This window comes from Pseudomonas silensiensis (assembly GCF_050434865.1).
Taxonomy (GTDB): Bacteria; Pseudomonadota; Gammaproteobacteria; order Pseudomonadales; family Pseudomonadaceae; genus Aquipseudomonas; species Aquipseudomonas fluorescens_W.
The window spans coordinates 57672-113861 of sequence record NZ_JBNDJH010000023.1; the positions used below are offsets into that span (position 1 = coordinate 57672).

The 56190-nt window shown below is 60.3% G+C and carries 54 protein-coding genes and 2 pseudogenes (1 of these 56 cut by a window edge); 19 read left to right on the forward strand and 37 right to left on the reverse strand.

Translation table 11 applies throughout. The features are described 5' to 3' along the window. Positions 1–237: pseudogene (locus QF010_RS26305) on the reverse strand (FAS1-like dehydratase domain-containing protein); its annotated part reaches 70 nt to the left of the window's first position; the annotation flags it as partial. A gap of 57 nt (positions 238–294) precedes the next feature. After that, positions 295–801 carry a peptide-methionine (S)-S-oxide reductase MsrA gene (gene msrA / locus QF010_RS26310; RefSeq protein ID WP_429534223.1) on the reverse strand — a complete coding sequence of 169 codons (507 nt, stop codon included), beginning with the start codon at positions 799–801 and terminating at the stop codon, positions 295–297. Between the two features lie 285 nt (positions 802–1086). Between msrA and QF010_RS26315 the strand changes: the two genes are divergently transcribed. Further along, positions 1087–1647, forward strand: coding sequence for a nucleotidyltransferase family protein (locus QF010_RS26315; RefSeq protein WP_429534224.1), 561 nt, complete (start codon positions 1087–1089; stop codon positions 1645–1647). On the opposite strand, the gene QF010_RS26320 is transcribed toward QF010_RS26315, so the two are convergent. The 3 genes from QF010_RS26320 to QF010_RS26330 form a co-directional block, all read right to left on the reverse strand. Further along, the gene (locus tag QF010_RS26320) at positions 1556–2239 is read right to left on the reverse strand and encodes a helix-turn-helix transcriptional regulator (protein WP_429534225.1); all 684 of its coding nucleotides are present in this window, start codon (positions 2237–2239) and stop codon (positions 1556–1558) included. The genes QF010_RS26315 and QF010_RS26320 overlap by 92 nt on opposite strands. A 19-nt stretch (positions 2240–2258) precedes the next feature. Beyond that, complete coding sequence (locus QF010_RS26325) at positions 2259–2888, reverse strand: hypothetical protein (protein ID WP_033056644.1); 630 nt, start codon at positions 2886–2888, stop codon at positions 2259–2261. Between the two features lie 165 nt (positions 2889–3053). Next, positions 3054–3485: a nuclear transport factor 2 family protein gene (locus QF010_RS26330; RefSeq protein WP_033056643.1), complete on the reverse strand. Its 432-nt coding sequence runs from the start codon at positions 3483–3485 to the stop codon at positions 3054–3056. A 181-nt stretch (positions 3486–3666) separates the two neighbouring features. Between QF010_RS26330 and QF010_RS26335 the strand changes: the two genes are divergently transcribed. From QF010_RS26335 to QF010_RS26355, 5 genes and pseudogenes are all read left to right on the forward strand, one after another. Further along, the gene (locus tag QF010_RS26335) at positions 3667–4299 is read left to right on the forward strand and encodes a CDP-alcohol phosphatidyltransferase family protein (protein ID WP_429534226.1); all 633 of its coding nucleotides are present in this window, start codon (positions 3667–3669) and stop codon (positions 4297–4299) included. Further along, positions 4286–4885 (forward strand): lysophospholipid acyltransferase family protein, encoded by a 600-nt coding sequence (locus QF010_RS26340; RefSeq protein WP_429534227.1) that lies wholly within the window; start codon positions 4286–4288, stop codon positions 4883–4885. Before QF010_RS26335 ends, QF010_RS26340 begins: the two co-directional genes overlap by 14 nt. Further along, on the forward strand, positions 4882–5829 hold the full coding sequence (locus QF010_RS26345; RefSeq protein WP_033056640.1) for a phosphatidate cytidylyltransferase: 948 nt from the start codon (positions 4882–4884) through the stop codon (positions 5827–5829). Before QF010_RS26340 ends, QF010_RS26345 begins: the two co-directional genes overlap by 4 nt. A gap of 164 nt (positions 5830–5993) precedes the next feature. Further along, positions 5994–6749 (forward strand): annotated as a pseudogene (locus tag QF010_RS26350) (MCP four helix bundle domain-containing protein); the annotation flags it as partial. A 132-nt stretch (positions 6750–6881) separates the two neighbouring features. Beyond that, positions 6882–7607 carry a methyl-accepting chemotaxis protein gene (locus QF010_RS26355; protein ID WP_375154737.1) on the forward strand — a complete coding sequence of 242 codons (726 nt, stop codon included), beginning with the start codon at positions 6882–6884 and terminating at the stop codon, positions 7605–7607. A 4-nt stretch (positions 7608–7611) separates the two neighbouring features. Here QF010_RS26355 and ilvD read toward each other — a convergent pair whose 3' ends face one another. Next, positions 7612–9294: a dihydroxy-acid dehydratase gene (ilvD, locus tag QF010_RS26360; RefSeq protein WP_429534228.1), complete on the reverse strand. Its 1683-nt coding sequence runs from the start codon at positions 9292–9294 to the stop codon at positions 7612–7614. Between the two features lie 387 nt (positions 9295–9681). On the opposite strand from ilvD, the gene mqo reads away from it, so the two are divergent. Continuing rightward, a complete protein-coding gene (gene mqo / locus QF010_RS26365) occupies positions 9682–11328 on the forward strand; it encodes a malate dehydrogenase (quinone) (protein WP_033056637.1) in 1647 nt (548 codons plus the stop codon). A gap of 164 nt (positions 11329–11492) precedes the next feature. On the opposite strand, the gene QF010_RS26370 is transcribed toward mqo, so the two are convergent. From QF010_RS26370 to katG, 3 genes are all read right to left on the reverse strand, one after another. Beyond that, positions 11493–11753, reverse strand: a complete 261-nt coding sequence (locus tag QF010_RS26370) for a DOMON domain-containing protein (protein WP_429534229.1) — start codon at positions 11751–11753, stop codon at positions 11493–11495. A 730-nt stretch (positions 11754–12483) separates the two neighbouring features. Continuing rightward, a complete protein-coding gene (locus QF010_RS26375; RefSeq protein WP_429534230.1) occupies positions 12484–14784 on the reverse strand; it encodes a hypothetical protein in 2301 nt (766 codons plus the stop codon). A 453-nt stretch (positions 14785–15237) separates the two neighbouring features. Further along, entirely contained in the window at positions 15238–17493 is a 2256-nt protein-coding gene (katG, locus tag QF010_RS26380; protein WP_429534231.1) for a catalase/peroxidase HPI, read from the reverse strand. A 513-nt stretch (positions 17494–18006) separates the two neighbouring features. Here katG and QF010_RS26385 point away from each other — a divergent pair. The 3 genes from QF010_RS26385 to QF010_RS26395 all read left to right on the forward strand — a co-directional run bounded on the left by QF010_RS26385 (position 18007) and on the right by QF010_RS26395 (position 20675). Continuing rightward, the gene (locus QF010_RS26385) at positions 18007–18660 is read left to right on the forward strand and encodes a DUF2238 domain-containing protein (protein WP_429534232.1); all 654 of its coding nucleotides are present in this window, start codon (positions 18007–18009) and stop codon (positions 18658–18660) included. Between the two features lie 128 nt (positions 18661–18788). After that, positions 18789–20009 carry a helix-turn-helix domain-containing protein gene (locus tag QF010_RS26390; protein ID WP_429534233.1) on the forward strand — a complete coding sequence of 407 codons (1221 nt, stop codon included), beginning with the start codon at positions 18789–18791 and terminating at the stop codon, positions 20007–20009. Between the two features lie 36 nt (positions 20010–20045). Then, positions 20046–20675, forward strand: coding sequence for a Vgb family protein (locus QF010_RS26395; protein ID WP_429510310.1), 630 nt, complete (start codon positions 20046–20048; stop codon positions 20673–20675). 16 nt (positions 20676–20691) lie between these two features. Here QF010_RS26395 and QF010_RS26400 read toward each other — a convergent pair whose 3' ends face one another. Further along, on the reverse strand, positions 20692–21552 hold the full coding sequence (locus QF010_RS26400) for a CAP domain-containing protein (RefSeq protein WP_429534234.1): 861 nt from the start codon (positions 21550–21552) through the stop codon (positions 20692–20694). Positions 21553–21725: 173 nt separating this feature from the next. Between QF010_RS26400 and QF010_RS26405 the strand changes: the two genes are divergently transcribed. Further along, complete coding sequence (locus tag QF010_RS26405) at positions 21726–22133, forward strand: hypothetical protein (protein WP_429534235.1); 408 nt, start codon at positions 21726–21728, stop codon at positions 22131–22133. Here QF010_RS26405 and QF010_RS26410 read toward each other — a convergent pair. Beyond that, a complete protein-coding gene (locus tag QF010_RS26410) occupies positions 22081–22971 on the reverse strand; it encodes a DMT family transporter (RefSeq protein ID WP_033056629.1) in 891 nt (296 codons plus the stop codon). The genes QF010_RS26405 and QF010_RS26410 overlap by 53 nt on opposite strands. An 83-nt stretch (positions 22972–23054) precedes the next feature. On the opposite strand from QF010_RS26410, the gene QF010_RS26415 reads away from it, so the two are divergent. The 3 genes from QF010_RS26415 (at position 23055) to QF010_RS26425 (ending at position 26489) form a co-directional block, all read left to right on the forward strand. Next, complete coding sequence (locus QF010_RS26415) at positions 23055–24386, forward strand: aminotransferase-like domain-containing protein (protein ID WP_429534236.1); 1332 nt, start codon at positions 23055–23057, stop codon at positions 24384–24386. 156 nt (positions 24387–24542) lie between these two features. Beyond that, a complete protein-coding gene (locus QF010_RS26420) occupies positions 24543–24959 on the forward strand; it encodes an organic hydroperoxide resistance protein (RefSeq protein ID WP_429510306.1) in 417 nt (138 codons plus the stop codon). Positions 24960–25217: 258 nt separating this feature from the next. Then, positions 25218–26489: an epoxide hydrolase family protein gene (locus QF010_RS26425; RefSeq protein ID WP_429534237.1), complete on the forward strand. Its 1272-nt coding sequence runs from the start codon at positions 25218–25220 to the stop codon at positions 26487–26489. Positions 26490–26515: 26 nt separating this feature from the next. Here QF010_RS26425 and QF010_RS26430 read toward each other — a convergent pair whose 3' ends face one another. After that, positions 26516–27304 (reverse strand): alpha/beta hydrolase, encoded by a 789-nt coding sequence (locus QF010_RS26430; protein WP_429534238.1) that lies wholly within the window; start codon positions 27302–27304, stop codon positions 26516–26518. Between the two features lie 148 nt (positions 27305–27452). Here QF010_RS26430 and QF010_RS26435 point away from each other — a divergent pair, with 148 nt between their 5' ends. Next, on the forward strand, positions 27453–28397 hold the full coding sequence (locus QF010_RS26435) for an aldo/keto reductase (protein ID WP_429534239.1): 945 nt from the start codon (positions 27453–27455) through the stop codon (positions 28395–28397). Positions 28398–28415: 18 nt separating this feature from the next. Here the strand turns inward: QF010_RS26435 and QF010_RS26440 are convergent, their stop codons facing one another. Further along, positions 28416–29096, reverse strand: coding sequence for a glutathione S-transferase family protein (locus tag QF010_RS26440; RefSeq protein WP_429534240.1), 681 nt, complete (start codon positions 29094–29096; stop codon positions 28416–28418). Positions 29097–29243: 147 nt separating this feature from the next. Between QF010_RS26440 and QF010_RS26445 the strand changes: the two genes are divergently transcribed. Further along, entirely contained in the window at positions 29244–29615 is a 372-nt protein-coding gene (locus tag QF010_RS26445; RefSeq protein ID WP_033056613.1) for a nuclear transport factor 2 family protein, read from the forward strand. Positions 29616–29660: 45 nt separating this feature from the next. Here QF010_RS26445 and QF010_RS26450 read toward each other — a convergent pair whose 3' ends face one another. Beyond that, on the reverse strand, positions 29661–31052 hold the full coding sequence (locus QF010_RS26450; RefSeq protein WP_429534241.1) for an aldehyde dehydrogenase family protein: 1392 nt from the start codon (positions 31050–31052) through the stop codon (positions 29661–29663). Positions 31053–31152: 100 nt separating this feature from the next. On the opposite strand from QF010_RS26450, the gene ptrR reads away from it, so the two are divergent. Beyond that, positions 31153–32037, forward strand: coding sequence for a putrescine utilization regulator PtrR (gene ptrR / locus QF010_RS26455; RefSeq protein ID WP_033056607.1), 885 nt, complete (start codon positions 31153–31155; stop codon positions 32035–32037). 35 nt (positions 32038–32072) lie between these two features. Here the strand turns inward: ptrR and QF010_RS26460 are convergent, their stop codons facing one another. From QF010_RS26460 to QF010_RS26475, 4 genes are all read right to left on the reverse strand, one after another. Beyond that, a complete protein-coding gene (locus QF010_RS26460) occupies positions 32073–32534 on the reverse strand; it encodes a MarR family winged helix-turn-helix transcriptional regulator (protein WP_033056604.1) in 462 nt (153 codons plus the stop codon). Positions 32535–32668: 134 nt separating this feature from the next. Continuing rightward, a complete protein-coding gene (locus QF010_RS26465) occupies positions 32669–33109 on the reverse strand; it encodes an Ohr family peroxiredoxin (protein ID WP_429510299.1) in 441 nt (146 codons plus the stop codon). 109 nt (positions 33110–33218) lie between these two features. Continuing rightward, complete coding sequence (locus QF010_RS26470) at positions 33219–33671, reverse strand: Ohr family peroxiredoxin (protein ID WP_429534242.1); 453 nt, start codon at positions 33669–33671, stop codon at positions 33219–33221. A gap of 76 nt (positions 33672–33747) precedes the next feature. Next, positions 33748–34188: an Ohr family peroxiredoxin gene (locus QF010_RS26475; protein WP_429534243.1), complete on the reverse strand. Its 441-nt coding sequence runs from the start codon at positions 34186–34188 to the stop codon at positions 33748–33750. A gap of 236 nt (positions 34189–34424) precedes the next feature. On the opposite strand from QF010_RS26475, the gene QF010_RS26480 reads away from it, so the two are divergent. Further along, positions 34425–35432: an Ldh family oxidoreductase gene (locus QF010_RS26480; RefSeq protein ID WP_429534258.1), complete on the forward strand. Its 1008-nt coding sequence runs from the start codon at positions 34425–34427 to the stop codon at positions 35430–35432. Positions 35433–35465: 33 nt separating this feature from the next. Here QF010_RS26480 and QF010_RS26485 read toward each other — a convergent pair whose 3' ends face one another. The 15 genes from QF010_RS26485 to QF010_RS26555 all read right to left on the reverse strand — a co-directional run bounded on the left by QF010_RS26485 (position 35466) and on the right by QF010_RS26555 (position 51012). Beyond that, complete coding sequence (locus QF010_RS26485; RefSeq protein WP_429534244.1) at positions 35466–37046, reverse strand: aldehyde dehydrogenase (NADP(+)); 1581 nt, start codon at positions 37044–37046, stop codon at positions 35466–35468. Between the two features lie 249 nt (positions 37047–37295). After that, on the reverse strand, positions 37296–38693 hold the full coding sequence (gene abaF / locus QF010_RS26490) for a fosfomycin efflux MFS transporter AbaF (RefSeq protein WP_429534245.1): 1398 nt from the start codon (positions 38691–38693) through the stop codon (positions 37296–37298). Between the two features lie 71 nt (positions 38694–38764). Beyond that, positions 38765–39682 (reverse strand): dihydrodipicolinate synthase family protein, encoded by a 918-nt coding sequence (locus tag QF010_RS26495; RefSeq protein WP_033056590.1) that lies wholly within the window; start codon positions 39680–39682, stop codon positions 38765–38767. Positions 39683–39820: 138 nt separating this feature from the next. Next, complete coding sequence (locus QF010_RS26500; RefSeq protein WP_415767312.1) at positions 39821–40849, reverse strand: trans-3-hydroxy-L-proline dehydratase; 1029 nt, start codon at positions 40847–40849, stop codon at positions 39821–39823. A gap of 134 nt (positions 40850–40983) precedes the next feature. After that, positions 40984–41706 carry an amino acid ABC transporter ATP-binding protein gene (locus tag QF010_RS26505; RefSeq protein ID WP_008157200.1) on the reverse strand — a complete coding sequence of 241 codons (723 nt, stop codon included), beginning with the start codon at positions 41704–41706 and terminating at the stop codon, positions 40984–40986. Beyond that, complete coding sequence (locus QF010_RS26510) at positions 41699–42349, reverse strand: amino acid ABC transporter permease (RefSeq protein WP_008157201.1); 651 nt, start codon at positions 42347–42349, stop codon at positions 41699–41701. Before QF010_RS26510 ends, QF010_RS26505 begins: the two co-directional genes overlap by 8 nt. 10 nt (positions 42350–42359) lie before the next feature. After that, complete coding sequence (locus QF010_RS26515; protein ID WP_429510295.1) at positions 42360–43025, reverse strand: amino acid ABC transporter permease; 666 nt, start codon at positions 43023–43025, stop codon at positions 42360–42362. Further along, positions 43018–44796, reverse strand: coding sequence for a cis-3-hydroxy-L-proline dehydratase (lhpI, locus tag QF010_RS26520; protein ID WP_429534246.1), 1779 nt, complete (start codon positions 44794–44796; stop codon positions 43018–43020). Before lhpI ends, QF010_RS26515 begins: the two co-directional genes overlap by 8 nt. A 10-nt stretch (positions 44797–44806) precedes the next feature. Then, a complete protein-coding gene (locus QF010_RS26525) occupies positions 44807–45625 on the reverse strand; it encodes an ABC transporter substrate-binding protein (protein ID WP_046055488.1) in 819 nt (272 codons plus the stop codon). Between the two features lie 250 nt (positions 45626–45875). Further along, positions 45876–46625, reverse strand: a complete 750-nt coding sequence (locus QF010_RS26530) for an AraC family transcriptional regulator (protein WP_008157205.1) — start codon at positions 46623–46625, stop codon at positions 45876–45878. A 74-nt stretch (positions 46626–46699) separates the two neighbouring features. Further along, the gene (locus QF010_RS26535) at positions 46700–47956 is read right to left on the reverse strand and encodes an FAD-dependent oxidoreductase (RefSeq protein WP_429534247.1); all 1257 of its coding nucleotides are present in this window, start codon (positions 47954–47956) and stop codon (positions 46700–46702) included. Beyond that, positions 47953–48189, reverse strand: a complete 237-nt coding sequence (locus tag QF010_RS26540) for a (2Fe-2S)-binding protein (protein ID WP_033056575.1) — start codon at positions 48187–48189, stop codon at positions 47953–47955. Before QF010_RS26540 ends, QF010_RS26535 begins: the two co-directional genes overlap by 4 nt. Continuing rightward, positions 48182–49297 carry an NAD(P)/FAD-dependent oxidoreductase gene (locus QF010_RS26545; RefSeq protein ID WP_429534248.1) on the reverse strand — a complete coding sequence of 372 codons (1116 nt, stop codon included), beginning with the start codon at positions 49295–49297 and terminating at the stop codon, positions 48182–48184. Before QF010_RS26545 ends, QF010_RS26540 begins: the two co-directional genes overlap by 8 nt. Then, positions 49294–50226, reverse strand: coding sequence for a 4-hydroxyproline epimerase (locus QF010_RS26550; protein WP_429534249.1), 933 nt, complete (start codon positions 50224–50226; stop codon positions 49294–49296). The genes QF010_RS26545 and QF010_RS26550 overlap by 4 nt, the downstream gene beginning before the upstream one ends. A gap of 114 nt (positions 50227–50340) precedes the next feature. After that, positions 50341–51012: a GntR family transcriptional regulator gene (locus QF010_RS26555; protein ID WP_185049412.1), complete on the reverse strand. Its 672-nt coding sequence runs from the start codon at positions 51010–51012 to the stop codon at positions 50341–50343. Positions 51013–51216: 204 nt separating this feature from the next. Here QF010_RS26555 and QF010_RS26560 point away from each other — a divergent pair, with 204 nt between their 5' ends. Beyond that, the gene (locus tag QF010_RS26560; RefSeq protein ID WP_429534250.1) at positions 51217–52017 is read left to right on the forward strand and encodes a hypothetical protein; all 801 of its coding nucleotides are present in this window, start codon (positions 51217–51219) and stop codon (positions 52015–52017) included. A 42-nt stretch (positions 52018–52059) separates the two neighbouring features. Here the strand turns inward: QF010_RS26560 and QF010_RS26565 are convergent, their stop codons facing one another. The 4 genes from QF010_RS26565 to QF010_RS26580 form a co-directional block, all read right to left on the reverse strand. Next, on the reverse strand, positions 52060–52803 hold the full coding sequence (locus QF010_RS26565) for a hypothetical protein (RefSeq protein WP_429510287.1): 744 nt from the start codon (positions 52801–52803) through the stop codon (positions 52060–52062). Positions 52804–53005: 202 nt separating this feature from the next. Beyond that, positions 53006–54457, reverse strand: a complete 1452-nt coding sequence (locus QF010_RS26570) for a M15 family metallopeptidase (RefSeq protein ID WP_429534251.1) — start codon at positions 54455–54457, stop codon at positions 53006–53008. Between the two features lie 71 nt (positions 54458–54528). Beyond that, positions 54529–54690, reverse strand: a complete 162-nt coding sequence (locus QF010_RS26575; RefSeq protein WP_082459073.1) for a DUF2986 domain-containing protein — start codon at positions 54688–54690, stop codon at positions 54529–54531. A 221-nt stretch (positions 54691–54911) separates the two neighbouring features. Then, on the reverse strand, positions 54912–55976 hold the full coding sequence (locus QF010_RS26580) for a methyl-accepting chemotaxis protein (protein WP_419866184.1): 1065 nt from the start codon (positions 55974–55976) through the stop codon (positions 54912–54914). Positions 55977–56190: the final 214 nt, after the last annotated feature.

Consider the following 56190-nt stretch of genomic DNA (forward strand, 5'->3'; position numbering starts at 1 on the left):
TCCTTCACACCCGGCACGACGCCGCTGGTTTGTGCTTCCATCACGATGATGTCGTCCTGGTTGCTCATCGTGATCGCCGCCGTGGCGCGGCCTTTTTCATCGATGTCCGTGATCACCCAATGGCAGGTGATGGTGTCGCCGGCATACACGGGCTTCTTGAAGTGGAACGTCATGCCTGACGCCGCGGGCCTCGGCGAAACGCGCATCGAAATGCGCGGGGTTGTAGTCGCGGGAAATTGCGCCGGGCGGGATCGCTGGAGCCTGTCGAGTGTTCACCCGGATTTCGCCGCACCATCACCCTCGTTTAGGCAGTTTCCAGTTTGGTCGAATGAAATGGCAGGTGTAGCCGTTGGGATAGTGTTCGAGGTAGTCCTGATGTTCCGGCTCTGCCTCCCAGAACGGGCCCGCTGGCACGATTTCAGTGACAACTTTGTCGGGCCACAAGCCGGATGCATCAGCGTCGGCCACGGTGTCCTCGGCTACCTGCTTCTGTTCATCGTTGAGATAGAAGAGTGCCGAGCGATAGCTCATACCCACATCGTTGCCCTGGCGATTTTTCGTCGTCGGGTCGTGGATCTGGAAGAAAAACTCGAGGATCTGGCGATAGCTGATCTGGTCCGGATCGAACACGATCTCGATCGCTTCCGCGTGCGTGCCATGGTTACGGTAAGTCGCATTGGGTACATCGCCGCCCGAGTAGCCTACCCGCGTGGACAGCACGCCGGGGTAGCGTCTCAGCAAATCCTGCATGCCCCAGAAGCAGCCACCGGCCAGGATGGCAGTTTCAGTTCGCGTCGTCATATACGGTCCCTCCCGTCAGTGAATTTGGGATCAGGTATCAATGTACCTCATGTGCTTTCGCTTTTTGGCCGAATGCGTTCACTCGGTCCTCGGCCACGAGATAGTTCACTGCGCCGCACAGGCAACTTCCTTGGTGAAGTGCATCCATGTTCATCGTTTCTCAGGTGTCGGTTGCGCCACTTTAGCGGTCTGCCGAGTTGGGTGAAACCCAAGTGCCCGGTCTTTCGTCGGGCGGTTTTGATGTATCTTCAGCCCCCAGGATTTGATGCACTCCATGGAGAGAGTATGACGTTAACCGCTGAAACGTTGATTGAGATCGCGATGACCAATCCGGCAAATGCCGAGATTGCCCGGCGCTTGCCTTCACTCGGCCTGAACCAATGCATGTTGACGGCGGGCTGCCTTTTTCAGGCGGTCTGGAATCATCAAACCGGGCTTTCCGCCGCTTGGGGCATCAAGGATTACGACGTTTTCTACTTTGATGAAGACGTGTCGTGGGAGGCCGAGAATGAAGTCATCGTTGCCGCCCGGAAGCTCTTTCACGACCTCGACGTAAACATCGAAATCAAGAACCAGGCACGGGTTCACCTTTGGTACGGGCAGCGATTTGGCAGGGCTTATCCCAAGCTTCAGTCGGCAAAGGATGGCATCGATCGGTATCTGATTGCGGGCACGTGTATCGGTCTGGATGTGGTGACCGGCGAGGTGTATGCGCCTTACGGTTTGAGTGATGTCGAAGAAGGGCTTCTGCGGATCAATCCGGTGAATCATCAGCCCGATCTTTTCGACCAGAAGGCCCGGAGTTATCAGGCTCGCTGGCCTTTTCTACGACGGGTCGCAGTTTGAATCGACAGACATTTCCGCCGCGCACCATGCACTCTGTGTGATCGACTTCACCGCCGCCTAACGCTCCGATCAAGGCCAGGTCCAGTTCGCAGACCACCGGGTGGGCCGCGGCCAGGCGATGGAAGACGCAGTTGTGCGCGACGATTTCCTTGTCATCGGACGAGCGAAAAAACACTTCTGCTTCGTATCCCGCCTGGTTCATGTGCTGCACGATCCTGGCTTCGTCAACCACCTGGGGTTCGCGGTCCTGGGCCAGTTTACGGCCCATGCTGCGCATCAGCGAAGCCAGGGCGTCGTGGCCGATGATGTCGGCCACTTCCTCGATCAGCACGCTGGCCAGCATCTGGTATTGGCGAGGGAACTGCTCCCGCGCATGGTCGGTGAGCCGATATAGCTGCTCCGGACGTCGGCCCGTCGGCCGGGTTTCGCCGCGCAGCACCAAGGCGTCACGCTCCAGCGCCGCCAGGTGCTGGCGAACCGCGGTGCGTGTCACCGAAAGATGGTCAGCCAACTCGTCAATGCTCATGCCGCCCGCATGGTGCAGCAACGCATTGAGCAGGTCCTGCTGTGTACGGCCCAGTCCTTCCAGCATGGTTTGCCCTCGCGCGGTATCAGAACTTGTCCGGGAACTGCTTGACCAGTGCGGCCGTCAACGCGTCAGCCAGCGACACGATATGGGTGCGCATCATCTGCCAGGTACGTGCTTCGCCTGCATAGTCATGCGCGGCGAGTTCATCGACCTGGGCGACGTGGTGGCCGCCGTGAGCCGACAACATGGCAACCAGTGTGTTTTCAGGCAGGTTGGGGTTGGCTTTGGCCAGAAACGCCGCAATCGCCTTGGCATTGCTGGTCAAATCCGTGACGGCTGCCTGCTTGCCTTTCGTGTCTTTGGCAACCGTGGCGTCGCTGTAGTGTTTCACCGCGCCCCAGTGACCGGCAAGCAGCTTGAGCAGTTGATCGGCTGCGGGCTGGCCGTAGAGCGGAGCGATGCTATTAGCGATTTTGGTCGCGTTGTCGACGACCTGGTCAGCGGCGACTTTGGCTTGCTGTTTGTCCGCTGCCTGGTTGGCGATCGCGTAGTTTCTGATCCAGAAAATATGCTCGACCCACAGGTCGCGCAAGGCCAGGCGTGTGGTCAGCGCGGCGCTGTCGGCGGAGGCTGGAGCGGCGGGGGGATTCTGGCTCCAGGCCGGTTGAGCACAGAACGCCAACAGCATTAAAGCCAGGACTTTGATATTCATGACGGCACCCTCTGGTGATGGGATTGTTCGACAATATCAATTTAAGCATACAAATATGTTTTTATAGGATTCAAGCCAAACTCGCGGATCAACGGTAGATAAAGGGGGGGAGAGTAGGGGACACCAGCCGCCTGGCTGACCGGCGTCCCCTCTGTTAAGCAAAAATCAGAACTTGAACGCTTGTCGGCCTACCAGCAACCAGTGGCCTTTCTGTTTTTGCCAGATCTGGAAGTTCTCGATTTCGGTCGGAACCACTTCGGTGCCCTTCAGCGCTTGTGCCGAGAAGTGATGTCGGACCAACGCTACGTCACCCGACACGGTGATGGTCTGGTTCTGCATCTCCAGGGTTTTGAACGCGCTTTTACCGGTTTCGATATCGTCGATGAAGGCTTTCTTGTCCTGGATCTTCCCGCTGGAATGCCCGTAGGTCAGGTTCTCGGCGGTCAGCGCTTTCAGATCGGCAATGTTCTTGTGCAACATGGCTTGCGTCAGATGATCGACGGCTTGCGCAACATCCTTGTCGGCGGAAGCAGGAGCGGCGGCTACGTAGCCACTGAAGAGGCACAAGAATCCAATCAGCAGTTTCACTTTTTTCATCGGTGTTTCCTTGTTGTTGTGGGTTGTCGGAGCGAAAGTGAAAATATCACTTATCGGTCATCGTACAACCTAGCATGCGCCCAAGAAAAAAACGAAGCCTTCATATTGCTGGATGTAGTCAGCGTGACTCGCCATTACACTGCAACACGTAGTAACTCATCATTTATAGGGATATTAGCCAGTGGATGACAACAGAAGGCCCATCAAGACGCGCTCTGCGGGCTGGGCAAAACACATCACCGACATTCTGGTGAAAAGAGACATTTCCCCCAATCAGATATCCGTCGCCAGCATCGCCTTCGCGTTTGCCGGCGTCGTGGCGCTCAATATTGATAGCGGTGTCATCGGATCGATCTGCTGCGCGATCGGCATTCAGTTGCGCCTGCTGTGCAATCTCTTCGATGGGATGGTGGCGATAGAGGGCGGCAAGAAGTCCGACATCGGCAGTCTCTACAACGAATTCCCGGACCGGATAGCCGACAGCCTGCTGATCGTAGGGTTGGGGTATGCCATTGGGCAATCCGACCTCGGATGGTTCGCCGCCCTGGCCGCTGCCCTTACTGCTTATGTCAGGGTGTTCGGCGGCTCGATTGGCCTCAAGCAGACCTTCATCGGTCCTATGGCCAAGCAGCATCGAATGGCCGTGATGACCGCAGCACTGCTGCTGAATGCCGTCGAAGCAAACGTTTATGGCACTCACTACGTACTGTTGATCGCGCTGGCTGTCATCGCCATTGGATCGGTCGCAACCTGCGTCACGCGAACACTGGCGATCGCCAAGCAGTTGAAGGGGACCGACCATGTGGATCAGTAATGCGCTGATTTCTGTTCTTCGACTGCTGATTGGCGTCACGGCCAGATGGGAGAGCCCACCGGATCTCTCGCGACAGCGAATCTATTTCGCCAACCACACCAGTCACATGGACACCTTGGCTATCATTGCGGCCCTGCCGCCCGAGGCCAGGTTAAATGTGAAGCCGATCGCTGCTGCCGATTACTGGGGAAAGAACAAGTTTCTGTCGTATATCTCCCAGAAAGGCCTGAATGCCGTGCTGATTGACCGTAAACCGGCGCCCGGTAAAAACGCGCTGGAGCCCATTTTCGATGTGGTGCAGGCGGGTCATTCGATCATTTTCTTTCCAGAAGGCACTCGCTCATCCGAGGCACTGCCCGGGGAATTCAAATCAGGTCTTTTTCGCCTAGCCGAGACCTTCCCCGATGTCGACCTGGTGCCGATCTACCTGGAAAACCTGCATCGCTCCATGCCTAAAGGCAAACACGTCCCTCTGCCGATCATCTGCACGATCCGTATCGGCAATCCGATGGAAAGGATTGTTGGCGAGGACAAACAGGTGTTTCTGGAACGCGCGCGTAACGCCATCGTGGGGCTGTCGAAATGAGTCTTGAAGCCAAGTTTTTGTGGTTCTTTTTTGGATTGGCGTGCTTGCTGGCGATTGCTTCGCTGGCCGGTCGATTGCTGGCCCGGCGGGCCAAAACGGAAGGCGCTGTCTCGACCATCGAAAACCTCAATCAGCGCGTGAATGCCTGGTGGGGGATGGTCATCATCTTCTTCGTTTCCTACCTGCTGGGCGGTAATGCAACGGTCGTCCTGTTCGGTTTTATCTCACTGTTCGCGCTCAGGGAGTTCATCACCCTGACACCGACCAGACGGGGTGACCATAACGCCCTGTTTTCGGCGTTCTTCATCCTGATCCCGCTGCAATACATTCTGATCGGTACGCATTGGTATTCGATGTTTACGCTGCTGATCCCGGTGTATTCATTCCTGCTGTTGCCGGCGATTGCGGTGCTGAGTCAGGACACTGACGGCTTCCTGGAAAGGACGGCGAAGATCCAGTGGGGCGTGATGATCTGCATTTATTGCATCAGCCATGCACCGGCGCTTTTGCTCCTGGATCTGGAAGGTTTTGCGGGCCAAAACGCGCTGCTGCTGTTCTATCTGGTGTTCGTTGTTCAGTTGAGTGACGTGTTGCAGTACGTGTTCGGCAAGCTCTTCGGCAAACACAAGGTCGCGCCGCTGGTGAGTCCGTCAAAAACGGTGGAAGGGCTGGTCGGTGGCGGCCTGTCTGCAACGCTGATTGGCGGCTGCATGTTCTGGATGACCCCCTTCAGTTTCTGGCAGTCACTGATGATGTCGTTCGTCATCGTGGTGATGGGCTTCCTCGGTGGTCTGGTCATGTCGGCAATCAAACGCAGTTTGAGCGCCAAGGACTGGGGCACCATGATCAAAGGTCACGGCGGCATGCTCGACCGGATGGACTCGATTTGCTTCGCCGCGCCGATCTTCTTTCACCTGACGCGCTATTTCTTCTCCGCAGCCTGATTCGAGCGCCCTCAAAACCGAAAAAACATACCGCATGTCGTAAAGACATGCGCGTATGGACATTCGCTTCAATAACCACTCGTGCCAGCCGATATCCCCTTTAGCAAACCAATCCGCAGTGGGCTTTACGCCACTGGCAAACGTGCTGAGAGAGGATCCACAGAGTGTCCATAAAATTACGTTTGATTCTGCTGATTGGCACCGGGCTGATGACCGCGTTGATCATGAGTCTGGTCAGTTACCTGGGAAACACCCAGATGGCTGAGGCGGTGAATGACAACGAGGTCAGTATGGCCGTGCTGCGCAATCACCTCGAAGCCGACATGATGCACGACGCGTTACGCGCCGACGTGCTGTCGGCGATGCTGGTCGGGCTGGGTAAAAGCACCAGCAGCAAAGCCGAGGTGCGCACCTCCATCGAGGAACATGCGGCGCATTTTCGTGAAATGCTCGGTGAAAACCTCAAGTTGCCGGTTAACGACACCCTTAAAGCGGGCCTGAACAAGATCAAGCCCAGCCTCGATACTTACATCAGCGCCGCCGAACGCATCGTCGCGCTGGCGCTGGAAAATCCGGAAGCCGCGCAGCAACAACTGGGCAGTTTCAGTACGGTATTCAGCCAGCTGGAAGACCAGATGGCCGCCCTCAGCGAACTGATCGAAACCAACACCCAACAGACCAGTGTCGGTACTCAGAAAGTCATCAGTAACGCCAACTTCACCCTCGGCGGCGTCCTGATCGCCAGCCTGTTATTGCTGTTGGCCCAAGGGCGCTGGGTGATGCTGAGCATCATGGGGCCGTTGAAAACCGCCAGCCGCATCGCCGACAGCATCGCCCATGGCAACCTGAGCGACCCGATTGTCGAGCCCACTCACAACGACGAAGCGAGCGCGCTGATTCGCAGCCTCGCGACCATGCAGCGCGACCTGCGCAGCATGATCGAAGTCGTGCGCAGCAACGCCCACGGCGTGACTGGCATGAGTGAGCAATTGAGCAGTGGCTGCCACGAAGTCGCCGGTAGCAGCCAGCAGCAAAGCGTAGCCGCCAGTACCATGGCGGCGGCGGCCAGCGAAATGACCGCGAGCATCGAGGAAATCACCCGGCATGCCGAGCGCGCACTGAACATGGCCAATCAGGCCGAGGCACTGGCCAAGGATGGTGGTCGCGTGATTCATCAGGTGGTCAACGACATGGACGGTATTGCGCGTTCGGCGCAGCAATCGGCCCAGGTGATCCGCACGCTGGACAAGGAGTCCGAAGGGATTTTCAGCATCATCCAGGTGATCAAGGGCATCGCCGACCAAACCAACCTGCTGGCGCTCAACGCCGCGATCGAAGCCGCTCGTGCCGGTGAGCAGGGCCGTGGATTTGCCGTGGTGGCCGACGAAGTGCGCAGCCTGGCGGGACGCACCAGCGCCTCCACCCAGGAAATTGCCACGATGGTCTCACGCATCCAGCAAAGCACCCGCGAGGCCGTGACCAGCATGGAGGCGGGCGTGGCACAGGTCGACAAAGGCATGGCCGTGACCGCTGACGTCGAGCGCGCCATCCGCGAAATCCTCGACGCCACGTTGAACACCACGCAACTGGTCAATGACATCACCCGCACCATCGGTGAGCAGAGCCTGGCCAGCAACGAAATCGCCCATCAGGTCGAAATGATTGCCGGCATGTCCGAAGGCAACAGCAAGGTTATTGGCCGGACTGCCTCGACCACCGATGAGTTGTCCACCCTCGCAGGCAAGCTCTCGCAGTCGGTGGACCGGTTTCGGCTTTGATGATCTAGAGGTACTTATCTGTGACGGCGCCTTCCGAGGCGCTGGACACGGTCTTCGCGTACTTGGCCAACACGCCGCGTTTGTACTTGGATTCCGGGCGCACCCAGCGGGTCTTGCGCTCGGCCAGTTCGGTGTCGGAAACATCGACCGTAATCTGCCGTGTTTCGGCGTCGATGGTGATCTTGTCGCCGTCTTCAATCAGCGCGATCGGCCCGCCATCAAAGGCTTCGGGCGTGATATGACCCACCACAAACCCGTGTGAACCGCCGGAGAAGCGGCCGTCGGTGATCAGCGCAACGTCCTTGCCCAGCCCCTTGCCCATGACCGCTGACGTCGGCGAAAGCATTTCGCGCATGCCCGGGCCACCTTTTGGGCCTTCGTAGCGAATCACGATCACATCGCCGGCTTTGACTTCGCCATTGAGGATGCCAGCCAGCGCACCTTCCTCGCCGTGATAGACCCGCGCCGTGCCTTCAAAGCGCAAGCCTTCCTTGCCGGTGATCTTGGCCACGGCACCGGAGGGCGAAAGGTTGCCGCGCAGCACCACTAAATGGGAGTCCTTTTTGATCGGTTGGTCGAAGGGCAGGATCACGTCCTGGCCCTCGGGGTAGTCGGGCACGTTTTCCAGGTTTTCGGCCAGGGTTTTGCCGGTGACCGTCAGCGCATCGCCATGCAGCATCCCGGCGGCGAGCATGCGCTTCATCAGTGGCTGAATGCCGCCGATGGCCACCAGTTCACTCATCATGTATTGACCGCTGGGGCGCAGGTCGGCCACCACCGGGGACACCTTGCCCAGCTCGACAAAATCATCCAGCGTCAGCTCGACATCCACGGCATGCGCCATGGCCAGAAGATGCAGCACGGCATTGGTCGAGCCGGCGAGGGCGATCACCACCCGAATCGCATTTTCAAAGGCCTTGCGGGTCATGATGTCGCGCGGTTTGATGTCTCGCTTGAGCAGCTCCATGACCTGCTGACCGGCGCGGAAACTGTCCGAAGCCTTGTCGCTGCCGACGGCGTCCTGAGAGCTGGAACCGGGCAGGCTCATGCCCAACGCCTCAATCGCCGAAGCCATGGTGTTGGCCGTGTACATGCCGCCGCAGGAACCGGGGCCTGGAATCGCCACTTCCTCGATTTGCTTGACCTGAATCTCGTTGATATCCCCGCGCGCGTGCTGACCCACAGCCTCGAACACGGAGATGATATCGGTGTGGCCGGCACCCGGCCGGATGGTGCCGCCATAGACGAAGATGGAAGGGCGGTTCAGCCGCGCCATGCCGATCAGGCAGCCCGGCATGTTCTTGTCACAACCGCCCACGGTCACCAGGCCGTCAAAGCCTTCGCAACCGGCCACCACCTCAATGGAATCGGCGATCACTTCCCGCGACACCAGCGAATACTTCATGCCTTCGGTGCCGTTGGCGATGCCGTCGGAAATGGTGATCGTGTTGAAAATGACGCCCTTGGCGCCAGCGGCATTCGCACCTTTTTCGGCTTCAATCGCCAGCTTGTCGATGTGCATGTTGCAGGGCGTGACCATCGCCCAGGTGGAGGCGATGCCGATCTGCGGTTTCTTGAAGTCCTCATCCGTGAACCCCACTGCGCGCAGCATGGATCGTCCCGGCGCGCGTTCCACGCCGTCGACCACTTGGGAGGAATATTTGCGCAAATCGTTTTTGTCGCTCATGACTGCTCCTCACAGGCTCGTCGAGAAAATCACGATGAGTATAGTGGGCTCAGCGCTCGAGCCAGGACTATCAAGTCGGGAACAGACGCGCGGGTTTGCCGTGTCGTGATATTCTTCGCCCTAACTTGCTTTGACCTATTCAGTTTGCGCGTCCTTGAGACGCGCCAACAGAATCACTGTCGCTCAAGTAGCTGAAGCCAATAACGATAAAAAGTCAGTTCAGTAGGGACATATAAACTGAGGTCGATGGAGACACGTCGGCCTTGTGTGCCCACCCTCCAATCCTTATGCGTGCGGAACCCACAGCATGCTGCCTGCATGCCGTGAACCAGGGGCCTCAAGCGTGGGGATGGAAGGGCGGATGGCGTTTTATCATAGGTGCTTCACATGTTTAAAAAAATGAACACGGCCCTGCTGGGGCTGGCTTTGTCGATGGGGATCGCGTCCGCGCAAGCGGAAGAGGCAAAGAAAGTCGATGTGCTGCTGATTGGCGGCGGCATCATGAGCGCAACCCTCGGTGTCTGGCTCAATGAGCTGGAACCGGGTATGTCGATGGAAATGGTCGAGCGCCTCGACGGCGTCGCCCTGGAAAGCTCCAACGGCTGGAACAACGCCGGTACCGGTCACTCCGCCCTGGCCGAGTTGAACTACACCCCGGAAGACGATAAAGGCAACGTTCAGATCCCGAAAGCCGTTGAAATCAACGAAGCCTTCCAGATCTCCCGTCAATTCTGGGCCTGGCAGGTTCAGCAAGGCGTGCTGAAGAACCCGCGTTCGTTCATCAACTCCACGCCACACATGAGCTTTGTGTGGGGCGATGACAACATCAAGTTCCTGAAAAAGCGCTACGAAGCCCTGCAAGCGAGCCCGCTGTTCGCCGGCATGCAGTACTCCGAAGACCCGGCTGTGATCAAGAAGTGGGTTCCGCTGATGATGGAAGGGCGTGACCCGAACCAGAAAGTCGCGGCCACCTGGTCTCCGATCGGTACCGACGTGAACTTCGGCGAGATCACCCGCCAATTCGTTGCGCACCTGCAAACCACGCCAAAGTTCGACTTGAAACTGTCTAGCGAAGTGCAAGACATCACCAAGAACGAAGACGGCAGCTGGCGCGTCAGCTACAAAAACCTGAAAGACGGCACCAAATCCGAAACCGACGCCAAGTTCGTGTTCATCGGCGCGGGCGGCGGTGCACTGCACCTGCTGCAGAAGTCCGGCATTCCTGAAGCCAAGGAATACGCAGGCTTCCCGGTCGGCGGCTCGTTCCTCGTGACCGAGAACCCGACCATCGCCGAGCAACACCTGGCCAAGGCCTACGGCAAAGCCTCCGTTGGCGCACCGCCAATGTCGGTTCCGCACCTGGACACCCGTGTCCTGGACGGCAAGCGCGTCATCCTGTTTGGCCCATTCGCGACCTTCAGCACCAAGTTCCTCAAAGAAGGCTCGTACCTGGACCTGCTGACCACCACCACCACGCACAACGTGTGGCCAATGACCAAAGTCGGCATCAAGGAATACCCGCTGGTCGAGTACCTCGCTGGCCAACTGATGCTGTCTGACGAAGACCGCCTCAACGCCCTGAAAGAATACTTCCCGAACGCCAAAGCCGAAGACTGGCGCCTGTGGCAAGCCGGCCAGCGCGTGCAGATCATCAAGCGTGATGAAGCCGCCGGTGGCGTGCTGAAGTTGGGTACCGAGATTGTTGCTTCGCAAGACGGCACAATCGCTGGTCTGCTGGGCGCATCGCCGGGCGCTTCGACGGCTGCACCGATCATGCTGACCGTGCTGCAGAAAGTGTTCAAGGACAAGGTCGCTTCGCCGGCCTGGCAGGAAAAGCTGCACCAGATCGTGCCGAGCTACGGCACTCAGTTGAATGGTAGCCCTGAGAAAGTGGCTGAAGAGTGGGCTTACACCGCCAAGGTGCTGCAGCTGACTCCGCCGCCGGCGATTGGTCAGGTGGCGGCTCCGGCTGCTGCTCCGGCTGCTCCGGCTAAGGCGCCGAAGGCTAATGCTGCGACTGATATGGCTCTGTAACTAGAGGCCTGATCAAAAGCCCACTGGACCGGTGACGGTCAGTGGGCTTTTTTGTGTCCGCAATGCGATCTTGCAGATTACGAAGTGCTAAGGCTGACGAGTTTTTTTGTGGCGAGGGGGCTTGCCCCCGTTAGGCTGCGAAGCTGCCTCAGAAAGGTAAACGATCATTCAGCGTCGTACATCAATTCCAAGCTATTTATCCATTCATTCGGCGCGTCGTACCTTGTGTAATAAATTTCCCTTTCTGCTCCGCTTAAATTAGTAAAAAACGGCGAGAAGTAGCTGTCGTTATAGTAGCCCTGAGTGCCTTGCATATTTCCTCCCCACCACGAAGGGTTGTAACCCTCAAAAGCAATCCACGGTGGAGGTGTGGCAAACTTCTCTCGGAAAATAATATTGATGAAGTCAATGCTGTTTGTGATCATTCGAACAGTTGTGGGGTTAAATTCTCTCGAGGAGGTAAAAATACTAATTGCTCGCTTTTTTCATCGTTAACATAGTACCTTACAGGTAATGCATTGAATGTTTTTTTCGGATTTGTACCTGAAGTTTGACTCGGCGAGCGCCAAAAAAATATAAGCGTATTGGCTGTCAATTAAAAATTAAGAATAAAAGGCCGAGATGCCTAACCCTTCCAAAGACGCTGCTTTCGGATACTCGGGCAACCGACCAGTTACGCTTGTTGAAGATGCAGTAAAAATGACTTTGAGCTCTGATACAGAATGCCCGGTAATTTGCTCCTCTGGATCTTGCTTCATGAAAACTTTGAAACGATTAAAAAAACTCATCACCAGACCTCAGTCTTGTACGTAATCAGTAAGCCAGGTTGCACCCAAATAACCCGCAGTACCGAAGATAATTCCACCGATAGCTGAGCTAACAATTGCTCCGGGGCCCGTTTTTTAACCAACAGCAGCGCCCGCTGCCATACCTATCCGTCCACCAGCGATCGAAGCACCCCAACCTCCAGCCTGCTTGACTACCTTAATAGAGATCGGTTTGGCGCTATTTTGCTTGATTGACTCATCTGTAGCCAATTTCAAGTAATAGGCGGTAAACCCTATGGCAAAAACCCCTACCACTTTTACAATGGGTGGCGGGACAGATTTATTTACGTCGGGCAGGGAATCTGCGTAATAAATAAATCTATCACCTTCATGTTCCCCATCTGATCTCGTCGATATAAATACCATAATCACCTCTGTAATCAAATATGCTTACTTCAAAATATGCGCAGTATCGCGCGAGGTTGGCTGTAACTCTTCCTGATTCGATCCCATATGTAATAAACCTGGTTTCGATCTCATGGTTTTGATTATCAAAAAAAACCACCTTGTTTTGAAGGGAATGCGAGTGACCATATAGAAAGCTGATGTTCTTCGTCAAACCACCCAAGTCAAAGCGATCAATAACTCCCGAGCCAGAAATAAACGATATTGCACCAGACGCCCCAGTAACATTGCGCACAATGCTTGCTGGGTGGCGACCGTCATTATTATTAATGACAGTGACGGTCAACCCACTGGAGAACTTAACTGGAGAGCCATAAGGCAGTGTTTGTATCGGCGCGTTTTCCCAGTCTTCATACCCAGAGGAAAGGTTTAGTGCGCGGACTGTATATTCCCGAATCGGAAAGCTCACCGCTGTATTAGTATTGGCGATACCGTCAAAGTTCACCCTCAAGCCGATGTTCAGCACACTCCGGTCCTTGAGCGTCTTCAGCCACTCAATCGGTGCCGGCCGGATCAGGCCCTGTAGCGCGGTGTGCGGCTCACCCTTGCGGTCCTCGAAAATGATCGCCGCACCATTGGCATCGACCCCGTCATAGCGCAGCCAGACACGCTGCCCCTCCACTTGCTGCGGCCATTCAATCACCCGGAGCTGATCGCTGGCCTGAAGCTTGGTTACGTCTAGTTCGTTGCCGATCACGCCATCGATTGCTGGGGTTGGCAGGCTCGGATGGTTATCCGGGATCGTGCCGACGGAAGCGGTCAGGGTCTGCGACGGGAATGACTTGCTGCCCCGAATCAGCAGATAACTCAGCTCGACCGGCCTACCCAAGTTCGCCGCGATAAAGGCCTTGCTCAGCGCGAAGTTGGCGCGGTTGTTGGTGTTCAGCGGCTTGGCCGCGAAGGTCGGCGAGCCGGCGCCGGGGGCGCCCTTGACGATGAGCTGCACGGTGTCGCCCGCACGAAAACCCAGCACTTCCACCTGACCGTTGGCACCTTGCAGATTGGCCGGGTCCAGCGGATTGAGCACGCCGTTGTCGGATTTGATCAGACTCGGTGGCAGCAGGTTCGGTAGCCCCTCACCAATCACCCGCGCCGTGGCGGGCTTCGAGGTTCCAATAACTTTGCCACCCCTGGCCTGCTCATAAATCGCCTGCACCTGACTGTCCGGCAGGACCTTGGCCGCGGGCACCTCCAATTTGTGTGTAAACGGCAGTCGACCAACAGTGACTTCAGTAGTGTGTGTCACCACCGGCCCCGTGGGGGGCGTGCAGGTATAGCTGAGTCGGAGGGTGTCACCGGCCACCCAGGATGGGGAGTTTACGTGGACCAGCACGTACAAAAAGTCTTTCAGCTTGCCCAGGTCAATGGTGTCCGGGTCATCTGTGGAGTCGTCCGGATCCTCACTCAGGTCCGGTGCCGCCAACGTCACCCGCTCCAGGTCAACATCCGCCTTGATCATTCGCGACCACCGCCGTTTGTGCGTCGGGTTGTTCAGTTGGTCGACCACGGTGTAGGAGATCGGAAATTGCGGATGGCTGCCGGCCTGCTCGAACATGGCCCGGGTGAGGGTGATCGCGTACGGCTGGCCTTCCTCGCCGGGTTGCAGCGTGGAGGTGAAGCGCTCGCGGTTGAGCTCCAGAGTGATCTTGTCGTAGGCCTTCATGAACGGGTAGAACAGTGTGACAGGGACACCTTTGTCCGCTTCGTTCTTGCCGATGTGCGGCGGGTCGCCCAGTTCGGCTGGCAGGCTGATGTCCAGGTCCGGGTGGTCGCCAGTGCCGGGGACGTCGTTGCCGCCCGGCAGTTCCCGGCTGTACAGGATCAACAACGGCTCTGACTCACGTTCGTTCTCACTGACGCGATGGATCTTGTAGGTCAGGGAATTGATGCGGCCATCACGTAGCAGTGATTCGAAAAGATCGAAAAAAGTCACCTTGTCCCAGTCGCTGGACGGGATGGGCTTGTTCTCAAGCATGACGCCATCCAACCAAAGCGAAATGGCGTCATAGCCCTTCCCATCGTGCATCGGCGGATCAATTCTGACCTTCACCGCTGCCGCCAGGGGACCGTCCCGCGTGGCAGTCTGAGTAAAGATCGACTGTGGAAGGCCAATCAAGGCCGTGCCTGGCGCTGAGGGTGGATCACTGATAACCGGCGTGGTCGCGCCTGGAATTTGTGGGGGATAGATCACCAGAATTCCAGGGGCCGATTGATTAGCGGTCATGGGGCAACTCCCTTGCTGAGAAGGCCCAGTGGAAGTGGCCTTGATCGGGCTATCAAACACCCGAAGAACGCGCTTTGGCTACTGTCAGAAATAACAGGTAGGAGGGGTTGTCGGACGAATGGTCGGGGTTGCGGGTGGCTTCAGATTGGCTCGTAACTCTCCTTGCGTTCGGTGTTCTGATCCGTATTTTCCTGCGCTATCTGCATCTGTAATGCACACAGCCTCCGCCTCACAATAACGGCACGCTCCGCCGTCGCGGAAACCGCTGCACCGCAAACTCTTAATGTAGGAGGCCCCAATGGGCAAGATGGCGATTTTCCTGGGTGGATTTCTGGTGTTGACCATTTTGATTGGTGCCCTGGCCACGATCTCTCCCGCTTAGTCCTTTCTGCGATCAAAAAGCACAACGCCTCCCCAGTGGGAGGCGTTGCAGTTTCAGCGATACCGCTCGTGTTACTTAACGTCGAAGCGATCCAGGTCCATCACTTTGGCCCAGGCGGCTACGAAGTCTTTGACGAACTTCTCCTGCGCATCAGCGGTTGCATAGACTTCAGCCAACGCTCGCAGCTGTGCATTTGAGCCGAAGACAAGGTCGACACGGGTGCCTGTCCACTTCAGTTCGCCGGTTTTGCGATCGCGTGCTTCAAACTCCTCGTTAGCCTCCGACACCGGTTTCCATTCCACGCCCATATCCAGCAGGTTTTTGAAGAAGTCGTTGGTCAACGCTTCCGGCTGCTGGGTGAATACTCCGTGTTTGGTTTGTCCGACGTTGGTGTTCAGCACGCGCATGCCGCCAATGAGCGCGGTCATTTCTGGCGCGGTGAGTGTCAGCAGTTGCGCCTTGTCGATCAACAGTTGCTCGGCCGGTACGCGATATCTGCCTTTGAGGAAGTTGCGGAAGCCATCGGCGATGGGTTCGAGAAAGCCGAACGACTCCACATCCGTCTGCTCTTGCGAGGCGTCCATCCGTCCTGGTGTGAAAGGCACCGTTACGGTCTGACCGGCATTTTTTGCCGCCTGTTCGACGCCGGCGTTACCGGCCAGCACGATCAGGTCTGCGAGCGAGATTTTCTTGCCGCTGTTGTTGAACTCGCTCTGGATACCCTCGAGTTTCGCCAGCACGTTCGCCAATTGGTCAGGCTGGTTGGCCTGCCAGAACTTCTGCGGGGCCAGACGCAAACGCCCACCGTTGGCACCGCCGCGTTTGTCGGAGCCGCGGAAGGTCGATGCTGCCGCCCAAGCCGTTGATACAAGCTGCGAGACGGTCAGGCCCGAGGCCAGGAGTTTGCTCTTGAGTGCGGCGACGTCACTGTCGTTGACCAAGGCATGGTCGACCGCTGGAATCGGGTCTTGCCACAGTAGCTCTTCGCTCGGCATTTCCGGGCCGAGGTAGCGGGAGAGGGGACCCATGTCGCGGTGGATCAGCTTGAACCAGGCGCGGGCGAACGCGTCGGACAACTGGTCTGGATTGGCCAGGAAACGCCGCGAAATCGGTTCATAGATCGGGTCGAATCGCAGCGACAGGTCGGTGGTGAGCATGGTCGGATTACGACGCTTGGACGGGTCGTGAGCATCCGGAATGATGCCGGCGCCGGCGTTGTTTTTCGGTATCCACTGGTTTGCACCTGCCGGGCTTTTACTCAGTTCCCACTCGAAGCCGAACAGGTTTTCCAGGTAGTTGTTGCTCCACCGGGTGGGCGTCGTAGTCCAGGTCACTTCCAGGCCGCTGGTGATGGTGTCCGCGCCTTTACCGGTGCCGAAGCTGTTCTTCCAGCCGAAGCCTTGTTGTTCGAGGCCAGCGGCTTCGGGCTCGGCGCCGACATTGTCGGCAGGCCCGGCGCCGTGGGTCTTGCCGAAGGCGTGACCGCCGGCGATCAGTGCCACGGTTTCTTCGTCATTCATCGCCATGCGCGCGAAGGTTTCGCGGATGTCCTTCCCGGCAGCGACGGGATCCGGGTTGCCTTCCGGGCCTTCCGGGTTCACGTAGATCAGGCCCATTTGCACGGCGGCGAGCGGGTTCTCCAGGAAGCGCCCCTGGTCGGTGCGGCTCTCCTCATTTTCCCCGGGCTCAGCGACGAGTGGGCCTTCGCCGGGCTCTTGCATAACCTTCTGCTCTTTGCCGTAGCGGGTGTCGCCCCCCAGCCATTTGTTTTCCGAGCCCCAGTAGACGTCTTCATCCGGTTCCCAGACGTCTGGACGACCACCGGAAAAGCCGAAGGTCTTGAAGCCCATGGACTCCAGCGCGACGTTGCCGGTGAGGACGATCAGATCCGCCCAGGAAATTTTGCGACCGTACTTTTGCTTGATCGGCCAGAGCAGCCGGCGTGCCTTGTCGAGGCTGACGTTGTCCGGCCAACTGTTGAGCGGCGCGAAGCGCTGCTGGCCGGAACCGGCGCCACCACGACCGTCACCAGTGCGGTACGTACCGGCGGCGTGCCAGGCCATGCGAATGAAGAGTGGCCCGTAGTGACCGAAGTCCGCCGGCCACCAGTCCTGGGAATCGGTCATCAACGCAGTCAGGTCTCTTTTGACCGCTTCAAAGTCCAGGCTTTTGAATGCTTCGGCGTAGTTGAAGCCCTCGTCCATGGGGTCGGACAGGGACGAGTGCTGATGGAGGATCTTCAGATTCAGTTGGTTCGGCCACCAGTCGCGGTTTGTCGTGCCACCGCCAGCGGCGCCAATAAACGGGCATTTCGATTCGTTTGCCATGTGTGAGCTACCTTTGGTCGTATTCATCCGGCTATCCGGCCCAGCGTGGGCGTTAAACAGCAACGGGCGAAACCAATGACACAGGCTGCAGGGCCAGCAGTTTGATCAACTGATTGTTTTGATCACACGGGATTCTGAACAGCGGCAATCGAGTTGCCTGCACGGTGGCCTACGGCAGGTTTAGTCAGGCTTCTGACCCATTCCTATCTCCTTATCAGCTCTTGACCGGCCGGCTTAGGGTGCCGGCGCTCGAATAAGGTTAGACCCCAGTTGGGAAGTCAGCTAATAGGGGGAGTATTGGGTCGTGATAGGCAGAGACTTTTACTGGCGTCACGGGCAGACCCCGCGTCTATTTGAAGCATAGACGCGCCTCTTCACGCCCTGAACCCTGGCAACGCGGTGCAAAGTGAAGGCTGCCTTTTGTCGGTGTACCTGAACCGGACTCGCGATCAATTGATCCATTTAGAAGGACTCAAAAGCCATCGTCATTCTTCGCTTTGAGGAGCTCAAACCATGCAGCCCAAGGCACACCAGCGATACGACCTGACGCTGCTGATGCTGTTTGTGTTGATCGTTGTGGTGTCGGGTTATTCACCCCGCAGCCGAGTGGATTGGGCACTGGAAAACCAATTGGTGCTGTTCCTGGTGGGCACACTGGTGGCGGTCTCCGGCCGGTTTCGCCTGTCGGCTGTTTCCCTCAGCCTGGTATTCGTTTTCCTGTGCATTCACGAACTGGGTTCTCACTACACCTATGCCAAGGTGCCGTATGACCAATGGTGTTCAGCCTTGACCGGGGTCAGCCTCGATAAAGCGCTGGGGCTGCATCGCAATCATTTTGATCGGCTGGTCCATCTGAGCTACGGGCTGTTGATGGCTTACCCCATTCGAGAAGTGCTGGTGCGCCTGACGCCGTTGCGGGGTTTCTGGTTGGTGTTTATGGCGTTGAACATCATTCTGTCGACGTCGGCCATTTACGAATTGGTGGAGTGGATTGGCGGCGCCTACCTGGGCGACGACACCTCGCGTGCCTTCATCGGCGCGCAGAACGATCCCTGGGATTCACAGAAAGATATGGCGATGGCGGTGGCCGGGGCCTTCGTCAGCGAGTGCGTGGTTTTGCTGTGCCAGCAAAAGCGCGCCGTGCCTCAGGCTGAGCAACCGTTTTAAATCACCTGCGGCTTTAGAGTCACGCCCAACATTCGAGTGTCGGGTGGCCTCCTTCGTGATGGGTCATCGTGAGATAGACTCAACAGCGAACATCCGACGGTGGGAGTGACAACGGTGGCGGGATTGCGATGGACTCGCTGATCACGGCCGCAGCGCAGGCGCTGGCGGCGGGTGATCCGCTCGGCGCGCTGAACCGGGTCGCGTTGCGCGACGATGCGCCGGCGCTGGCGTTGCGCGGGATTGCGATGGCACAACTCGGCGACCTGGTGCGAGCCAAGGCGCTGGTGCAGCGGGCGGCGCGGGCCTTCGGGCCGAAGGAGGCCTTGGCTCGGGCGCGCTGTGTGGTTGCCGAGGCCGAGATCGCGCTGGCCTCCCGGGAGTTGGGCTGGCCGGTGAAGGCACTCGAGTCGGCGCGGGTGACGCTTGAGGCGCACGGCGATCGAGTGAACGCCGCTCATGCGCGGTATCTGCAGATTCGGCGTTTGCTACTGATCGGGCATCTCGAAGAGGCCGAGGGGCTGCTCGCCGAGCTTGATCCCGCGCCATTGCCGCCGGCATTGCGCACCGCCCACGAACTGGTCGTGGCCGGGATCGCGATGCGGCGACTCGAGACGAACAAGGCGCGGTCTGCACTCACCAGGGCCGAGCACGCCGCGCGCGACGCCGATATTCCTGCGCTGACGGCCGAGGTGGAAAACGCTGCCCTTATCCTCGACACGCCCGTCGCGCGTTTGATTGCCTATGGCGAAGAACGGCCGCTGTTGCTGGATGAAGTTGAAGCGTTGCTGGCGTCCACGTCGCTGGTGGTGGACGCCTGTCGCTACGTCGTGCGTGGTGCCGGTATGTCGGTTTCCCTCGCTACACGGCCGGTCTTGTTCGCCCTTGCGCGGGCATTGGCCGAAGCCTGGCCGGCCGATGTGTCGAGGGAAACGCTGATTACCCGGGCCTTTCGTTTGAAGCACGCAGATGAGTCCCTTCGCGCACGGTTGAGAGTCGAAATCGGGCGACTGCGCGCGGCGCTGAAACCCTTGGCCGGCATCACTGCAACTCAACGTGGTTTTGCGTTGGTGTCGCTGGTTGCCTCTGACGTTGTGGTGCTGGCGCAACACGTTGAAGAGAAGCACGGGTCGGTGTTTGCTTTCCTCGTCGACGGTGAGTCGTGGTCGAGTTCGGCCCTGGCACTGGCCCTCGGTGCCAGCCAGCGCACGGTGCAACGGGCACTCGAGGAACTGGCCCACGCGGGCAAGGTGCAGTCGTTTGGTCGCGGTCGGGCGCGTCGCTGGATGACCCCGCCGGTGCCGGGTTTCGCGACGACCTTGTTACTCCCGGTTCCGTTGCCGGGTGACTAGGATGAACGCCACACACCCGTAACGAGGAATGCCAACATGAAACAGTCAGCAGCCCAAATCCTTCGTGAATATGGACCCTTTGCCGGTGCCGACAAGGTGCATGGCGTCACCTGGGACGGCCGGCACGTGTGGTTTGCCACCGGTGACAAACTCAACGCCCTGGACCCTGAAAGCGGCAAGACACTGCGTTCAATCGATGTCGCCGCCCATGCCGGCACCGCCTTCGACGGCCAGCACCTGTTCCAGATCGCCGAGGACCGCATCCAGAAAATTGACCCGCAGACCGGTCGTGTACTCGCGACTATTCCGGCGCCTGGCAGCAGTGACTCAGGGCTAACCTGGGCGGAAGGAACACTGTGGGTCGGTGAGTATCGGGATCGCAAGATTCATCAGATCGATCCCGAGACCGGCGCGATTCTGCGCACCCTTGAATCCAACCGCTTTGTCACCGGGGTGACTTGGGTCGAGGGTCAGCTGTGGCATGGCACCTGGGAAGAAGACGAGAGTGAGCTACGCCATATCGATTCGACCACCGGCGAGGTGCTGGAGAGCGTGAAGCTGCCGGACGGCATCGGGGTGTCGGGGCTTGAATCGGACGGCGGCGAGCAGTTTTTCTGCGGCGGCGGTGGCAGTGGAAAGGTGAGGGCGGTGCGGCGCCCCAAATGAGGCGCCGCTCAATCACTCAAGGCGCGCCAAACAACATCGTCCAGTAAACGCCTTCATCGCTACGCGCGTCCGCCGCATAGGCTGCGCCCATCTGGGTAAACATCGGATTCATCAGGTTGGCGCAATGCCCCGGGCTGGCCAGCCAGCCCGACATGGCCTTGCTCGGTGAGCCCTGGCCGGCAGCGATGTTCTCGCCGATCTGCCGGCCACGGAAACCAGCGGCTCTGGCCCGGTCTGCGGGCGTGTCACCGTCGGGGTCCTGGTGTGCGAAGTAGTTGCCGTAGGCCATTGCCTTGCTATGCCCTTGCGCCGCAGCGCCCAAGGCTGCGTTCCAGGCCAATGGCCGTGCGGCGGCGAAGCGCTGACGACCGCAGAGTCGCGGCTTTGCGCGTGCCGCATTGACCTGTGCCAGCAACGCTTTACTGACGGCTCGCGAATCACCCACACGATTGTCCAGCACGGGCTGCGCCAGCACCACCTGCCACTCACTCCGGGCGCGACTCACGCCAATGTCGGCATATTGGGTATCGAGCAACGCGCCGCAGTAATCGCTCTGAAGCAGGTCGAAGGCTTCATCGGCATCCTGCGCACCGACCACACGAATCGTGCGCACGGTCACCGCCTGATAGCCGGACGCTTTCAATCGATCGCGCAAACCGCCGCCATAGCCGATCGGCAAGGCCAGGTTCGACTTCAACGCCAGCGGCGATAACGCTCGGCCGGCGCGCCCCGAGCAACGAGAAGGGTGGGCGCGGTAGTCGTTGATGGCTTCCACCAACTGCCTTTCGGCACCGGCGTGGGCGGGGTTGGCGAACAGGGAAAGCAGGGGAATGAAACAGAGCGAGGCAACGCGAACGGACAGGAGGGTTTGGCGCATGGATGAATAGCTCTGAGCGGGCAAGTGGAATTCACGGCTCGGCTATGACTGGCGCTTCAACACAAGGTTCACGGGCGGAAGATGCATATTTGCGACGGAATCAGTGCGTCCTCCAAAGAGGACGTGGAGGTGTCGTATGATGGCTGCTTTTCACCCGTCACAAGGACCCACCCATGCCGCTAAGCAAACGCGATCAGGCGCACATCGACCGTCGCCTGGTGGCCACCCTGACCGAGGCGTGTGAGACGGCCAAAGTGGAAATCCTCGGGTTCTGCTGGCTGACCCACGAGATCGATTACGATCGGTTCCCTTCCAGTCTGAGGGTTATCTGGGTCTTCGATACGCAGGCCAATAAGGATCAGGCGCTGGCCAGCGGGCAGGGCGAGCGCATGCTCGAGTTGACGGCCAATGCGTTAAGCGAAGCGGACGTTCTCGTCAGTCCGGTATCGGCCCATGTGCAGTTCGATTCTGAAGAAGCCTGCCAGCGCGCCAATGGCGGAAACTGGCAGCAACGCTTGTCGCGCCCGCTCACTTCGAAAACTTCCTCGCCCCAGCCACGCAAAGGATCACCGCGACGGTAACCCCCAGCATGCCGATGCTGACATGTTCGTGAAGCAGCGTGGCCGCCAGCGCCAAACCAAAAAACGGCTGCAGCAGTTGCAGCTGGCCGACGGCGGCAATCCCCCCTTGGGCAAGCCCGCGGTACCAGAAGACGAAACCGATCAGCATGCTGAAGATCGATACGTACGCCAGGCTCAACCACGCGGATGGGGTAATTCCCGAGAACGAAGCCGGGGCCATTAACCAGGTCAGCGGGACCATGACGGGCAGCGACAACACCAATGCCCAAGAAATCACCTGCCAGCCTCCCAGTGTTCTTGAAAGCTTTGCGCCTTCTGCATAACCCAGCCCGCAAGCGAGGATGGCCAGCAGCATAAGGATGTCGCCGGTCGGCGAAGCGGTCAGGCCTTGCGAGACCGCAAACCCCACGACCAACGCGCTGCCCAGCACCGAGAAGAACCAGAACACCGGCCGTGGACGCTCCCCGCCGCGCAACACGCCGAACACCGCAGTAGCGAGTGGCAACAAGCCAACGAAGACGATGGAATGCGCCGACGTCACGTATTGAAGCGCCAGCGCCGTCAGCAGCGGAAACCCTACGACAACACCCATTGCCACGATCGCCAAAGGCATAAGCTGACGCTTGGCAGGCCGTTTTTCTTTAAACAGCACCAGCATGCAAAGTGCCAGGAGCCCGGCAATCGCCGCTCGGGCAACGGTCAGGAACACAGGGTCGAATTCCAGCACGGCCAACCGTGTGGCCGGCAGCGAGCCGCTGAAAATCAGCACGCCGATAAACCCGTTGAGCCATCCGCTCGCGGTCTTTTCCGTCGTTGGGTTTTGCAGGGTCCGTTCCATCTGAGGGCACTCTCAATTTGCAGAGATCCATCGTATGATCGACGATCACTACAATCAAAAAATTGTCATGGATACAACTCGACATGCCTCGCTCACGGTACAAGTCATTAATGGATGCGTTGGCGGCTGACATCCGGTCAGGGCGATTGTTGCCGGGCACGCGCTTGCCGACGCACCGTCAACTGGCGGCAACAGAAGGGCTGGCATTGGTGACCGCCAGTCGGGTCTATGCAGAGCTCGAGGCCATGGGCCTGGTCAGCGGCGAGACGGGGCGAGGCACGTTCGTGCGGGAGACGTCGTTGCCACCGGGCTTGGGTATCGACCAGAAAAACGTTGCCGTCGGAATGACCGACCTCAACTTCAACTATCCCTCGCTGCCCGGGCAGGCAGAACTCTTGCGAAATGCGCTGCGCCAGCTCGCCTTGGGTGGTGATCTGGAATCCCTGTTGCGCTACCAGCCACACGCCGGGCGCCTGCATGAGCGCGCCTCGGTGGCGCGCCATTTGCTCGCCCGAGGACTGACGGTGGAGGCCGAGCAAGTGTTAGTGGTCAGCGGTGCCCAGCATGGGCTGGCCGTGACGATGATGGCGCTGTTGCAACCCGGTGATGTGATTGCAGCGGATGCACTGACCTATTCAGGATTCATCGTGCTGGCCGAAGCCTTGCACCTGGAAATCGTGCCCATTCCCGTGACCGAACAGGGACCTGATCTGGAGGCGTTGGACCGTCTGTGCCGGAGTCGCCGCGTGCGCGCGGTGTACTCGATGCCGACGCTGCACAATCCGCTGGGATGGGTGATGAGTGCCGATCAGCGCGAGTCGCTGGTGACGATCGCGCGCCGGCATGACTTGCTCATTATCGAGGACGCCGCGTATGCGTTCCTTGCCGAGAACCCGCCAGTACCGATAGCGCAAATCGCCCCCGAGCGGACCGTGTACGTTTCAGGGCTCTCCAAAAGCGTGGCCACGGGATTACGGGTAGGTTTCGTCGCCGCCCCGACCGAAAAAGTGCCCGCGCTGGAGCGAACGATCAGGGCGACCACCTGGAATACCCCCGGCGTGTTGACGGCGATCGCGAGCACTTGGCTCGACGATGGCACCGTCATGCAACTGGAAGCTGAAAAACGCCAGGATGCGCAAGCCAGGCAAACCATGGCCGCAGAAGTGCTGGCGGGCCTTGCGTGCATTCGTCATCCGTCGTCCTATTTTCTTTGGCTGCCTCTGTCTGAAGATGCGAGGGCCGACCAGATCGCCGCGGCGCTGCTGCGTGAAAAAGTGGCGGTTTCAACCGCTGAGCCTTTTGCGACTTCTGCTCATGTACCGCATGCGATTCGCTTGGCGCTGGGGTCGGCAGAGATGGGCGCACTGCGTGAGGCGCTGGAAAAAGTGAAGTGGGTGATTGGTGCTTATTCGTAGCCCGAAGTCGCCCACCGCCATCTATATTGAAAGGTCCAGTTCGCTGCGGGTGATGCAAGCGCCGGACGAATGGCGAATCCCTCAAGCAAGCAGGACTGGTCGATACGCTCACAGAGGGCAATTTTTTCATCCCGCATTTTCAATCAGGAGATCGTCATGACCCAGATCGAAAAAGTACTGTACACCGCCAAAGTCCACACCACGGGTGGGCGGGACGGCGCATCACGCAGTGATGATGGACGACTCGACGTCAAGCTTTCGTCCCCCGGCACCAAGGGCGACGGCACCAATCCGGAGCAGTTGTTCGCCACGGGTTGGTCTGCCTGTTTCATCGGTGCGATGCAGGTCGCTGCCGGCAAAATGAAAGTCACGCTCCCGCCTGACCTGGCCATTGACGCCGAAGTTGACCTGGGCACCAACGCAGGCGGTTACCTGCTGCAGGCTCGCCTCAATATCAGCCTGCCGGGAATGGACCGCGAAACGGCCCGGGCGCTGGTGGATGAAGGGCACAAGCTGTGTCCGTACTCCAAAGCCACGCGGGGCAACATCAACGTCGAAATCAACCTGGTCTGAGCCGGGGCTGTCACGTTATTGGCAAGTCGGCATCGTTACCATTCGCCCTCCCAGCGCCTGCCGCCGGGAGGGCGTTTTGCTGTATGGAGAAGTCAGCGATCAAGCATGAATGACCGGTTTCAGGCCGTGTGAAAACGTCCAGGATTGTCTAACCTTTTTGACGTCGAGATCGTAAAGGGCGCCATCCATCGCCCGACCTCCGCCCACGCCATTCTCACCACGGACGGACTCATCGTATCCCTCAGCTGAGGTATGAAGATGAAGCTCACACTCGCGGCCGCTGTAGCGACCCTCGCGCTTTGCGTCTCGGCCCTCGCCAGCGCCGCTCCCGCCGCCAAACCCCAGGCCATTCAGCCCTTCCACGTTAATGTGGCGGATAAGGAACTCGTCGATCTGCGCAACCGTATCGCGGCGACCCGCTGGCCGGACAAAGAGACGGTTTCCGATCGATCACAGGGCGCACAGCTGGAACAACTGCAGGCGCTGGTTCGCTACTGGGGCACGGACTACGACTGGCGCAAGGCCGAGGCGCAGCTCAATAATCTGGCGCAGTACGTGACCACCCTCGACGGGGTCGACATCCACTTTATCTGGGTACGTTCCCCCCACCCGAACGCTTTGCCGATGATCATGACCCACGGGTGGCCAGGCTCGGTGTTCGAGTTCATCAAGGTCGTTGGTCCGCTCACCGATCCGCCCGCGCACGGGGGCAATGCGGCAGATGCCTTCGATGTGGTGATTCCGTCCATTCCTGGCTACGGCTTCTCAGGCAAGCCGAGTGGTATCGGTTGGGATCCGGACCACATCGCCCGGGTCTGGGCGCAGCTGATGCAGCGCCTCGAATACACCCACTACGTCGCCCAGGGCGGCGACTGGGGCGCCCCCATTACCAGCGCGATGGCACGCCAGGCGCCGGCCGGATTGCGTGGCATTCACCTAAACCTGCCAGCCACGATACCAGCGGAAGCGAGCGCGGCGCTCGCTGTCGGCGGACCGGCGCCGGCGGGTTTTTCCGAGAAGGAGCGCGCGACCTATGACGCCGTCGCCACGCTCGTCAAACAGGGGAACCTGGCGTACAGCGCGATGATGGCTGCGCGGCCGCAGATGATCGGTTACGGCGCGACGGATTCACCGGCCTTCCTCGCCGCGCTCCTGCTCGTGCATCCAGGCTTTGCCCGGTGGACATACGGCGCCGACCCCCAACAGTCGCCGACAAAGGATGAAGTGCTGGACGACATCACGCTCTATTGGCTGACGAATAGCGGCGCCTCGGCAGCAAGGCTCTACTGGGAGAACATGGGGCGAAGCCCACTTTCTTCGGCCGCACAGAAGACCACCGAGATTTCGCTGCCGGTGGCCGTCACCGTGTTTCCAGAGGATGTTTATTGCCCGCCGGAGACGTGGGCACGGCGCGCTTATAGCAACCTGATCTACTTCCATCAGGCCGACAAGGGCGGCCACTTCGCGGCCTGGGAACAGCCGCAGCTGTTTACCGAGGAACTTCGCACGGCGTTCCGGTCGCTGCGCTAGTCGAACACTGCCCGTGGGACCGCCACTTACAAACCATCGCCCAACACCTTGAGATACTCGGGACTCTCGGAGATCGAGTTGTGCCCCGTACCCGGTATGACCTTCAGCGACGCCACCCCGTTGGCGAAATGCGTAAAGAGCCGCTCGGTGCTGGCGCGCGGTATCACTTCGTCGTGTTCAGCCGCGATCAAGAGCGTCGGCACCGTGATGTGGGCGGCGTACTTCCAGGATTCAAAGGTGTCCTTGAGCAACCACTTCACCGGGAAGATGGGGAACTGCCGGGCGGCGAGTTCTTCAACACTGTTGTAGGGCGTGATCAGCACCAGACGCGCCGCCGGGCGTTGGCTGGCGAGGCGCACGGCGACGCCCGAGCCCAGGCTGCGACCGACCACCGTAATCTGTGGATGGGTGGCGTAGACCAGGTCAAACAAGGTCAGGGCGTCGCGCGAAATCATTTCCTCAGAGGGCGATCCGGAACTGCCACCGTAGCCTCGGTAGTGCAGCAAGTAGAGGGCGTGATCGGCAAAGGCTGCGGAAAACGAAGTCAGGCTCCGGGAGACGTCCTCGGCATTTCCACCGAAATAGATCAACGCGTTCGGGCCCTCGTGCGGCCTGACGGACACCAGCACCTGCGCGTCGTCGACCGAGAGCGTGAGCAGCGATGCCGAGGTGCCGACAGCGCGGGGTTGCGGGAAGTAGATGAGGGCGCGCTGAAACACAAACAGCGCAGCGCAGAGCGCCAGATACACGACGGCGATGATGACGACGATTGACACCAGGATTCGTGGCATTCGACTAACTTTAGTGGGCGGCATTGACGGCTCTGGCCGGAAGACGGCTATCGCTTGATCGCTGTCAGAGTGTAGTAGACAGGTAGCTATGCTGATGTGGCTAGCCTCGTGCGTGCGGCGCGAGAAGTGCTGTGGACCGTGGCTGACAGCAAAAATGTGGAAGGACAATTCCATGAGCCACACTGATGGTTACACGCGTCGAAAAATACTCACGCTGGCTGCCGGTGCTTCGGCGGTTTTCACCTTTGATCCAGCTTTTGCAGCATCCACGCCGTCGAGCGAAACAGGAGGCAAGAACATGCTGACCCGGGCCATTCCATCCAGCGCCGAACGCTTACCGATCGTTGGGCTGGGCACGTATCGCGGTTTTGATGTCGAGCCTTCAAGCCCCGCCTACAAGCAACTGCCTGCGGTGCTGCGCGCGTTGTTCGAGAAGGGCGGGAAGGTCATCGACAGTTCGCCGATGTACGGTCGCGCCGAACAGACGACCGGTGAGCTGCTGTCGATTCATGAACCGCGCTCGCCGGCGTTTCTGGCCACCAAGGTGTGGACCCGTGGCCGCGAAGAAGGCATCGCGCAGATGGAACAGTCCTTCAAACTGCTGCAGACCGACCGGATCGACCTGATGCAGATCCACAACCTGCTGGACTGGAAAACCCATCTGCCGACCTTGCGCAAATGGAAGGAAGAAGGGCGCATTCGTTACATCGGCATCACCCATTACACGGCGTCGGCGTATGACGAGGTGGAAGCGGTGCTCAAGGCCGAGCCGTTGGACTTTTTGCAGATCAACTATTCCCTGGACGATCGCGGCGTCGAGAAACGCATCCTGCCGCTGTGTCGCGAGCGGGGCGTGGCGGTGATCTGCAATCGGCCTTTCGGCGGCGGTGATTTGCTCGCGCGCTTGAAGGGCAAGCCGTTACCGGGATGGGCCGCGCAAGTGGGGATCAACAGCTGGGCGCAACTGGCGCTCAAGTTCCTGCTGACGCATTCGGCGGTGACCTGCGTGATCCCCGGCACCGGCAACCCGCGTTACATGGCGGAAAATGCCGGTGCAGGTTTCGGTCCGATGCTGACGGGGGCGCAGCGCGAGCAGTTGATTGACGTGGTGGGGTAGACGAGTTGTCGAGGCTCGTCAGGTGTTGTTCGGTGCCTGGCGAAATCTCTCCGGGATGGCCTCCGCAAACGGATAAAACGAAAACCAGGGTCTGGCTTCATCGATCACCCGCTGGACGGACGGTCTGCTCATCAGCCTGTCGAAATAGGCTTTCAAGTGGCCGTAGTCGTCGGGAAACGGCTCGAGCGTACTGGCATAGAAAAGTGCCGGGGCCGCGGCGCAGTCGGCCAGGCTGAAATCATCACTGGCCAGCCAGATTCTGGACGCCATCTGGTGGTCGAACATGCCGTACGTCGTCCGCAGTGTGGAACGCTCTCTGGTCAAATCGCCGTGAGTGCCGCGCAGGCGATCAAACACGATCTGTTGTAGCGGGTGTTGGAGATAGTGGTCGCAGACACGGTCCCACAGACGGACCTCCAGCGCGGTGTCCCAATCGCTGGGAACGAGTGGATGTTCACCGGCATAAAATCGGTCCAGGTATTCGATGATGATCGTGGTCTCCGCCACGTTGCGCTCGCGAGTGTGGTCGCGGATGACCGGGAACTTGACGAGCGGCCACAGCGCTTGCAGCTCTGCTCTGTCTGCATCGTTGGCGAGATCGATGATCCGTTTCTCGAATTCGACAGCGTTTTCATAGAGTGCGATCAGCACTTTGTGGCAGAACGACGACAGCGGATGGTAGTAAAGAGTCAGCGACATCTCTCAGCTCCTCGAAAGGCAAGTGACCCCCATCATCATAGTCGCCGTCCGGGACGGTGAAGCGCGCGGTGCTAGACTTTCAGGGTGGGGTGGATGATCGAACAACCTGATCCGGCGGTGCGATAGTGAGAACGCTGGAGGTATGACATGACGACTCAACTGCTGGCTAAAGAACACATCAACGTGGTGGTCCGCAATTATGTAGAAGGCATGGTGTTCGCTGATGAAGCCTTGCTGCGACAGGCCTTCCATCCTTCTTGCCGCATCATTGGTCATTACGAAGAAAAGCTTGAATGGGCATCCCTGGAGGAATTTATCAGCGCGATCAAGGCCGAAGGGCCGGCAGCCAAAGAGGTTAAACCGTTTTGGGAAGTACTCAGTATCGATGTCACGGGCGATGCCGCCGCGGTGAAAGTCAATGATGATTATCTCGGCATGCGATTTACCGATTATCTGTCGCTACTGAACATCAATTACCGCTGGTTGATTGTGAACAAGCTGTATTACCTGAACGAATAGCGCGTGAGCCCGGGAGCCCAAAGGCTCCCGGGCATCGTTATGCAATCAGCGACGATCCAGCCACACGGTCTGGGCATTGCAGAATTCGCGCACGCCGAAATGCGAGAGTTCACGTCCAAACCCGCTTTTCTTCACGCCGCCGAAGGTGACACGCGGATCGGAGGCGCAATAACCATTGATGAACACGCCACCGGTTTCCAGTTCACCGGCCATCTGCTCGGCGAGTTCGACGTTGCGCGTGTAAATGGTGGCGGTGAGGCCGAACTCACTGTCATTCGCCAGTGCCAACGCATGCGCCGCATCACGCGCGGTGATGATCGAGGCCACCGGGCCAAACAGCTCCTGTTTGAACGAGGTCATCTGGTCGGTGACATCACCGAAAACCGTGGGCTCGTAAAAGTTGCCAGGGCCTTCAGCCTTCTTGCCGCCCATCAACAGCGTCGCGCCTTCTTCCAGGGTGTCGCGCACCTGTTGATCCAGTTCATCACGCAGATCAAAGCGAGCCATCGGACCGATGTAAGTGTCGGTAGCCAGTGGATCGCCGACCAGCAGTTTTTGCGTGGCTTCGACGAACTTGCGCGTGAATTCCTCGACGATGCCTTGCTCGACGATCAAGCGTTTGGCCGCCGCGCAAACTTGCCCGGTGTTCTGGTAGCGGCCAATCACGGCGGCTTTGACCGCTTCGTCGAGGTCAGCATCGTTAAGCACGATGAACGGATCGGAGCCGCCCAGTTCCAGTACACACTTCTTCAACGCCGCACCGGCTTGAGCGCCGATGGCGATGCCGGCTCGCACGCTGCCAGTGAGGGTCACGGCCGCGATGCGCGGATCGGCGATTGCAGTGGAGACGCCGTCCGGCGTGACATTGATCACCTCGAAGACACCTTCGGGAAAGTCGGCTTGCTTGAAGGCTTCCCGCAACAGATAAGCGCTGCCCATCACGTTGGGCGCATGTTTGAGCACGTAGGTGTTGCCGGCGATCAGCGCTGGAACGGCGCCGCGCAGGACCTGCCAGATCGGGAAGTTCCACGGCATTACGGCGAGAATCGGGCCGAGCGGGCGATATTCAATGCGCGCTTTTCCACCTTCAACCAGCGTCGGTTCGGCGCTCAACATCGCCGGGCCATGTTCGGCGTACCATTCGCAGAGCAGCGCGCACTTTTCGATTTCGCCACGCGCCTGAGTGATCGGCTTGCCCATTTCCAGGGTGATCATGTTCGCCATCGCGGCGGCGTTGTCGCGCAATACCCGCGCCAGGGCCGTCAACAACTGCGAACGTTGATCAACCGGTTTGCTGCGCCAGGCGCGGAACCCGGCAGCGGCGCGGGACAGGGCGGCGTCCAGTGCCGATGCGGATTCGAAAGGGTAGTGGCCGATCTGCTCGCCGTTGGCAGGGTTGATCGAAATGGCATGGGTGAGGCTGGAAACTTGAGTCATGGCACCGTCCTGCGAGGTGGGGATGTGCTCAGGTTACGGTGGTGTTTGTTTTCTGGAAACTGAATAATACTGAGCATATCGTTCACGTTTGGAGAATGACTTGGATCTGGTTCAGCTGGAAATATTCAAAGCCGTCGCCGAGCACGGCAGCATCAGCGCGGCGGCTCAGCACATCCACCGGGTGCCGTCGAACCTGACGACGCGGATCAAGCAGCTGGAGCTGGATCTGGGCGTGGACCTGTTTATCCGCGAGAAGAGCCGCCTGCGCCTGTCGCCGGCCGGCTGGAGTTTCCTCGACTATGCCCGGCGCATCCTTGACCTGGTCCAGGAGGCACGGGCGACGGTGGCGGGCGAAGAACCGCAGGGATCGTTTCCGCTGGGATCACTGGAGAGTACCGCTGCGGTGCGCATTCCTGGGCTGCTGGCTGCGTATAACCAGAAGCACGCCAAGGTCGAGCTGGACCTGTCCACCGGACCTTCGGGGACCATGATCGACGGGGTGTTGTCGGGCCGATTGGCGGCAGCGTTTGTCGATGGACCGGTGCTGCACCCGGCACTGGAAGGCGTGCCGGCGTTTGAGGAAGAGATGGTGGTAATCGCACCGCTCAACCATTCCCCCATTCATCGCGCGCGGGATGTTAATGGCGAAAACATCTATGCCTTCCGCTCCAATTGCTCTTACCGACACCACTTTGAAAGCTGGTTCGCCAAGGACGCGGCGGTGCCCGGCAAGATTTTCGAAATGGAGTCCTATCACGGCATGCTGGCGTGCGTCAGCGCCGGTGCAGGCCTGGCGCTGATGCCCCGCAGCATGCTCAACAGCATGCCCGGATGCACCACCGTGAGCGTCTGGCCGCTATCGGAATCGTTCCGCTATTTGCGCACCTGGCTGGTGTGGCGCCGGGGGACGGTGTCGCAAAGCCTGACCATGTTTGTGCGCTTGCTCGAGGAGCGCGGGGTGGTGCGCGATGACACTGTGCGCTAGTTCGCAGGCGAAAATATCCTGATCGGCGAGCCGACTCATTCCCCGGCTTTCGTCGACTTGATCAGATTGTTGCGCAACTTCACGACCGCCTTCTGCAGGGTCGTGAACTCGTCGAGCGTCAGCCCCGTCGCGTCGGCGAGGCCCATTTCCGGTTGGCTTTCGCGCAGCTGTCGCCCCTTCTTCGTCAGGCTGATCCGTACCTGGCGTTCATCCTCGGGGTCGCGCTGCCTTTGCAAAAAGCCCATCGCTTCCAGCTTCTTCAGGATTGGGGTCAGCGTGTTCGATTCGAGAAACAGCTTCTCGCCCAGGCTGCCGACGGTCTGGTTGTCTTCCTCCCACAGCGCGACGATGGTGATGTATTGCGTATAGGTCAGCCCAAGCTGTTCGAGTATCGGCTTGTAAGCCTTGCCGAAGGCCAGGTTGGTGGAATAGACCGCAAAACACAGGAATTCGGAGAGCTTCAGGTTGTCGGGGACGGCGTTGTCGGTGGGTTTCATGTACAGCCTCGTTGGCCAAAGACGGATGGCTCGCAAAAAAACGAAATATACCTCGTATGCGATTGTGTCGGAACGACTCTAACTGACGGTGGCGACCGGTTCGACGGCGAAAGTCGAACCGGTCGTACGGTGCATCACGCTGTCAGGGCGTTGATAACCACGCCGATATTGCCGCGCGTTGCTTTCGAATACGGGCAGATCTGGTCTGCGGCGTGCGCCAGCTCCGTCGCGACGTCTTGCGTCAAGCCTGGCACGCGAAGAGTCAGCCGGGCCTGGAGGAAGTAGGCCGGACCGGTCTGGCCCAGATCGACCTCAATATCAACCGCCATATTAGGCGGCAGCGTCACCTTCATGTTTTTCGCCGCCAGTTCGACGGCAGCGGTGTAGCAGGCCGACCATGCACCGGCGAAAAACTGCTCTGCCGTGGGGTGCGGAACAACGGCGGCGAACTCTTGTGCCAGTCTAGGGTTTCCCGGGGACGAGAGCTGGATGGAGAGGCCGCGGGAAGAGTTGTCACCGTCGCTGAACGTCGTGTGGGTTTTGCCTGTGGCCAGGACTTTTTCGATCTTGTTCATGGTTGAGTCCTCAACGTGTTTTTGGGTTTGTGATTCGTATGCGCTTAAAGCGCATACGATGTATGTGGCGTATCGACCATGCCGATCGATAGCAACGCCGCGCGGTGCGTCAAGCCGTGAGGACGTTCAGGGCCACGTCAATGTTACCCCGCGTCGCTTTCGAGTACGGGCAGATTTGATCGGCGGTGTGCGCCAGTGTCGTCGCGATGTCGTGCGGCAAACCCGGCACGCGCAGGGTCAATCGAGCCTGAAGGAAGTAGGCCGGACCGGTCTGACCCAGATCGACTTCGATGTCGACGGACAAATCCGACGGCAGCACCACGTTCATCTCACCGGCCACCAGCCCGACGGCGGCGGTGTAGCAGGCCGACCAGGCGCCAGCGAACAGTTGCTCGGCAGTCGGGTGCGGCTGGGTGGCGGCGAACACGTGGGCTGGCTTGGCGATGCCGGGCGTCGACAGGGTGATGTCGACGCTGCCGTCATGGCCGCGCGAGGTGATGCCAGCGTCGCTGATGGTGGTGTGGGTTTTGCCGGTGGCCAGTACTTTTTCGATCTTGCTCATGATGATTTCCTGAGTTTGTATTGTTTTCGCATGCGCTTGTATCGTATGCGATATATTTAATAAATTAAAACGATCTTCACGCCGTCAGGACGTTCACCGCCACATCGATGTTGCCCAGCGTCGCTTTCGAGTACGGGCAGAGTTCGTGTGCGGCATGCGCCAATGCGGTTGCGACGTCGTGTGCCACGCCCGGCAAGCGGACAAAGAATCGAGCCTGAAGGAAGTAAGCCTGACCGGACTGGCCCAGATCGACTTCGATGTCGACAGACGCATCGGCCGGCAGCGCCACTTTTTTCGCCTTGGCGATGTGTTCGATGGCGGAGATGTAGCAGGCCGACCATGCACCGGCGAACAGTTGCTCGGCGGTCGGGTGCGCTTGGGTGGCTGCAAACACGTGGGCCGGTGTTGCGTCACCTGGCGACGACAGCTCGATGTCGAGGTTGCCGTGGGCACGGGTTGCGTCGCTGAACGTGGTGTGGGTTTTGCCGGTAAACAGTACTTTTTCGATCTTGCTCATGGAATGAATCCTCAACGTTTCAATAAGTGGTGTTTGTCTATCGTATACGTTTGTATCGTATGCGATTGAAATAATATTCGCGCAGAGCTCAATCGGTGTCAAGGGGTGGTGTGAGGCCCAGCCGACGAATGGCGGGTTGCCGGGATATGCTGAATTCGTCGTCCACCGGGCCTAAAGCGATCAAGCCGTGGCGTCTGGAATGGGCCAGTCTGGGCGGTCTGTCCAAGGAGTTGATGATGAAACGACTGTCCCTGGCCGAAGCTCGCGAGCTGGCCGAATCGATCTTGCTGCACAACGGTTTCAACCTTGCCCACGCTCAGGCGGTGGCCGCCACGGTGATTGCCGGCGAGCGCGATGGCTGCGCCTCCCACGGTTTGTATCGGGTTTTGGGATGCGTGAATTCGCTCAGGGCCGGCAAGGTGGTGGCCGATGCCGAGCCACGGGTGATCGACCAGGCCCCTTCGATCGTGCGGGTCGATGCGGCGGGTGGTTTCTCCCAATTGGCGTTTCAGGCAGGCCTGTCCTTACTGGAGGAGAAAACCCGGGCAAACGGGATTGCAGCGCTGGCGATCAATCGCTGTGTGCATTTTTCTGCCCTGTGGGTCGAGATCGAGCAGCTGACCGCTGCCGGCCTGGTGGCGCTGGCGTGTAATCCGAGTCATGCCTGGGTTGCGCCGGCGGGGGGCAGTCAGCCGGTGTTCGGCACCAATCCGATTGCGTTCGGCTGGCCGCGTTCGGGCAAGGATCCGTTTGTGTTCGACTTCGCCACCAGTGCGATTGCCCGTGGCGAGATCGAGTTGCATCGGCGTGCCGGCCAAGCGATTCCTGAAGGTTGGGGTGTGGACGCTGAAGGGCAGCCAAGCACTGATGCGAACGTGGTGCTCGATGCGGGCGCGATGCTGACGTTCGGCGGGCACAAGGGCTCGGCGCTGGCGGCTATGGTGGAGTTGATTGCCGGGCCGTTGATTGGTGACCTGACCAGTGCGGAGTCGCTGGCGTACGACGCGGGCAGCAAATCGTCGCCGTACCATGGCGAGCTGATCATCGCCCTCGATCCGCGACGCTTTCTCGGTGAGGCCACCGAGCAGCACCTGGCCCGTGCCGAAGTCATGTTCCAGAGCATACAAGGGCAGGGCGCACGCTTGCCGTCGAAACGACGTTATGAGGCGCGAGCACGCAGTTTGGTGGAGGGCGTGCAGATTCCCGAAGCCTTGTACAACGACTTGAAGGCACTGCTGGACTGAAGGGAGACGGGCGCCAGTGGCGCCCGTTTGGTTTTACAGCGGTTCGCGGTGGCTGTTGCCGTCGACCAGACGGGCGATGCCCAGCGGATTGGCGTTTTGCAGTGCCTCGGGCAGGAGCGCATCCGGGCAATTCTGGTAGCACACCGGGCGCAGGAAACGCTCGATGGCCAGGCTGCCGACCGAGGTGCCACGGGCATCGGAGGTGGCGGGGTAGGGACCGCCATGCACCATCGCATCGCAGACTTCGACGCCGGTCGGGTAGCCGTTGAACATTACCCGGCCGACTTTCTGTTCAAGCAGCGGCAGCAGTTCGCTATGGGTTTGCAGGTCTGCGGCTTCGGCAATCAGCGTAGCGGTAAGTTGGCCGTGCAAGCTCTGCAACGCCTGTTGCAGTTCGGCCTTGTCGGCCACTTCCACCAACACGGTAGTCGGGCCGAACACTTCCTCCTGCAACAGATGATCGCCATTGAGCAATAGGCCGACGTCGGCCTTGAACAGCTGCGGCTGGGCCTGCTTGCCCTGTTGTTCGCGGCCGGCCAGGTGGCTGATGTGCGGATGCGCGTGCAGCGCCTGCACACCCTTGGTGTAGCTGGTTAACGTGCTGGCGTTGAGCATGGTTTGCCCCGGTTGGTCGGCCATTACCGCGCTGAGCGATTCAATAAATGCGCTGAATTCAGGGGAGCGAATGCCAATCACCAATCCGGGGTTGGTGCAGAACTGGCCGCAGCCGAGCACCACTGACGCGGCGAGTTCGCGGGCGATTTTCTCGCCCCGCAGTTGCAGGGCTTCGGGCAGTACCAGCACCGGATTGATGCTGCTCATTTCGGCGAACACCGGAATCGGCTGAGGCCGTGCGGCGGCCATGTCGCAGAGGGCGCGACCGCCCTTGAGCGAGCCGGTGAAGCCGACAGCCTGGATCGCCGGATGCTTGACCAACGTTTCGCCGACACCCGCGCCGTAGATCATGTTGAACACGCCTTTGGGCATGCCGGTTTGCTCGGCGGCGCGGATGATTGCATCGGCCACGAGCTCGGCAGTCGCCATATGCCCGCTGTGGGCCTTGAACACCACCGGGCAACCGGCGGCCAGGGCGGCCGCGGTGTCGCCACCGGCGGTGGAGAATGCCAACGGGAAATTGCTCGCGCCAAACACCGCAACCGGGCCGACGCCGATCCGGTACTGACGCAGGTCCACCCGTGGCAGCGGCTGACGTTCGGGCAAGGCTAGGTCGATGCGCGCACCATAGAAATCGCCACGGCGCAGGACCTGAGCGAACAGGCGCATCTGACCGCTGGTGCGACCGCGCTCACCTTGAATCCGCCCGGTCGGCAGCGCCGTCTCGCGGGTGACCAGGGCAACGAACTCATCGTCCAGCGCATCCAGTTGCGCGGCGATGGCCTCGAGAAATTCCGCGCGGCGGCTCGCCGGCAAATTGCGGAAGGTCGGGTAGGCGAAAGCCGCGGCCTGGGCAGCGGCGTCGACTTCCTCAACGGTGGCTTGCATGAACGCGTAGGGCAGTGCTTCACCGGTGCTGGCGTCATGGCTTTGCACGGTGATGTTGCCGGCGGCACTGCGCGCACCGCCGATGTAGTTGTGGCCGATGATGTGGGGCATGAAAAACTCCTGTCGGAAAAGGGGGCAGGCCTAATGATTGCCAGTTAACAGAGATCGATGGTCGGACGGTTACTTGTGGCGAGGGAGCTTGCTCCCGCTCGAGTGCGCAGCAGTCGTAAAACCTGCACAACGGTGTGCCTGGAAGAACCGGGTTTCAGGTTTTAGGGACGCTTCGCGCCCCAGCGGGAGCAAGCTCCCTCGCCACAGGTACTGTGCTCGTCTCACGTTCTTGACTGGCAGGTATGAAACTCAAGCCAACGAATCACCCCGACGTGTGCTGGCGGGTTCGGCGGTGCCCAAGGCAGCGATACGCGCAGCGGATTCGCTATCCACCAGGTGCAGCGACTTACCCCGGGTTTCCCGAGTCAAACCGACGGCGACGATGGAGATCAGCGCGGCACAGACCAGGTACCAGGCGATCGGTGTCGAGCTGTGGTACTTGTTGAGCAGGGTGAGGGCAATCAGCGGCGCCAACGAGCCGGCGAAGATCGGCGCCACCTGGTAGCACAGGGACAACGCGGTGTAGCGCACGTGGGTCGGGAACATTTCGGCCATCAGCGCCGAGTAGGGCGCGTAGGTCATCGACTCGATCGCCAGGCCCAGGGTGATTGCCCCGATGATCAGCCAGTTGTTGCCGGTGTCCATCATCGGGAAGCCGATGAAGCCCCAGAACGCGGTGAGGATTGCGCCGGTCAGGTACACCGGTTTACGCCCGACCAGATCGGACAGATACCCCATCAGCGGGATCATGAAGAAATGCAGCAGGTGCGCGCCGAACATCAGAAACAGAATCTCTGAGGTGTCCTTGTGCACCACCAGCTTCAGGTAGGTAATCGAGAAGGTCACGACGGTGTAGTAGAGAATGTTCTCGGCAAACCGCGCACCGATACCGACCAGCACTGCACGCCAGTGATGACGCAACACTTCGACCACACCCAATTGTTGTTGCTTGTTTTGCGCCTGACGGGCCTGGGCTTCCTTGAAGATCGGCGCGTCGTCGACGCTGGTGCGAATCCAGTAGCCGATCAGCACCACCACCGCCGAGAACCAGAATGCGACGCGCCAGCCCCACGCGAGGAATTGCTCCTCCGACAGGTTCGACGACAACAGCAGCAACGCGACGGTCGCCACCAGGTTACCGGCCGGCACACCGGCTTGCGGCCAACTGGCCCAGAAGCCTCGGCGATTGTCCGGGCAGTGTTCGGACACCAGTAGAATCGCGCCGCCCCATTCACCTCCGAAGGCGAAACCCTGGATCAGCCGCAGCAGCACCAGTAACACGGGCGCGGCGTAGCCGATCTGGTCGAAACCGGGCAGGCAACCCATCAGGAACGTGGTGATGCCGACCACCACCAGGCTCAGTTGCAGCAGGCGTTTGCGGCCGAACTTGTCACCGTAGTGACCGAACACCAGACCACCCAATGGGCGCGCGAGAAAGCCGACGGCATACAAAGCGAAGGCGGCGAGGATGCCATCGATCGGGCTGTCGGTTTGACGGAAGAACAGCTGGCCGAAGACCAGTGCCGAGGCGGTGCCGTAGAGAAAGAATTCATACCATTCGGCGACCGTGCCGGCCATGGCGGCGGCCACCACGCGCTTGAGTCCCGAAGGTGTGGTTGCGCGGGCGGTGCTGTGAGGATTGGGCATGCTGACGTTTCCTGTAGAGGCGCAAAGACAGGTAGCCGGGCCGGGTCGTCAATGACCCGCCCGGCGATCACTCAGAGACCGACGTCCGGCAGTTCCGGACGATTGGCCAGAGCCTTGGCCATGATCTGCTCGACGAACACCCGATCGGCTTCCGGCAGGGCCAGGCGGGGTGGACGGGTCAGGGCGCTGCCGCGACCGGCAATGGCTTCGCACAGCTTGATGCACTGCACCAGGTCGGCACGGGCGTCGAGGTGCAGGATCGGCATCAGCCATTCGTAGATCGGCATGGCTTCGGCGAAGCGACCGGCCTTGGCCAGGCGGAAGATCGTTTCGCCTTCTTTCGGGAACACGTTCGACATGCCCGAGACCCAGCCTTCGGCCCCCACGGCGATGCTTTCCAGCACCACGTCATCAAGGCCGGCGAACAGCACAAAACGGTCTCCCACTTCGTTGCGCACGTCGATGAAACGACGGGTGTCGCCGGAGGAGTCCTTGAAGCACACCACGTTGTCGCAGTCGGCCAGGGAAATCAGGATGTCCGGGGTCACGTCGTTTTTGTAGATCGGCGGGTTGTTGTAAACCATCAACGGTACGTCGGCGTTTTTCGCCACGTAGCGGTAGTGCTCGGCGGTCTCGAACGGCTTGGAACCGTAGACCAGCGCCGGCATCAGCATGACCCCGTCGACACCGACGCGGCGCACGGCGTTGGCGACTTTGGCCGCTGCGATGCTGGTGAATTCGGCCACGCCGCAGATCACCGGCACGCGGCCGCGGGAAGCATCGACCGCGACTTCAGTCACGGCGATTTTTTCTTCGGCGGTCAGCGAGGTGTTTTCCCCCACCGAACCGCACACCACCAGGCCCGACACGCCGTCACGGATCACGTTGGAAATCACCTGGTGGGTTTTTTCCAGGTTGATGGAGAAGTCGTCGTTGAATTGAGTGGTCACCGCTGGGAAGACGCCACTCCAGTTAATGCGCTTGCTCATTGTTGCCTCCGGTTCGTTAATTGTATTTCGTATACGATATTTCAAGTGGAAAGACTCGGCCAGTGCTTTTTTCAGTTACGAAGGGTTTTTTATTAGCCGTTTGTCAGAGTTTTTTGCTGAGGGTTTGTAAGGCCGTGCTCAGGCACCCGGCCATGTGTCAGACAGTCGATAGCCTTGTGGCCACGGATCGCTCGGATCCAACAGCAACTGGTGGGTGCCGGTGATCCAGGCCCGGCCGGAAATGCACGGATAAATCGCCGGGCGTCCGGCTACTTCCGTCAGCGAATCGATGCGGCAGTGGAACTCGGAACCGATGATCGAACGGCCGATAAAACGCTCGCCGACCTGCATCAAGCCCTTGGCCTGCAGCACCGCCATGCGTGCCGAGCAGCCGGTGCCGGTCGGCGAACGGTCAATCTTGCCGGGTTGAATCACCACCGCGTTGGCGCCGGTGGCGATGCCATTTTCATAGACGAGGGGAGCGGCGATCTGGCAGAAGGAAATGTGCGACCACTCAGGGTTCAGCGGATGGACGAAGCCCAGTTGTTCATTGGCGGCACGGGTGATTTTCAGCCCGACCTCGACCAGTTCTGCGGCTTCATCAGGACGAATGGAAAAGCCCAGGCGCTTGGCGTCGGCGATCACAAAACTGTCGCCGCCGTACGCAGTATCGACCTGCAATGAGCCGAGCCCTTCGACTTCGATCCAGGCGTCGAGGCGGTCAGCGAAGGAGGGCACGTTCTTGATTTCTACCCGTTCGACCTTGCCGTCACGGCAGTCGGCCACCGCTTCGATCAGCCCGCCCGGCGCTTCGAGCACCAGCCGGGTTTGCGGTTCGGTCATCGGCAGGATGCCGCTGTCGAGCAACACGGTGGCCACGCACAGCGAATTGGAGCCGGACATCGGTGGCGTGTCGGCGGGTTCCATGATGATCCAGGCCATCTGCGCCCGAGGATCCTTGGCCGGCACCAGCAGGTTGACGTGACGGAACACGCCACCGCGCGGCTCGTTGAGGACGAAGTTGCGCAGGGTCTGATCCTTGGCAATCCAGCGCGACTGCTCCCACACCGTAGCCCCGGGCGGTGGCGCAACGCCGCCGACGATCACGTCGCCGACTTCGCCTTCGGCATGGCAGCTGACTACATGGATGACTTTTGATGAGCGCATTGTCTGCTCCTTGTTTTGTCTGTTCGGGCCTCATCGCGGGCAAGCCCGCTCCCACAGGGTTTGGTGGTGTACACAAAACTGGTGACCGACATAGATCACTGTGGGAGCGGGCTTGCCCGCGATGGGGCCATTAGTTATTTCACTGATTTCAGGAAGGCCGCGGTTTCCGCATGCACCGGGTTGCCGATAACCTGATCAGGCGAGCCGATCTCATGCACCAAACCATTGCGAAAGAACGCCACGCGGTCGGACACGTCGCGGGCGAAGCGGATTTCGTGGGTCACCAGGACCATGGTCATGCCGTCTTCGGCGAGCATGCGCATGGTGTCCAGCACTTCGCCCACCAATTGCGGATCGAGGGCTGAAGTGGCTTCGTCGAACAGCATGTAGTCCGGCGACATGGCCAGGGCGCGGGCGATCGCCATGCGCTGTTGCTGGCCGCCGGAGAGCTTGCCGGGAAAGGCCTTGAGCTTGTCGCCCAGGCCGACGTGGGTCAGTTGCTTGACCGCCAGTTCCTCGGCTTCGGCCTTGCTTTTGCCTAGCACTTTGCGCGGCGCCAGCATCACGTTTTCCAACACGGTCAGGTGCGGGAACGCGTTCCATTGCTGGAAGACGATGCCGATCTTCTGCCGCAGACGGTTGAGGTCGGTGGCGCTGTGGTGGACTTCGACACCGTCGACACGAATGTTGCCTTTCTGGATCGGCTCAAGGCCGTTGATGCACATCAGCAGGGTCGACTTGCCCGAGCCGGAGCCGCCGATGATCGACACCACCTCGCCCTTGTTCACCGTCAGGTTGACGCCCTTGACCACTTCGAGGTTGCCGAAGGATTTGTGTACGTTGTCGATCTCAATCATTTTCTTGCCACCTTCTTTCCAGACGAGCGCCGAGGCGAGCGACCACCAGGCTCATGACGTAGTAGATGAGGCCCGCGATGCACAGCACCAGCAGCGGTTCCTGAATGCGGGTCACGATGGTTTGCGAAGCGCGCAGCAGTTCGACGATGCCGATCCACATCACCAGCGCGGTGTCTTTCATCACGCTGAGCACCAGGTTCAGCCAGCCGGGAAAAGCCACCCGCGTGGCCATCGGCAGGACGATCCAGCGCAGGTCCTGGAGGAAACTCAGGCCCAGCGAGCGGCTGGCCCGGCGCACGGTGAATGGCACCGACAGCACGCCGCTGCGCACGATCTCGGTGAAGTACGCGGCGGCGTAGACCCCGAGCACAATGCAGCCAACGCTGAAGGCGCTGATGTTCAAGCCGACGATGCTTTTCAGCGAGTTGAACAACACAAACTGGATCAGCAACGGCACGCTGCGAAACACGTCCAGCACCCACGCCAGTGGCAGGCTGGCGCGTGGCAACAGCGCTCGCAGCAAGCCGAACAACAGCCCGGCGAAGGAGCCGAGGATGATCGACCAGAACGTGAGTTTCAGAGTGACCCAGGCGCCATCAAGCAAGAACAACAGGTCATTCCAGGAAAAACTGGTGGTCAACATGCTCACCTCCTCAGTAACGGAACAGCCGCCAGGCCATCAGCCGGGCGACGCCGACGATCGCCTTGGCAATCAGGTAATACAGCGCCGCGGCGATGGCGAAATATTCGAAAGTGCGGAACGTCTTGACGTTGTAATCCTGGGTCACGCCGGTGAGGTCATTGTTCAGCCCGACGATCACCCCCAGCGACGTCATCAACACCGCCCAGACCATCTGGTTACTCAACGGATAGAACACGATCCGCAGCAGCTGCGGGACGATGATCATCCGGTAAGCCTGAAAGGCACTCATGCCCAGCGAACGCGCGGCGCGCACTTGGGTGCCGGGCACAGCCTTGAGGCCACCGCGAAAGTTTTCCGCGAGGTAACCGGCGTTGTTGAAAGTGATCCCGGCCAGCAGCGCGAACCATGAGCTGACGTGCAATTCCAGCGAGCCGAGGCCGAAGTAGAGGACGTAGATCTGGAACAGCGACGGGGTGTTGCGGGCGACCGACACCCAGCCGTTGCCGATGCCGCGCAACAACGGCTGTTTGGTTTCGCGCATCACCGTCAGGGCCAGGGCGATCAGTACGCCGAAGATCATCGACAGTGCGGCGGTCTCGAAGGTGACCCAGGCGCCGGCGAGCATGTCCGGCAGGGCGCGCAGCGTTGCGCGCCATTGGAAGGTGTAATCAAACATGCGCGGGGCTCTCCAGGGAGGCGGCCGAATGCAGCCAGGCCGGCAAACGACCACTGGCCGTGGCGCTGCAGGCGGCGTCGACACATTCGGCGAGGTTGGCGAAGTGCACCTTGCGGCCTACCAGGCCGGGTGCGTAATGGGCGTACTTGCCCGAGTTGGTCATCAAGGTTTTGGCGGCCAGCGGAATCACCGGCTCACCGAGCATGCACCAGCAGGTATCGGTGACCAGGGTTGCGCCGAAGGCTTCGATCACCGCGATATGCCCGGCCTCGCGCGCCTGCTCCAGCACCGCACGACCACAGGTGATGGCGAGCACCACCACGGGGTGCTTGTGCCGACCCCGGCACAGCCGCGCCAGATGCGCGAATTCGCTGAGGGAGAAATGCGGGTTGCCCAGCGAGACCACATCCACCCGGTTGTCGCGGGCACTGTTGAGCTTGCGCCAGCTGAGCAGCAAATCCTTCAGGCGGATTTTTTCCACCGGCACATCGGCATCCGCCTCCAGCACCTGCGTCGGGTCGAGTGCTTCCGGGGTCACCCCGGCGATATGGAACAGCGGCGCGGCGGAGGTGGTGGCGAAAGCCGCGCCAAAAGCTTTCAAATCGTCCAGGCTCGGCTTGCTGTGTTCCAGCCCCAACACCAGCGGAATCCGGCTCCCGGCCAGGGCGCCGATGTGGTAACCGAGCAGCGGGTAAAAGGCATCGTCCAGCTCGCCAAAATCCGGCAATTCGATTTGCAGTCTCGCTTTACGTTGTGCGTCCAGATGGCAGCCAATCAACGGCGCGCGGCCGGTCAGGGCGATGCAGATATCCAGGTAGTCCGGGTATTTCAGGGTGCGTGCGCCGAGCACGCTGTTGGCATATACCACGGCGTTGGATTCGGCCCAGACGATTTGCTCGCCGGCCTTCGGCGCGCTGTCGAGCAGGTAGGGCGCGCAGGTAAAACTCAGCTGTGCGCCCATCGCCATGTACGCATCGCCCAAGGCACTGGCCGGTACGCCGAGCGCCGGATCAATGCCCAACTCGCGCCAACGGCGCTGGTCGACGGAAATCGAATTGAGGGTGGTCGGCACCCGTACGTTTGCTCCCCACTGCACCAGTTGTTCGGCGAAGCGCAGGCTCGCAGGTCCCGTATAAATGCAGCCGTCGATGTGCGCCTGGGTGACATCCACCAGGTGACGGGCGCCTTGCAGTTCAGCCATGCGCAGGACGATCTGCATGGCCACTTGGGCAGCTTTGCCATGCTCGCCGCCGAGTAGCGCCTGATCGTGTTCGGTGAGTTCGATAGCGCTGCTTTTTTCTGCTGTCGGCAACGGACTGTCGAGTGCCTGCCAGGCATCGCCCGGCAGGTGTTCGAACAGAGTCACCGTTGAGGCTTCGACCCGAGCAAAGGCCTTGCCGCGCAAGGCGGCGAAGGCCTCCCTGCCGATGCACAGCACCGGCAGGGATCGCTCGAAAATGGTCTGTGCCACGAGCACGCCCAGGGTCAGGATCTCATCGGGTTCGGCCAGCACCAGTGCGGCCGGCGCATGACCGTTGCTGATCAGTTCCATCAGCACACTGCTGCCGGTGCACGAGCCGCGGCCACTGGGAATGGCCAGCACCCGGCCGGCCAGGTATTCGCCGCTCAGCGGGTGGTGACGGTCGATGACCTCGCCGCTGTACGGATCGACCCCGCCCCAGAAACTCAGCCCGACATCGGCGAACAGCAGAGCGCCTTGTGCGGCGCCGGCGACCAGGCTGCGACCGGTCAGAGAGGTTGGCCTAGGCATGCCGGACACCTCAGTAATAGACCTTGGGCACGGTCAGGTCGGTGGGTGAAATCTCGGTGCCGACCCATTTGGTGAACAGCTCGTTGTAGCGGCCGCTGCGCACCTGCTGATTGACGAACAGGTTGAGGTAGTTGAGCAGGCCATACTCGTTGCGCTTGGCACCCAGGGACACGTAGTCGATGGTGTACGGCGCGTTACCGGCGATTTTCAGGTTCTTGTATTTGCCCGACTTGATCGTGGCGGCGGCCACGGTGTTGGTGACCACGGTGGCGTCGATGTGACCCTGGGCGACCGCCAGCAGCGTGTCGTTCTGCGACTGATAGGCGCGGAAGGTGCCGGTGCCCCAGTTCTTCACGTCTTTTTCCAGGGCGATGGCTTCGTAGGTGCCGCTGGTGTTGCCCAAGGCTTTGCCCTTGATATCGGCGAAGCTGTTGATGCCAGTGTTGTCGCGGGTCAGCACGACCATCTGGAAGGCGAAGTACGGCACGGTGAGGCCGACGGTCTTGGCCCGTTCCAGGGTGTCGGACGTGGATGCAACGATCACGTCCGCACGCCCGGAAACCAGTGCCGGGATTCGATCGGGGAAGGGCGTTTCAACCACTTCAGCGTCGACCCCGAGGATCTTCGCCAGGTCGTGGCAGTAGTCCACGTCGAAACCGGCCGGGTTGTTACTTGCATCGCGAAAACCCATGGGCGGGAAGTCCAGGGTCACGGCGCAGCGCAGCTTGCCCGAGCCAATAATGTCGTCGAGCTTGTCGGCCTGGGCGGTGGCGATAAAGGACGTACTGAGAACAGCGCTGAGGGCTACGGCAAATGCGGGGTTTTTCATAGAGGCCTCGTTGTCGGAAAGTGCTGTTGGATATCGTATTGTGAATTTCGTATACGATATGTGATTAGCAATGAGCGTGCCTGTTTCCGAACTGAGGCGAGAATTTATCGCCAAGCCTTGAGTTAAACGTCCTGCAAGATTTTAGGAATAGGGCGTAGGAGAAGAGCGCCTTGGCGGGTCGTATCAGACGGTGTTACAGAAGGGAGCAGTGGGAACGCCGGGCGCCCCTTAAAGGAACACTCGTCTGGGTTCAGCGACGGCTTTCGCGATACTGACTTGGCGCCAGACTGGTCAAGGCGCGGAACTGCCGGCTGAAGGCACTGTGGTCGGTGTAACCGCAGCGCAGGGCGATCTCGGTGATGGGCAAGTCGGTGTGCAGCAACAGTCGAGAGCCTTCTTCCAGGCGCGCCTTGTGAATCATCTGCCGTGGGGTGAGCTGGAACACCCGTTTGCAATGGCGCTCCAGTTGCGCCACGGAAAACCCGGCGATTGCAGTCAGTTCGGCGAGGCTGATCGGTCGGGCGAAATGGCTGCGGATATGCGCATCCACTGCGGCGAGTTTCTGGAAGGCCGGATGACTGGACTGTGGCGTTTGCAGGTCGCGGGAGATGCCGGCCAGGCCGACGATCTGACCTTGCAGGTCGCGCAGCGCGAGTTTGTGGGTCAGGCACCAGACCGGCTGGTTACCGTAATACAGGTGCAGTTCGAGTTGGTCGGCCAGTTCGCGGCCGGTGGACAGCACCCGCCGATCCTGCTCGGTGTACAGCGGGCCGAAGCGCTCGGGAAAGACCATGTCGGCGGTGCGCCCGAGCAACTCGTCACTGTGTTTGAAGCCGCAGCGCCGGGCCAGCGTCTGGTTGACGAAGGCGTAGCGGGCCTCGCTGTCCTTGATGAAAAACACCACGTCCGACAGGGTATCGAGCAGCGCCGCGATCGGCTGCAGACTGCTCAGCAGAGTGGGCAGGTCGCAGGGTTTGAAAGTAGTGAGCGAGGCATACATGGCGCTGGGCGTCTGGAGGCAATGCCCGGGATCATAAAGACTCGGCGACGGACCCGAAAGCCCCGGGCCGGCATTCAGGCCGGCGGGGTGTCGTCCAGGCACAGCAAGGTCTCGATCCGTGCCGGACTGAACGGTGGCCGTGGTGCCGAAGGTTGCCAGCCGAACAGGTGCTGTAACGCGCCGCCACACACCCGGCCCTGGCAGGCACCCATACCGCAACGGCTGGCCAGTTTGGCCTCGCGCCAGTCTGTGTGCCCGGCAAGCAAGCCGTAAGGCACGTCTTCGCAACGGCACACCAGGGTGTCGGGTCGCGCCAACGACTTGAGTTGCGGGTCGAGGGTGAATGCTTTGTTGAGGGCGTTGGCGAAACCCTGCCAGCGCGCACGGCGTGGCCACAATGCTCGGGCCGAATCAAGGTCGCCGACGGCGGCGTGGCCAGCGATGGCGCCTTCGACCAAGGCCAGTTCACTGCCACCGAAACCGGTGCATTCACCCGCCGCGTAGAGATCGGCGCGGCGAGTGGCCTGCCAGGCATCGACGGCGATTGCCTGGCCATCGAGTTCGCAGCCCAGGGCTTGGCCGAGTTGGCTATTGGGGATCAGACCGAAGCCACAGGCCAGGCGATCACATTCCAGTTCGACGATTTTCCCTTGCTGTTGCAGGCGCACACCTTCCAGCCGCTCATTGCCCAGGGCGGCCAGTACATGGGTCCCGGTACGGTAATGGCGGTCGAACAACGTGACCGACTGCATCAGTTTGTTGGGCCAGCGTGGCAGTTGCGCGGCGAAACCGCCGACGGCGGCTGCGCAGGCCTGCTCGGCAATGCGTAGCACCCGGGCGCCGTTGTGTTTTGCGGTGGCGGCGCTGGCGAGCAGTAACGGTCCGCTGCCGGCAATCACAATGCGTTCGTCCTGCACCGGCAGCCCGCCCTTGATCAATGCCTGGAGGCCACCCGCGCCCGTCACGCCGGGCAGTGTCCAGCCGGGGAAGGGCAGCAGCAACTCGCGGGCGCCGGTACACAGAATCAGTTTGTCGTAGCCAATCACCCAGCCTCGATCGGCGTCTTCGACCAGCAGTTGTTTCGGCCCGGCGCAGGCAATCACCCGCGTGCCGGAGTGGCGGCGAATGTTGCTGCACGCCTCCAGCCGATCGCGCATCTGACGTGCCGGGTTCGGCAGCTTGGCTTGAGGCCCGTCACGCCAGATTTGCCCGCCCGGCAGCGGGTTGTCATCGAGCAGGACGATGCGCGCACCGCTTGGCGCCGCAGCGAGCGCAGCGGCCATGCCGGCGGGCCCGGCACCGATGATCAGCAGGTCGGCGTATTCGCTCATGCTTGAGTCTCCACGTGCATGCCGTCACGGCACAGCGTCTGGCACGCCAGGCGCCGGCGACCGTCGATGGTCACCCTGCATTCCTGGCAAATACCCATGCCGCACAGCGGTGCGCGGCGTTGGCCGCTGACCGATGTGCGCGTGCAGCCATCGCCGCCCAAGGCCAGGGCAGCCGCGACGCTGGTGCCCTCGGCAACCCGCAGGGCACGTCCGTCCAGCATCAATTCAGGCATAAACGGGCTCTCCGAGAAAACGTTGCGGCAGATACGGTTGTGCGGCCAGTGGCGGCGTTTCGTCGAACAGTTGCGCGACCAGCAAGTCGGCGGTGCCGGGGGCGGTCGTCACGCCGAGGCCCTCGTGACCGACCGCCAGCCATAAGCCTTTGCGTTGCGGGTGCTGACCCACCAGCGGCAAGCCGTCGGGGCTGGCCGCGCGAAAACCGGTCCAGGCGCGGATGCCGTTGAGCTGAGTCAGACCCGGCATGTAGTCGGCGGCACGCCGGAGCATTTTCGCCAGCATCCAGCCCTCGACCTGCGGGTCAGTGGTGCCGAATTGTCGCGAGGCGCCGATGAACAACTGTCCGGTGGGTCGGGGCTGAATGTTGCACGCCGTCGATGGGCCGGTGGCGTTGTGGGCGCTGGTGACGTAACCGAGTTCCACCAAGGTGTGGGTGACCTTGCCGGGGTAGCGGTCGGTGATCAGCAAGTGGCCTTTCTTCGGTTCGATTGGTAATTCCGGGCACAGCTCGTTGGCCTGGACGCCGTTGGCGAGAATCACCGCATCGGCGCTCAGCCAGTGGCCGTCGTCGAGTCGCACGCGGTTGCCATCGACTTCGCTGACCCGCGCCCGGCGCTGGCTGATGTTCGGTGTGTCGAGCATCCAATTGGCGGTCGCCGGTGCGTAAAGAATGCCGTCGCCATTGATCAGCAATCCGCCTTCCAGGCCCTCGCGCAGTTCCGGTTCGCGTTGGTGCAAGGCACTGCGCGAGATCAACTCGCACGCCACGCCTTGGGCCTGCAAGTTCAGGTATTTGCTGTGGGCGACGGCCATTTCTTCAGCATTGGCGGCGAGCCAGAGGGTGCCGTTGCGACGGTAGGCACAGCCGTCGGGCAGGGCCGGCGCCAGTTCGCGCCAGCGTTGCAGGGAATATTGACTGAGGGCCAGTTCGGCCGGGTTGTCGTCGAGGACCAGCAAGTGGCCCATGCCCGCCGCCGTAGCGCCGGGCAGGCCGGCGTCCAGTACCAGCACGCGCAAGCCGCGCCCCGCCAACGCCTGGGCACAGGCGGCGCCGATGATGCCGGCGCCAATCACGATCACATCGGCCACCCGGCCCTCGTTCACGGGCGAATGCCCCAGGCGAACGGGTCGTCCTGCTCGATGATCAGGCTGGCTTCGGCGCTGATAAACGCGCGGCCGCGAATGGTCGGCACAATGCGCTCGCCCTGAAGTTCGTAGGAACCCTCGAACTCGCTGCCGATGACACTGGCCTGACGCCAGATCTGTCCCGGCTGCAACTTGTCGTCGGCCGCCAGGCACGCCAGTTTGGCGCTGGTGCCGGTGCCGCAGGGCGAGCGGTCGTAGGCCTTGCCGGGGCAGAGGACGAAGTTGCGGCTGTCGGCCTTTTCGTCATCGGCGAACAGCTCGACATGGTCGATCAACCCGCCGTCTTCGCCGCGAATACCCTGAGCCTCCAGTGCCTGCTGCACGGCGAAGGTGTAGGCGGTCAGCGTATCGAGGTTATCGCCCGCAACGCGCAGGCCATGGTCGGCAATCAGGAAAAACCAGTTCCCACCCCAGGCAACATCGCCGGTCACTTGACCGATCCCCGGCACTTGCAGCGACAGCGCTTTGCGGTAACGGTAAGCCGGCACGTTGCGCACGCTCACCGAATGGTCTTCGTGCAGCGTCGCTTGCACCGTGCCCACCGGGGTTTCGATGCTGTGCACCCCTGGGCCGATCTTGCCCAGATGCGCCAGTGAGGCCACCAGGCCGATGGTGCCGTGACCGCACATGCCGAGGTAACCGCTGTTGTTGAAGAAAATCACGCCGGCACAGGCGTTCGGGTCTACCGGCTCACAGAGCAGGGCGCCGACCAGCACATCACTGCCCCGTGGTTCCAGCACGCAGGCAGCGCGCCATTGATCATGCTGTTCGGCCAGCCGCTGTCGACGTTCGGCCATGCTGCCGGTGCCCAGGTCAGGAAAACCGGCGGTCACCAGACGGGTCGGTTCGCCGCCGGTGTGGGAGTCGATCACGGTGATGCGTTTCATAAGTTGGCCACGCCCGTTCAGATGAGTGAACAAAAGAGTGGCCTGTGCGGGGGCTTGCCGGCTTGATGGTTTTAGCCAGTGCCGATGACGAAATCGGCACAGTGCGGTGAGGGGTCAGTGGCTATGAGGCAGGTGTTCGAACAGGGTCTTGCAGACGCCGGCAATATGCTCGTCGAGCAACTTCACCGCCAGGTCCACGTCACCGGCGCGGCAGGCCGCAAGGATTTCCCGGTGTTCGTGATCGGCGCGTTCCTTGCCGGCCGACAGGCTCATCTGCATGCGCAGGTAGCGCTCCAGCTTGTCGTTGACCGAGCGGATCAGGCCGACCAGAAACGGTCGTTGTGCCGGTTCGTAGAGACAAGCGTGCAGTTCCCAGTTGAGCTCGGCCCAGCGTCCCACGTCATCTTCGCCGATGAACTCCTGGCAGATGCGCTCGGCGCGAGCGAAGGTTTCTTCGGTCATGTTGGGAATGGCCAGGCGCAGCACCTTGTCTTCGAGCAGCATGCGCACTTCGAACATCTGCGCCAGTTCTGCATCGGACACCCGGGTGACCATCGCCCCGCGATTGCGCTGGAACATCACCAGGCCTTCGGCCTCCAGGCGCTTGAGGGCTTCGCGCACCGGAATCTTGCTGACGTTGAACTGGCGGGCGATATCGTCCTGGCGAATCGGCTCGTCCTCGGCGAAATGCCCGGCGACGATGGCGTCACGCAGATGACGGGTGATGATTTCCGACGTCGAAGGCGAATTGCCAAGGTCGGGAGCGTTGAGTTTTGTCAGGGCCACGGTCGTGATCGTTAGGATTGAATTGCAGATATGGTATACGAATTTGCACTGAGTGTTCCTTCGGCGATGGCCAGGACTTCCAGCCACTGCAATATCTTCCCGATCCGATGGCAACTGCTACGCTACGTTCTGGCAGCGCTCGAGTCGTTCATGGCCATTGAGGTGGCGGGCGACAGGCGGCAACCTGCAAGTAGGCAGGCAGTTGTGACCAGGCACAGTGTTAATTCGAGTGCGGACATCGTTCCCGAGCCTCTCGCTCGGGAAGAGGTGGAGCGGGTGCTCGCGCAGTTATTGGCCAGCCCATTGTTTGCCAAGTCCCGGCGGATGGGCAGCCTGCTGCGCTTTCTGGTCGAATACGACCTTCAGTTTTCGGACATCCCTCTTACCGAACACGCCATCGGCATCGCGGTGTTTCGCCGTGATCCGGCGGTCTATAGCACCGGTGATGATCCAGTGGTGCGGGTGCAGATAGGCCGGTTGCGGCGCAAACTCGCCAGTCATTACGCCACGTTTGGCCAACAGGATCCGGTGCGCCTGAGCCTGCCGGCCGGTTGTTATCGGCTGGCGTACCAGCGACTCAGACTCAAAGGCATCGCTATTCGCCATCCTGTCCTGCAACTCCAGCCGTTTACCTGCATCACCCGCGACGGCGACGACTTTACCCAGGGCTTGTGCGAAGAGTTGAGTTGCAGGCTGTTCGAGTCGTTCGAACAGGCGCAAACGCCTGCGAACCATGTGCTGATGAAGGTGCCGCGAAGCAGCGTAAAAGCACCGGACCTGGGGCGGGGCGGGCGCGGCAGCTATTTCCTGGAAGGCAGCGTGCGGGTGGAACCGGCCCGTGTCCGGACTTCGGTACGCTTGATTGATGTCGCTCAGGGCCGCATTCGCTGGTCAGCGCAGTTTGATCGCAATCGACCGTATGGCATTGCCACTCAGGAAGACCTGGCCGAGTCGATCTGTCAGTCGTTGACGGGCTATTTCGCCCGGGGTGGCAGTGACGATTGATGAACAGAGGGGCAACCACAAGGTTGCCCCTGGAGGCTGACGTTACACGACCGTCCAGCTACCGCCTGAGTAGAGGCGGGTTGCACTGTTATCGAAGGTCAGGTCGATTTCGATGGATTGCGAGCGTGAGGTGCTGAACATGGTGCTGGTCTGCACGTTCTGTTCGAACCACACCAGAATAGTCTCGACGGGGGTTAGCACGGTCTGGCCGGTGACGACTTGTGCCGAGGCCACGTAGATGGGCGTGCTGATCTGCTTGCCATCGATGCCCGTGGACAATTGGCTGAGGCCGGGGTGGATCGCACCGTAGTTGTTCACCAGGGTGATGGAGGTGTCGGGGCCACCGCTCGTCGCCGAGCCCAACAGGCCGGCATTGTCGAGTATCGACTGTTGGCCCAACCCGATATTGACGAGGTTGGTCGACACATCCACCTGCACGTTGGCCTGGAAAGAGTTGGCACCGAATAACTGATACTGGGGCGTCCAGCTGAACGTGCTGTTGCTCAGGTACTGAACGTAGGACTGCCAGACCACGTTGTAAGCTTCATTGCCGACCTTTTTGGCAAAGCACAGCTTGTAGCCTGATTGTTTGAGCAGGGTCAGATCAGCGGCGGCGATCTGGATCTTGACCGACTTTTGGGTGGCCGCCAGGGTCGACGTCAGCACCTTGCTGTAGTCGGTGGTTTTCAGGGCCGTTGGGGCGACACTCTGGAACGACTTGAAAGCCTCTTGCACGTCTTTGTGCAGTTGCTCGCTTTGTTTGCTGACTGCGTTTGACTGACTCATGGTTTCCCTCTTCCTTGGTTGAGTGTTGGACAATCAATGGGCAGCGGGCTTCGAATCCGGCGCTGTCACGACCCTGTAAGCACATTGACGGCTTCACGATAGGCGGGTCGCGCAGCGCGGCGAAGTGTCTTGGCGTTACAGTCAGGAGGGGCATTGGTGCCGGTGCGGATCAGGAAGTAACAGCCTGCGTAACGGTGTTGTATCAACGTTCGGGAAGGCTCCAGCTTTCGCGGAGTTGCTCATATTCCGCTTCGGGCATTTGAAGCAGCAGCGGGGACTGGCGAGGGTCCAGCCAATTGAACAAGCGAGAAATATCCGCTTGATCCATGGCGGTGCAACCCAGTGTCGGCGAGGTGGGACCGCGCCAGATGTGGAAGAAAATGCACGAGCCCGAGGCGGGGGACGCCGGCGTATTGTGCTCGATGAAAATGCCTTTTCGATACGTGTCGTCATCGCGACGCATACGTTCGGAGCTGTTCCAGTCTTTCGAAACAGTCGCGCCATTGACCAGCTCGTTATAGCGGGCGGAATGGCTGTCATCCACGCATTCGATGGTCGGGGTCAGCGCCAGGTAAGGCAGTCGGGTGTCGGCCGTGCTGTCGTAGCCAAACGCCGTCCCCAGTTTGAATACCCCGGCTGGCGCTTTTCCATCGCCTTCACGTTTGATCGGACCTTCGCGTTGCTCAACGCTGCCAAGACCCTTGCCCCACGCCAGCCCGCTCTTGCCGACCACCACCGGAAACGGCGCTTCGTATTTTCGAAAGGTGTTGCCCTGCCGTTCATAGCGCTGGGCCGTGCCCTGAATGTCAGTCCAGTTTTTTGTGGTGACCACAATCAGCTGATTGGCGGTGTCGAGTACATCGCGTGTCCCCAGCGGCGTGATGGGGAAGTCCATGACGTTCTTCGGCGAACCTTCGCCGTTGTAGGTGAAGTGCCACCACTCCTTCGCGTACCCGGTAAACCCTTCTTTCTCCATGGCCGTGCTGAGCTTCTGGCGATTGTCCCTGGCGGCAGCGCTGATCGTCGGGTTGTCGGTATGCGCTCGCTCATCGAAGCAATCGAAACCAGTGCCCATGTCGAGTGCGCCATCGCGCCAACGCTGGCCATAGGCGGCCGTGCAATCGACTTGCCCGGCTGAAGGCGTCCAGGTATCGGCGGGCAGGGCATCCGGGCCGGTCAGTGTCAGGTCCACGGTTGAGCCTTTGGAGTGGCCCGACACCCGGGCCACGTAACCCAGGCGCCAGAAGTCCTGCTTGTCCACGCGCGGATAGAACTCGGCCTTGCGTGGGTCGCCGGGTTCCGTCGCGAAACGCCCCATATCGGCAACGGCACGGCTGGGCCGATAACAGTCAAACACCTTCAAACCGTAGCCTTGCGCACGCAACGCCGTTTGTACCCGAGCGAGGGCCTTGGCGGCGTCCAGCGATAACAGGCATTGCGCCGCGTCGTAACCGTCGAGCGGGTGGCCGGTGAAGTTGTGAGCGCTGGCATAGCGAATGTCTTGCTCGATGCCCGGATCAATCGTACGCAGATAAACCATGTTCTCAGGGCGTGTCTCTGCAGCGACCATGCCGGGCGCGACAATGCTCAGGCACAGGGCCCATGGCAGACAGGTCCGCGCGAGCCTTCGTGGCAGACGGACTGGAAATGGCATCGAGAAGGACGGAGGTTTGATTGGGCACAAAGGGCGCACGCGATACCTCCAAAGATTCTGGTTTCGATGGATCAGCTCTCAGGGGGAGTGATCGGGTCCAGACCGGGTTCAGCAGCCAGTTTCAATCGGTCAGCTTTACTAATGTATTTGGACTTGTTTGCCGGTGCTAATTTGGCACTGGCCTTTTTGGCGTGAGCCTTTAATAACTGCTTTATTTTTTTTTGGCGATTCATGTTTTCTACTCGGCTTGTCAGTTCTTGAATGATGGCAGTGGTTTGCGCACGAAGCCTGGGCAGTGAGACAGGGCTTCACTGCGTCTTCGAGCATGACCACCCACTCAGGATCCATGTAGCGAAAGTTGTCGGGAATATCCAGAGCGTGAATCCGCTTGTGTTCGAGCAGGGCCCGGAATTGAAAGCCCGCCGGGGCGGGCTTTTTTAACAAAGTGGATGGATTATCGGTTAAATCGCTCGACCAATGAATACTGAGTTTTAGCGGTCTGGGTCAATTCCTTGCTCAACTCTGCCGAATGCCTGGCTTGTTCAGATGTTTGGTCCGCCAGATTAGCAATGGTCGTGATATTGCGGCTGATTTCCTCGGCCACGGCGGTTTGCTCTTCGGTCGCAGCGGCTATCTGGGTCGTCATGTCCGTGATGTTCGCGACGGCCTCACTGATACCGACTAATGCCTTGTCTGCCTCAAGCACCCACGCCACGCCTTCTTCGGCCTGTCGATGTCCGCTTTCCATGGTTTTAACCGCATTGCCGGATGAGACCTGCAACTTGGAAATCAGGTCATGGATCTGGATTGTGGACTGAGTCGTGCGCTGTGCCAGCTGACGCACTTCATCAGCGACTACCGCGAAGCCTCGACCCATGTCGCCCGCCCGCGCGGCTTCGATGGCTGCGTTCAGCGCCAGCAGGTTAGTCTGATCGGCAATGCCTTTGATGACATCCACCACCGTCCCGATTTCATGGCTGTCCTTGGCTAACTGCGCCACCGTCAGCCCTGTCTCGCCCACCACGACAGAGAGGCGCTGAATGGCTTCTCGAGTGTCTCGGGCCACCTCGCGTCCACGTCCGGTCAGCACATTGGCTTCTTGAGTAGCGTCGGCAGTGCGCTGGACATGGCTGGCGACCTCCTGCGTGGTGGCCGCCATTTGATTGACTGCGGCCGACACCTGCTCGGTCTCGACCCGTTGGCGGTCCAGTCCAAGAGAGCTATCGGCGGCGAGGCCATCGGATCTCCCTGCCAGACTGGTCAGTTGCTCTGCCGTGTCTTGTAGCCGAGTGAGGCAGGTCTTGAGCCGGGACGCCTGACTGACAAACGCCGTTTCAAGGCGTGCCTGAGGACCGCGTTCATCGCTGTACATTTTAGCCAGCAACGAGTCGGAGGTAGAGGCCTCAGCCATTTCCAGCAGATGCAGCGCCCCGCGGTTTTGCCGGCGGGACACAAGCAACCCGATGGGAATCGATACCCCGACAGCCAAAATGAACGCTTCAGGCGCGCTGAGGAACATACCGCCCAGCGTTCCGACCAACCCGATCGTCACAACAGGCAACCAGGCGAGCAGGGCGGGTTGCCATTGATCGCTGCCTGGGACGGCTGATTTTCCGAGGCTGATGCGTTTATAGACAGCTTCGGCGCGGCGGATCTGCTCGGCTGTCGGCTTGACCCTGACCGATTCATAGCCAACGACCTCACGTCCTTCGAAAATCGGCGTGACGTAGGCG

What these genes read in the sequence shown, in the direction of transcription:
- QF010_RS26375 (WP_429534230.1), bottom strand. Translation starts at nt 14,784, where the DNA reads ATGACCGCTAATCAATCGGCCCCTGGAATTCTGGTGATCTATCCCCCA.
- QF010_RS26505 (WP_008157200.1), bottom strand. Translation starts at nt 41,706, where the DNA reads ATGATTGAGATCGACAACGTACACAAATCCTTCGGCAACCTCGAAGTG.
- QF010_RS26535 (WP_429534247.1), bottom strand. Translation starts at nt 47,956, where the DNA reads ATGAGCGAATACGCCGACCTGCTGATCATCGGTGCCGGGCCCGCCGGC.
- QF010_RS26315 (WP_429534224.1), top strand. Translation starts at nt 1,087, where the DNA reads ATGACGTTAACCGCTGAAACGTTGATTGAGATCGCGATGACCAATCCG.
- QF010_RS26570 (WP_429534251.1), bottom strand. Translation starts at nt 54,457, where the DNA reads ATGCCATTTCCAGTCCGTCTGCCACGAAGGCTCGCGCGGACCTGTCTG.
- QF010_RS26495 (WP_033056590.1), bottom strand. Translation starts at nt 39,682, where the DNA reads ATGAGCAAGCGCATTAACTGGAGTGGCGTCTTCCCAGCGGTGACCACT.
- msrA (WP_429534223.1), bottom strand. Translation starts at nt 801, where the DNA reads ATGACGACGCGAACTGAAACTGCCATCCTGGCCGGTGGCTGCTTCTGG.
- QF010_RS26465 (WP_429510299.1), bottom strand. Translation starts at nt 33,109, where the DNA reads ATGAACAAGATCGAAAAAGTCCTGGCCACAGGCAAAACCCACACGACG.
- QF010_RS26515 (WP_429510295.1), bottom strand. Translation starts at nt 43,025, where the DNA reads ATGTTTGATTACACCTTCCAATGGCGCGCAACGCTGCGCGCCCTGCCG.
- QF010_RS26575 (WP_082459073.1), bottom strand. Translation starts at nt 54,690, where the DNA reads ATGAATCGCCAAAAAAAAATAAAGCAGTTATTAAAGGCTCACGCCAAA.
- QF010_RS26415 (WP_429534236.1), top strand. Translation starts at nt 23,055, where the DNA reads ATGCCTCGCTCACGGTACAAGTCATTAATGGATGCGTTGGCGGCTGAC.
- QF010_RS26425 (WP_429534237.1), top strand. Translation starts at nt 25,218, where the DNA reads ATGAAGCTCACACTCGCGGCCGCTGTAGCGACCCTCGCGCTTTGCGTC.
- QF010_RS26330 (WP_033056643.1), bottom strand. Translation starts at nt 3,485, where the DNA reads ATGAAAAAAGTGAAACTGCTGATTGGATTCTTGTGCCTCTTCAGTGGC.
- QF010_RS26440 (WP_429534240.1), bottom strand. Translation starts at nt 29,096, where the DNA reads ATGTCGCTGACTCTTTACTACCATCCGCTGTCGTCGTTCTGCCACAAA.
- QF010_RS26540 (WP_033056575.1), bottom strand. Translation starts at nt 48,189, where the DNA reads ATGCCTGAATTGATGCTGGACGGACGTGCCCTGCGGGTTGCCGAGGGC.
- QF010_RS26565 (WP_429510287.1), bottom strand. Translation starts at nt 52,803, where the DNA reads ATGAGTCAGTCAAACGCAGTCAGCAAACAAAGCGAGCAACTGCACAAA.
- QF010_RS26475 (WP_429534243.1), bottom strand. Translation starts at nt 34,188, where the DNA reads ATGAGCAAGATCGAAAAAGTACTGTTTACCGGCAAAACCCACACCACG.
- QF010_RS26460 (WP_033056604.1), bottom strand. Translation starts at nt 32,534, where the DNA reads ATGAAACCCACCGACAACGCCGTCCCCGACAACCTGAAGCTCTCCGAA.
- QF010_RS26355 (WP_375154737.1), top strand. Translation starts at nt 6,882, where the DNA reads ATGGCGGCGGCGGCCAGCGAAATGACCGCGAGCATCGAGGAAATCACC.
- katG (WP_429534231.1), bottom strand. Translation starts at nt 17,493, where the DNA reads ATGGCAAACGAATCGAAATGCCCGTTTATTGGCGCCGCTGGCGGTGGC.
- lhpI (WP_429534246.1), bottom strand. Translation starts at nt 44,796, where the DNA reads ATGCCTAGGCCAACCTCTCTGACCGGTCGCAGCCTGGTCGCCGGCGCC.
- QF010_RS26385 (WP_429534232.1), top strand. Translation starts at nt 18,007, where the DNA reads ATGCAGCCCAAGGCACACCAGCGATACGACCTGACGCTGCTGATGCTG.
- QF010_RS26395 (WP_429510310.1), top strand. Translation starts at nt 20,046, where the DNA reads ATGAAACAGTCAGCAGCCCAAATCCTTCGTGAATATGGACCCTTTGCC.
- QF010_RS26480 (WP_429534258.1), top strand. Translation starts at nt 34,425, where the DNA reads ATGAAACGACTGTCCCTGGCCGAAGCTCGCGAGCTGGCCGAATCGATC.
- QF010_RS26420 (WP_429510306.1), top strand. Translation starts at nt 24,543, where the DNA reads ATGACCCAGATCGAAAAAGTACTGTACACCGCCAAAGTCCACACCACG.
- QF010_RS26410 (WP_033056629.1), bottom strand. Translation starts at nt 22,971, where the DNA reads ATGGAACGGACCCTGCAAAACCCAACGACGGAAAAGACCGCGAGCGGA.
- QF010_RS26470 (WP_429534242.1), bottom strand. Translation starts at nt 33,671, where the DNA reads ATGAGCAAGATCGAAAAAGTACTGGCCACCGGCAAAACCCACACCACC.
- QF010_RS26325 (WP_033056644.1), bottom strand. Translation starts at nt 2,888, where the DNA reads ATGAATATCAAAGTCCTGGCTTTAATGCTGTTGGCGTTCTGTGCTCAA.
- mqo (WP_033056637.1), top strand. Translation starts at nt 9,682, where the DNA reads ATGTTTAAAAAAATGAACACGGCCCTGCTGGGGCTGGCTTTGTCGATG.
- QF010_RS26405 (WP_429534235.1), top strand. Translation starts at nt 21,726, where the DNA reads ATGCCGCTAAGCAAACGCGATCAGGCGCACATCGACCGTCGCCTGGTG.
- ilvD (WP_429534228.1), bottom strand. Translation starts at nt 9,294, where the DNA reads ATGAGCGACAAAAACGATTTGCGCAAATATTCCTCCCAAGTGGTCGAC.
- QF010_RS26340 (WP_429534227.1), top strand. Translation starts at nt 4,286, where the DNA reads ATGTGGATCAGTAATGCGCTGATTTCTGTTCTTCGACTGCTGATTGGC.
- QF010_RS26400 (WP_429534234.1), bottom strand. Translation starts at nt 21,552, where the DNA reads ATGCGCCAAACCCTCCTGTCCGTTCGCGTTGCCTCGCTCTGTTTCATT.
- QF010_RS26370 (WP_429534229.1), bottom strand. Translation starts at nt 11,753, where the DNA reads ATGATCACAAACAGCATTGACTTCATCAATATTATTTTCCGAGAGAAG.
- QF010_RS26320 (WP_429534225.1), bottom strand. Translation starts at nt 2,239, where the DNA reads ATGCTGGAAGGACTGGGCCGTACACAGCAGGACCTGCTCAATGCGTTG.
- QF010_RS26485 (WP_429534244.1), bottom strand. Translation starts at nt 37,046, where the DNA reads ATGCCCCACATCATCGGCCACAACTACATCGGCGGTGCGCGCAGTGCC.
- QF010_RS26450 (WP_429534241.1), bottom strand. Translation starts at nt 31,052, where the DNA reads ATGACTCAAGTTTCCAGCCTCACCCATGCCATTTCGATCAACCCTGCC.
- QF010_RS26550 (WP_429534249.1), bottom strand. Translation starts at nt 50,226, where the DNA reads ATGAAACGCATCACCGTGATCGACTCCCACACCGGCGGCGAACCGACC.
- QF010_RS26435 (WP_429534239.1), top strand. Translation starts at nt 27,453, where the DNA reads ATGAGCCACACTGATGGTTACACGCGTCGAAAAATACTCACGCTGGCT.
- QF010_RS26430 (WP_429534238.1), bottom strand. Translation starts at nt 27,304, where the DNA reads ATGCCGCCCACTAAAGTTAGTCGAATGCCACGAATCCTGGTGTCAATC.
- abaF (WP_429534245.1), bottom strand. Translation starts at nt 38,693, where the DNA reads ATGCCCAATCCTCACAGCACCGCCCGCGCAACCACACCTTCGGGACTC.
- QF010_RS26500 (WP_415767312.1), bottom strand. Translation starts at nt 40,849, where the DNA reads ATGCGCTCATCAAAAGTCATCCATGTAGTCAGCTGCCATGCCGAAGGC.
- QF010_RS26345 (WP_033056640.1), top strand. Translation starts at nt 4,882, where the DNA reads ATGAGTCTTGAAGCCAAGTTTTTGTGGTTCTTTTTTGGATTGGCGTGC.
- QF010_RS26510 (WP_008157201.1), bottom strand. Translation starts at nt 42,349, where the DNA reads ATGTTGACCACCAGTTTTTCCTGGAATGACCTGTTGTTCTTGCTTGAT.
- QF010_RS26390 (WP_429534233.1), top strand. Translation starts at nt 18,789, where the DNA reads ATGGACTCGCTGATCACGGCCGCAGCGCAGGCGCTGGCGGCGGGTGAT.
- QF010_RS26525 (WP_046055488.1), bottom strand. Translation starts at nt 45,625, where the DNA reads ATGAAAAACCCCGCATTTGCCGTAGCCCTCAGCGCTGTTCTCAGTACG.
- QF010_RS26445 (WP_033056613.1), top strand. Translation starts at nt 29,244, where the DNA reads ATGACGACTCAACTGCTGGCTAAAGAACACATCAACGTGGTGGTCCGC.
- QF010_RS26580 (WP_419866184.1), bottom strand. Translation starts at nt 55,976, where the DNA reads ATGTTCCTCAGCGCGCCTGAAGCGTTCATTTTGGCTGTCGGGGTATCG.
- QF010_RS26530 (WP_008157205.1), bottom strand. Translation starts at nt 46,625, where the DNA reads ATGTATGCCTCGCTCACTACTTTCAAACCCTGCGACCTGCCCACTCTG.